Genomic DNA, 57,671 nt, shown 5'->3' on the forward strand with positions numbered 1-57,671 from the left:
TCATGACCGTGTTTCTCGTGCTGCGCGCGGGCGCCGGCTATCTCTCGGCCCGGCGCATCGGCGAGGCGCGGATCGTGCGGCTCTGGATCGACTACGCCGTCGCCGCCGCAGTTCTGGGCTTGGGCGCCGCTTGGCTGCCGGAGGTGCTGACGTGACCGACATCCTCCGCCTCTCGCTCCCGCTCACGGCTTGGCTCGCGGCCTTCAGCGCCGTCTATGGGCTCCAGGGCTTGGTTTGCTCGGACCGCTGGGCCGAGGCGGGTCTTGACCTCACCGCGGGCCGTATTGCCTTGACCACAGCCTGGGCCGCTGCCGTCGCGCTCCAGCTCGTCTTCCTCGTCGTCCTGCACTCACCCCGCTTCACATCGCGCTCGGCCTTCGTGCACGGAGTGAGCCGAACGCTGGCCGTCGCCGCCCTGGTCGCCACGCTGTGGACCCTGCTCCCGGTCGTCACGACCTCGGCCTGCCTGTGAGCGAGCCCGATCAGGCCTTGCGTTCATGACCGAGCGTGGCGCGAAAGACGCCTATATGGGGATGCCTGATTGCGGACCTTTGCAGCGTAGAACGAGGCATTCTGTTCTCCACGGACCGCCTCTCGTGAAAACGCGATCAGATGGTACGCGACCAGCCCCATACCGAAGGCGGCATCGATCTGTCCACGGGAGATTGCGTATCTCACAGCCCGCCAGAAGGGCCGGCGGTAGGTCGAGAGAAGGCCGGCACGGACCGCAAGGTTGAGCGCAAGCCTGAAGGCTTGGTGGAGATTGCTCGCCGTGAGTTGGCCCCGTGCAGGACGTCGGATGCGATTGGGATAGGTTGCGTCCACTTGGTGCATGAAGCGGGAGAACAACCTCTCGGGGTCGTAAACCTCCTGGATGCATCGACGCCACATCTCGACCACCTCTTCATAGGGGCGAATAAAGCGGACATTCGATTCCCGACAGGGGTCGTCGACGATGCGATTTGTGTCCCTCAAGCGGTCCCACAGGGGTGTTCGGGGGAGGGCCTGCAGGAGATTGATCGTCAGCATGGGAATTTGTGATTGCTCGACGAACGCGACGAGGCTTGCCCCCGTCTCCGCGGTGTCGGTGTCCAGGCCCAGGATAATGCCCGATACCACCTCCAGACCGTAGCCGTTCAAGGTCCGGATGGCGTCCAGCATCGGCACCGACGCGTTGTGCCCCTTGTCGATCGCCTTGAGGGCGACTGGATCCGGTGTCTCAATTCCAACAAAGACGGTATGGAAGTTCGCCTCTCGCATCAGTTCCAGGATGTCGGGCTGCTTGGCCAGATTGAGCGTTGCCTCGCATGCGAAGACAACCGGATAGCCATGCCGCTGCTGCCAGGCAACAAGGTGTGGCAGCAACGCGCGGACTGCTTTCCGATTGCCAATGAAGTTGTCGTCGACAAAGTAGATGGCCAGCGGGTGAGGCAGATCCACAATGGCGTCCAGCTCGGTAATGACCTGTTCGGGTGTTTTCAGGCGCGGCTGTCGACCGTAGAGCGCCGGAATATCGCAAAACTCGCAGCGATAAGGGCATCCGCTCGAGAACTGCAGGCTTCCGATGAAATACCGGTCCGCACCCGCCAGATGGTAGGCGGGAAGAGGAAAGTCATAGAGCGGCAGGCGTTCGGTGGTCTCAAAACGCATCTGCGCCGGGGGAGCGGTCGTGCTCTCGTCCAGGCATGCGATGAGGCGGTCGGTTGCGTCTCCGATTTCCCCAATATGGAGATAATCGAATTCGGGGTAACTCTCAGGAGTGCCCGAGACCGACGGGCCCCCAAGCACGGTGATCGTACCGGCTCTTTTCGCCCGAGCCTGAATGTCGCGGATTTGCGGCGCCTGGATATGCATGCCACTGACGAACACAATGTCGGACCAGGCAAAGTCGCTCGGGCCTGCGGACACTATGTTCTCGTCGATGAAGCGCACCTGCCAGCGCTCCGGCAAATAGGATGCGATCACGAGGAGACCCTGCGGGGGCATGAAGGCACGAACTCGCCCGAGCAGGCGATAGGCATGCGAGAACGTCCCGAATGATGGGCTGTAGGCAGGGAATACACAGAGTACGCGCCGCTCGTTTCGAGCCTGCACCGGACTTCGCATGGTTCGAGAATAACCTAAGTCAACCGTCGTCGCGAGCGTTCTGATGGTGTCGTCTCATCGCAGGCCGCTTTGCCAATGGCGCGGCAATGTCTCCTCTGACTCTAAGCTCGGCTAGAGCACCGGTCGTGAAAAGTAGAATACATTTTTGGGTCAATTCGATGCTCCCACAATAGAAGCGCATCATATGGAAAAGCGCAGACGAACGTCACGCCCCTCCAGATGGGCCCACCCATCTTCCAGATAACCCAGGCTGCCGGAATGCATGAAATTCGGCCATAATGTAGCATCAAACTACCTGTTGTTCGACCCGTATTTATGGTTCGTCCGAATTGCTGAGGTTTATTGCACAAACCTTATACGCTTCTCTGGCGCGGGCAGAGGCTAGCGCCGAGCCGGGCGACCGCGTGACGGTCGTTACGCGCGCCGCACTGGCGCAGTACCGCTGCTGGCCTTCCGCCTTCGCGAACGAACGCAAGGACCATCGCTTCTACGAGATCGTGGAGGATACGATTAATCCGGAGTTCGAGTACCGGTACTTCATCATTCATGGCGATCGGGGCGAGCCCTGTACGGTTCAGCCATTCTTCGTCCTCGATCAGGATCTCCTGGCCGGAACGGGTTCGCACGCGCAAGCTGTCGCCGCAACAATCCGCCGCCTGTGGCCCGGCTTCCTGAAGCTGCGAACGCTCATGGTCGGGTGTGTGGCAGGCGAAGGTCATTTTGACGGTGCCGATGAATCGTCGCGCCAGGAGGGCGCGCGCCGACTGGCGTCCGCTATTATCCATTATGCGCGCGCGATGAAGATCCGTCTCGTGGTGATGAAGGAGTTTCCCGCGAAATACCGGCCGACCCTCGCATGCTTCATGCGGGCCGGTTTCGTTCGTGTGCCGAGCCTTCCGATGACTCGCCTTGAGATCAAGTATGGTAGTTTCGAGGACTATATGCGTTGTGCTCTTCACTCGTCGCGACGCGCAAAGCTGCATCGGGCATTCCAGGCTCTTAACCATGCACCGCCGGTCGAGGTGAGCCTTGAGACCGACATTGCGCCAATCATCGGCGAGATCTATCCATTGTATCTACAGGTCTATGCGCGATCCAAGCAGCACTTCGAAAAATTGACGCCGGAGTTTTTCTGCGCGCTCGGACATGTCATGCCGGACAAGTCCCGCTTCTTCGTTTGGCGTCAGTTAGGGAGAATTATTGCCTTCAACCTCTGCATGGTCCAGGGGGACGCCATCTATAGCGAGTATATCGGTCTCGATTATGCGGTCGCACTCGATTTGCATCTTTATTTTGTTGCCGTTCGCGACGTGATTACGTGGGCCATCGCCAACGGCTACCGGTCATATTGCAGCAGTGGATTGAGCTACGAGCCAAAGTTTCATCTGCGCCACAGGCTCGATCCGATCGATCTCTACGTGCGGCACACGTCGGCCGTCATCAATCCTATCCTGCGACATCTATTGCCCTGGCTCGAACCGACGCGCCAGGATCCGCTCTTGCGAAAATTTGAGAACTACGCGGAGTTGTGGGATCACGCGTGATCCGCTGTCGTGGTCCGGTCATCGCAGAGTTTTCTCCAATCCTGCGCTATTGAAGACATGCGGGAGTTCGCGAAAGCAGAGTGCGCGTTGACGGTATTCAATGGCACTCCATTTGTTCCTAGAGCATCGGACGTGAAAAGTGGAATCCACTTATGGGATTGCATCCGGTGCTCGCTTCTTGGAAAGAGCGCATCGTTCTTGCGAGAAACCGGGGCCACTCTTCGCTAGCGCGGCGCGTCGGCACGATGCGCAAACGTGGGCCCGGACAGCAATTCGGTGGAGCTCGAGTATGACGCCTATGACCCCTGAGGAACGTGCCAAAAGCCTGCGAGAGGCACTTCAGATGTATATCGCTTTTGCTGAGAGCGAGGGAACTGGACACTCTTGGATGCTGACCGATAAGGGCTTCGCCAGGATCGCCGCAGTCATTCGGGACGCCGAGAACGATGCCTTGGAGAGAGCTGCAAAGCTGTGCGAAACGTCGCGTCTGGCGAGCAGAAACCGATACAGCAGGCTCCTGGGTCCAGATTACCAAGTAACGCGAAATCTTGTTTCGCGGGAACTTGCTGAGGCCATCCGGGAGCTGAAGTACAAGGACGAGAGATGACGCGATGTTGTCAATTCTTCCGCTCAAGCCCATAGGGATCAGGGAGACCACGTACGAACGGCAGGACCCCGCTGCGATGGGGTTGAGGAGGAACTCAAAACGCCCAGAGCGAGGCGCTCTGGGCGAGGCTACAGCAGGGCTGGGGACTTAACGGCGGTCGTCCGTGGTGCCAGTGCGGGAAGAGCGATTGTTGCGCTCGTCCTCAATCTCAACCTCAGTCTTACGCACCGTGTCGGAAATGGTTTCCGTGCGGGTATCGACATCCTTGCGGACGGCGACCTCCTCGGTCACGCGGGCCTCTTTCGACACGACCGCTTCTTCAGCTCGCTCTTCCATCTCGATACTGCGCTCACGGAAGAGGTCGTCATTGCTCATGGCGCCGCTGCGCGTCGTCCCCTCGACCGGGCGGCGCTCTACATTCACCTGCTCTTCTCGTAAGGTGACTTGCTCCTGAGCGGGGCGCTCGACAATATGGGACACGATGCGGACGCGGCCACGGCCGACCTCGCGCTTGCCCACGTTCAGATCCTCTTCCGCTACCGGGATGACTTCCTCACGTTCCCCTGTCGCGGGCGTGCTCCGATCGCGGATGTCGCCGTCGTCCATCATGCTGGCCCGCGCGGTCGTGGCGGAATCTGCGGTGCCGGCTAGGCCCGCGCCATACCCGGTCCAACCCTCGGTGCGCCAAGCCGTCTGCCGCTCGTCGATGTCAAGTGCATCGTCTCGATCAAGAATGCTGACGACCCTATCGACCTCATTGTCATCACAGCGCACGGCCACGAGCGCGTTCCCGCGCCGCACGCCTTCAGCGTAAGCGTGAGCGTCGCCGGAAAGAACGCCGTTATCCTGGAGATAGCGGGAAATCGTTTCGTCCGAGATGTTTTTCGACTGCTCGTCAAAGCCGGGCGTATTATCCCAGAGTTGGCTTGTGCCGGTGTTGCTGAGCAGGCAAATATTGCCACGATCGATGCCGCCGTCCTCCAAACGATGCACGACAGGGGAGGCTTGAGCTTCGCTGCTGAATAGACACGTGACGGTTTTGGTCATTGACGCGATCTCCAAAGCCACCTTAACGCGTGGCGTAATTGTTGGGCGTTCCATTTTCAAAAAATTGCTGCCGCAGATCGGAGTGAACACGCGGCAACAGCGCATTGACCTACAATGACGCCTCTGCGACTTCGTTCCAGGGGCGCAGGGATGTGCGTCAAATCACGCGCTGCTATTGCCTTCTTCGTCATCAGTGGGATCGCGCTCGACGATAGCGTGCTGCTTACGAAGCTCGACAGGAATCTCGACATTCTCTGTTTCGATCCGCTTGCGAATATGCAGTTCTTCTTTTAGTACCAGCCGCTTCTCCACGACGAGGATTTCTTCGAGAACAGGCACGATGGTCGCGCCATTTTCCGTCCGGATGTCCGGGGCCCGATCTACCACGCGATTGACAGGGACGCGCGTCACCTCGACTTTCTCCGCGTCGAGTGAAGCCTGAGCGAGTTCGCTGACGACATCGGTGACGGTCCGCACTCGGACCTTTCCGGTTGTGACGATTGTCTTATCAATATGGAGCACCTCCTCGGCCAGAGGAACGGCTTCGTCTGCAGACGAAGTGTCCTGTTCCGTTGCAGAATTTGGATTGTGTATCGTCATCGAGGAGAGTCCCACTGGCAGCAGTGAACGTGTCCCTCGCGAGGCAGGTTCCAACTCGGGCCTATTCTGCCGGCCGGTTTATTTGATGAGACGCCGATACTCGCTCCTGATGAGGGTATGGCAGTCACAGGCCAAGCTCTCCAGGCGCTCTCGATTGCCCACGCAGATCAGCGCCCGGGTGTTGTCGAGAGCGCCCTCGTCGCCGAGCGCCCGCAGGCATTCCGTAATGCTCGCGCGCCTGACCCCGAGCAGGCGCGCGAGCATCTGGTGGGTGAGCGGGATGTCTTCGCCGTCGAGGGCATCGTGGGCCATGAGAAGCCACCGGCACAGCCGCTGCTTCAGGGTGTGGTGCGCCTCGCAAATGGCCGATTGCGAGGTCTGCAGCAGAACGAACTCGGTATATCGGAGCAGGATCGCCCGCCAGGATGCGATGTTCTCGACCGCGCTTTGGAAGTCGGCCCTGGAGATCCGGAAAGCGCTGCCTCTGACCTGGACGACGCGGCGGAACGGCGGGCACTCCGCATCGCCCAGCAGGACCGGCAGACCGGTCATGCCCTCGGAGCCGATCATCCAGACTTCGACCCATTTGCCGGGCGATGCCTTGGCCGAAACGGCCACGAGCCCACTCTCGATAAAGTAGATGGACTCCATCGGGGTGCCGGAGTGATGGAGGATCTGCCGCGGCTTGAGCTCGACATGCGCCAGACGCGGCCACAGCATCTGGAGATCGCCGGGCAAAAGGCCTTGCAGCAGGCGGTTCTTCACCAAGGCTTGGCAAGGCATTGCTGCAGCAAGGAACTCCGGCACGGCGGCACTCCAGCTTGGGTATGATAAGCTTATGTCGCCTTTGCCCGTCATAATACCTCGGTACGGCAGCGAACAAAGGTTTTCTCGTCCTGGAACTGTGGGTCTGCACCCCTCCTTTAGTCATCACTCAACTTGGTCCCAACAGAGGAGTTCCCCATGAGAGGCGTTATCGTCGCGCTTGCGCTCGGGCTTGCAAGCTCCCCCATGGCACTGGCTCAGTCGTCGACTCCTTCCGCTTCGCAACCTCCGGGAAATGTCCAGAGCAAGCCGGCCGCTCCTAACAGTCAAGCCGCGCCGCCGAGCGGGCAGAACGGGCTGATCACGAGGCAGAAGCTGACGCAGGATCTTCAGAGTGCAGGATTCTCCGACGTCAAGGTTGTCGAAGAGGCTTTCGTCGTTCAGGCCAAGACGCGGGATGGCAACCCGATCGTGCTGACAATCGGCCCCAATGGCATGTCCGCTTTCGAGGCGGTCACGAGCGGACCGGCAAGCACAGGATCTACCGGGAGTTCGGGAAGCTCGTCGACCAATCCGAATGCAAGCGGAGGAGCGACCCAGCAGAAATAGCCGGCAGGACGAGCCCTGGCCGGCGAGCAGGAGGGGTGACGTTCATTTCAGGGGCAGGCTCGCTGCCAGCGACCCGCCTCTGCCTCCGCGCGGGAAGCCCCGGAGACTTGCGACCTGCATTTGATCGTCGGCTCTAGAGCCTTTTCCGCAAAAGTGGATGCCGGTTTTGCGAAGAAAAGGCGTCTTTCTCAAACAACAAATGCCTTTTCCGTGAACCGAAGTTCATGGAAAAGGCTCTAGCTCCCCGTATATCGATCGACTACAACTCAAAGCCGTGTGAGCCCCCGATCTGCGAGCTGGCCTCGGTGCCCGTAGCCTCCAGCGCTGCCAGTCACTCTGCTTTATTCAGATGGCCGCTCTGCAGACCAAAGTCTGCAGAGCAATGAACATCCCAGCGCATCGAATGCAAAAGCGGGCACTGGTTTCGCGCAACAAGGCGCTCAAGACCAGAATGTCATATCATCGGCATGAGTTCGATGGCGCGTCCGATGCAATAGTAAGAAGAGCACTTGGCTCCGAGGCTCGATGTTAGCGGCCTGAGAGGCGTGTCAGGATATCGCTGAGCGTCAGCGAGAAAAGAACGATCAGCCAGAAAATACCGGCGGCCGCCGCAAGGCGAATGAGGGCACTCGAGCGAGCAAGGCCCATGAACAGAAACGAGACCAGACCGACCTTGATCGCCGCAATGCCCAAGGCGGCCACGATATTGAATGGGCCCAGCGGGATGTAGGCAAGCGCGAATGTCAGTCCGAGCAGGATGAGAAGAGCCAGCCATATGAGAAGGTTGCGCCGCCAGAGGGACCAGACGCTCATGTTTCTGGTCCGGTCGCTCATGAGGCTCTGCCCGGAAGGTAGATCAGCGGATAGAGGATGATCCAGATCACGTCGATGAGGTGCCAGTAGAGAGCCGTGACTTCGAATTGGGGATTTCCGCGCAGGACGATGCGCCCGAGGGCGCCGAGAAGGCACAGGCGGCTGACCAGGCCGATCCCGATGGTCAGGTGAATCGCGTGCAGCCCCGTCATGGTCCAGTAGAGAGCGAAGAACAACTGGGCGGCCGGTTCCTGCAAGGGGAAGTCTGGCCCGGGAATGAGGCTCTTTCGGATGTCTTCTGCATATTCAAAGCCCTTCAGAATACCGAACGTGAGCCCGAGCAGGGCCGTTGCGGCAAGGCACCAGACGACGAGCCGCCGCCAGTCCTGCTCGGCGCCCTGTGCGGCGACCGCCATGGTGAGACTGCTCGTCAGGAGAACCGCGGTATTGACTGTGCCGTACCAGATGTCCGTCTCGCGGGCTGCGGCAGCGAAAGCCTCCGGATTTTCGACCCGGTAGACCGTGTAGAGGAGAATCATGCCGCCGAAGAAGAGCAATTCGCTTGCAAGAAAGACCCATATGCCGAAGGCAGCCCCCTCACGCTGCCGGCCAAGATCCTGCCACGGCTCCTTCAGAACAGCAGGCGACTGGGTCACGCTTGGTCTCCTTGCCCACGATGCCGAGGTTGATACGGCGCGGGTGACATACCTTCCGGGTGATAATCGTAAGGGCCGACATCGACATGTGGTGTCCGCGGGAAATTCTCGCGCGGCGGCGGAGAGGCCGTCTGCCATTCAAGGCCCGTCGCATCCCAAGGATTGCGGCCGGCCCTGCGGCCCCATACCAGGGACCAGGCCAGATATCCAAGCGGCATGAGATAGGCGGCAGCAAGAATGACCGCGCCTGCCGACGACAGGACGTTGTAGACCTGGAATTCCGGAGGATAGACGTGATAGCGCCGCGGCATCCCGAGATAACCTACGATGAACTGCGGGAAGAACGTGAAGTTGAACCCGAAGAACATCAGGATCGCCGCAAAGCGTGCCCAAGTCTCCGGGTAAAGCCGGCCCGTGATTTTGGGCCACCAGAAATGCAAAGCGGCAAAGAACGCCGATACCGTGCCACCAACCATGATGTAGTGGAAATGGGCCACGACGAAATAGGTATCGGTCACATGCACGTCGACCGGGATCGAGGCAAGAAACAGCCCTGTCAGTCCTCCGATCGTGAAGAGGCCAAGAAAGCCCAGAGCATAGAGCATGGGCGCGTCGAAGCTGATCTGTCCGCGATAGAGGGTGGCCGTCCAGTTGAAGACCTTTATGGCCGATGGTACTGCGACCACGAAGGACAGGAACGAGAAGATGAGGCCCGCATAGGGTGACATGCCGGCGACGAACATGTGGTGTCCCCACACGAAGAAGCCGATGCCGGCGATCCCGATCATGGCGTAGACCATGAAGGTATAGCCGAACACGCGGCGCCGCGCGAAGCAGGTGATGACCTCCGAGACTACACCCATGGCAGGTAGCACCATGATATAGACCGCCGGATGGCTGTAGAACCAGAAGAGATGCTGGAACAGAACCGGATCCCCGCCGCGCGAAGGATCAAAGATCGGAAGGCCGAGCCAGCGCTCCGCCACGATGAGAATAAGCGTTATGGCCAGAACGGGCGTTGCGAGCACCATGACGATACTGGTGGCATAGATTGCCCAGACGAACAGCGGCAGCCGGAACCAGGTCATGCCCGGCGCGCGCAGCATATGCGTCGTAGCGATGAAATTCACTCCCGTGGCGATCGACGAAAACCCGGCCAGGAACACGCCGGCAGCGGTTGCAAGGACGTGAGTGTTGGAGAACATGGTCGAGAAGGGCGTATAGAACGTCCACCCGGTATCGACCCCTCCGGCGATCAGGGCGTAGATGGTCAAGGATGCGCCGCCGATATTCAGGTACCAGCTCATCAGGTTGAGCCGGGGAAATGCGACGTCGGGCGCGCCGATCATCAGCGGCAGGAGAAAGTTTCCGAAAATGTTCGGAATGGATGGGATCATGAAGAACCAGACCATGATCACGCCATGAAGCGTGAACAGCCTGTTGTAGGTATCGGCCGTGACAACGTCGGCTTCAGGCGTGAAGAGTTCGACGCGTACAATCGTGACGGCGATCCCTCCGAGAAAGAAGAACAAGGTGACCGAGATCGCGTAAAGGATTGCGATCCGCTTATGGTCGCTCGTCCCGAGCCAGGAGCCGAGCGTATATCCAGCGCTGAGATAGCTGGGCTCGGAGGAAACGGGCAGGTCGCCGGACGGAGCGGCGATGGTTGTCATGGCTTGCCTCCATCGAACTCGCCAGGGGGCTGCCTCCTGACGGCGTTCCCCGGTGTCATGGCAGGACTGCGCTCCGAGGGCGTCCCGGGGACAAGCGAGCCGCTCGATGCGGTGCCCGGTTGCACGCTTCGTTCGGGGGAACTTGCCAGGGAGCGGATATAGGCGATGAGGCTCTGGATCTCCCCGTCCGAGAGGATGCCGGCGAAGCTCGGCATGATGGGGTCGTATCCGGCGACGATATCACGGTGCGGCAGCAGGATCGAGTCCCGGATATAGGCTTCGTCTGCCATGACGGTGCGCCCGTCGGAAAGCGGCACGGCACGGCCATAAAGCCCCACGAGTTTCGGAGCGTGGACTGGGGAAGACGGGCCATGGCATCCGGAGCATCCGCGCGCAGTGAAGAGTGCCGCGCCCTCGCGGGCGAGGTCATCGCCTTCAAGCTGGGATGTGAGCCATTGCGCATAGTCTTCCGGGGTCATGATGACGATCCGGCCGAGCATGCGCGAGTGATCCGTACCGCAGAACTCCGCACAGAAGAGGTGATAGACTCCGACCTTGTCGGCCTCGAACCATGTGTCGGTATAGCGTCCTGGGAGAACATCCTTCTTGATCCGGAATGCAGGAATGAAGAAGGAGTGAATGACGTCCTGAGAAGTCATGACGAGGCGCACCGGAACGCCGACCGGTGCGTGCAGCTCGTTGATTTCGCGAGCGCCGTTCGCATGCTGCGTCTTCCACATCCATTGCTTGGCGACCACATGGACTTCGAGTGCGTCCTTGGGAGGGATGAGGGCGGAGAGCTGCGATGAGCCGGCCCACCAAAACAGGAAGAGAAAGGCGAACAGGGTCGTGGCGGTCCAGCCGAGCTCGAATTGCCGGCTGATAATTGCAGGCAGGGCGCCACGATCGGCTTTCGAGCCCCTGCGATAGCGGATCGCGAAGGTGACGACGAGCGTGAGGACCAGAAGAAGGATCACGGCCGAAAGGCCCAGCAGGGCAAAGAAGATCGCATCGGTCGTGGCACCTTGAGTCGAAGCGCTGCTAGGCATAAGGGCTGCAAGCATCAGGATTTCCCCTGCGAAGAGGATCCGACATGGCGCGAGCGAACATGGAAGGCGGCAAGGGCAAGCATGAGCACGGCGAGGGTTCCGGCACATGCCGCCTGGAGGACACGGCTGATTACGGGCGTATAGATGCCGTGCACGGCATCGAAGCCGTAACACAGCAGCATGAGGCGGTCCGTCATTCCGCCGATACGTCCCTCTCCGCTTTCGACAAGGGCGAAGCGAAGGTCCTGTGGGTCGAGAGCAAGAGCCGAAAGAACACGTGAAACCCGACCGTCTGGCAAAAGCGCCACCACACCGCTCGGATGCGCGAACTGGTCCTTTCCGGCATCATAGAGGGCCCGGTAACCGAGAGATGCCGTGAGGGTCCGAACCGCAGAAGGATCCCCCGTCAGGACCGATATCGATGCGAGGAGCGCGTCGTCGCCGATCCTGGCGTGAACGAAGGCGCGCGCATCGTCCGAGCTGTCTTTCGGATCGATGCCGACCACGATCAGGCGATAGTCGCGTCCGGCTTGGAGGCCCGTCTGAATGAGAGCGCCTTCGAGGATCGAGAGGGCCGGGCCGCACGTGGACCGGCAGGTATAGTCGACCGGGATGAGGAGTGCCGGGCGGCCGGCAAGCGCCTCGCCGAGTGTCATGTTCCTGTTCGAGAGATCTCGGAAGTTCAGCGAAGCCGGCACCCTTGCTTCCGGCTGGGGAGCGAGGGTCACTTCGGAGAGATCGCGTTCGGTCAGGCCTGCTAAAGCTGGGCGGCAGAGTGCAAGAGCGAGGAGCAGACCTGAAAGCCGTTTCATGGCTGCTTCTCCGGCGGCCGAACAGGCGATGGCTCCGTCGGCGGGTCGAGCGGCGCATAGGCATCAGCTCCCCGCGCGGTGATCAGGTTCATCGCTCGGTCAATCGGGATGCGGATGAGGCCTTGGTCGCGGTCCACAAACGCATAGCCGTTGAGCTTGCGCTGCTGGTCTGCCTGGAAATGGGCCAGATCGGCCGACGGATCGGACTGGAGCCGCGGTGCGGCAAAGGACCGGGGTGGGGTGAAGGCCGCCTCGCGCGTGCTCCACGCATAATAGGCACGCAGAGCGGCAAGTGACAGGCCGACGAAGACAAAGAATCCGATCACTGTGAACAAGACTGGTCTCGTCGCAACATTGGGTGCGGCATCACGGGATCGCTCGGAAGGAGCCGAGGTCCGAGTGGTCGCTGATCCGCGCCCCGTGCGGCCCTGCCGGGCAGGGGAGCTCCGGAGCATGAGGAGCAACGCCAAAGCCGCATGCCCGACCACAGACCAGAGCGCGGACCTTTGTTGCCCATCGGGTCTCCGGGGCGCATCCTTGGCTGGTGGTAATCTACCCGGCATGATCGGCAATCCTGCCGGGTCGTATCGTGATCCTCGTCATCACGCCAAGCGAGATCCCGCTCATGGCGACGAGGCCCAGTGCTGTCGCCAACAGCCAGCCGGGATCAAAGGACGGCGCGACGAGCCATGCCAGATGGAGCCAAATTCCGATGAGGACGAGCCCGCCGACAAGGCGCAATGCCTGATGATTCTGCCGGATGCTGCGCCTCAGCAGCATCCCGAGCGGAACGACGGCTCCGATCAGGACTGCCATCGCAATCATCCAGATCCACCCGCTGCTGTTGCGCATCAGGTACCAGGCAGCCTTGTCCGGCAGGTTGCCGTACCAAATGACGATATAGGACATAAGGCCCAGGTAGACGACACCCAGCAGAGCCGCGATCAGCAGGCCGCCAATATCGGCGGCAGCCTTGTCCGGAACCGCGGGAGAGGCCAGCGCCGCCCATGCGAGTGCCGCTAGGATCTGCTGGATGGCGATACAGGCTGCGAATGCGGTCGACGTGAAGGTCGGATCGACGGAAAGGATCCAGTCGACGGCGAGGAGGCTAATGGCAAATCCATGGAAGGCAAGCCCGAGGCCTGCTGCGAGCGTCGTGCAGCGGCCCCGGATCACCAGAATGGACAGAAACGCCCAGCCTCCGAGCCCGAAGAGGGCCCGCACGAGGAAGCTTGAGGCATTGAGATAGATGTGGCCGACGTCCGGCCGCACTGAGGCCGGCTGCGCAGCCCATGGGAAGATAAGCGTCAGGCCAAGGACGATCGGGAGAAACGCAAGCGCGGCGAGCGGCATCAAGCCCGCTCCGGCAAGAAGCGCTGGCGCAAAAGCGTCTCCCCATCGGCCGCCGACAAGCCGATGGATCAGCAAAAGGACAAGGCTCCCGATCGGGATGCTGCTCCAGAACAGGAACGCCAGGAGCCAGCCCTGCGCCATGGCCGTGGGGGCGAAGGCCCATCCGATCGCGACGATCGCGAGGCCGGAAAGGCCGATCGCCAGGGCTGTCACCGCAGAGCGGCCGCGGGGAGAGGGCAGGGCCATGTCCGTCATGGCAGCTTCTCCCGCGCTTCGGGGATGCTCGCGAGCTGAGCGCGCTGCGAGAGCTGCAGGGCGCGGATATAGGCGATGATCGCCCAGCGGTCCCGAGGCGGCACGCGGGCCGCGTAGGAGTACATGACGCCATAACCATTCGTGATGACATCAAAGAAGTGCTGGGCCGGCGCGGACCTGAGGCGGCCCGTATGATAGGAGGGCGGTGCCGGAAAACCACGGGCCACGATCATCCCGTCGCCGAAGCCTGCGGCGCCATGGCAAGGGCTGCAGAAAATCCGGTAGCGCTCCTGCCCCCGGTGCAGGAGTTCCGCGTCGGCAACGGGAGGGTGGCTCGCCTCTTGCGCGCGGGCGAGATCGCCGCGGGCGACGACGCTTTCCGGAAGTGGGCGAGCCGCGGTGCCGTCGGGCCAGAGGGCTGCGGGCGCGTAGACATCATAGCGGTTCTGCTGGCGCATGGATTGGTCCTTGCAGCCTGCAACGGCCAGTGCTGCGAGGACGAAGGCGGCCCCTCTCATGGCCCGACCTCCGAGACCATAACCGCGCCGGAATCGAAAAGGACGTCGCGCAGGTTCTTCTCCTGCCCGTCGGGCGCCTCCTGGATCAGCAGGAAGAACCGGTCCTGGCTCGTACGCTCGAAGCCGGCAACGTCGAATATCGGATGATGAAGACGGGGCAGGCCGCATTGCCGAAGGAAGGCTATGAGGCCTGCAAACGCCGCAGCGAGCATGCCGACTTCGAACGGCACCAGCAGGAAGACAGGCCAGCTGTTCAAGGGGCGTCCGCCGACATTGAGCGGGTAATCTTGAACGGCGCTCCACCACTGAAGCCCGTAAGCAACGGCCGCGAAGGCCATGCCGGCGATCAGCATCGTCCAACGGATGCGCGAGGGTTTCGCATCGAAGATCTCGGCGAGCCCCTCGACCGGGAGGGGAGTGAAGGCATCGATCAACCGATGACCGGAATCCCTGATCCGCAGTGCAGCCCGGGAAAGCGCATCGGCATCTCTGAACTCGGCGACAAGCGGCGCGGTCATGCCAACCCCTCTTTCCGGCAGAGCCCGCGGACTTCGTACATCGAGACGGCAGGGAAGAGCCTCAGGAACCAGAGGAACATGAAGGTAAAAACCCCGAGCGGACCGATCAGCAGCACCCAATCCGAAAGGGTCGGATGAAACAATCTCCAGAGACTCGGCATGTAGCCATGGGAGAGGGTGTTCCAGATGATTAGGAGGCGCTCGAGCCACATGCCGACAAGGATCAGAATGGCAACGATCGCCAACGTCGGAAGGCTGCGGCGGGCCGGCCTGAGCCACAGGACCTGCGGCAGGAGACAATTGCAGAAGAGGAGGCTCCAGTAAATCGGAGCATAGTCGCCGCTGAACATGTAGGCGACCAGGCTACGGTCGGCTTGGCTTCCGCCATACCAGGCCAAGAACCATTCGGTCGCGTAGGCGTAGGTCATGATGATCGATCCGGTCAGAATGATCTTCGCCATGGCGTCGAAGTGATTGACCGTGATGATCGATTGAAGCTGCTGGCCCCAGCGGACAAGCATCGTCAGCAGCAGGACCATGGCGAAGCCGGAATAGAGAGCACCGACGACGAAGTAGGGGGGAAAGATGGTCTCCTGCCAGCCGGGCATGAGGCTCGCCGCGAAATCCAGGCCCACGATGGAGTGCACCGAAGTAACGAGCGGCAGGGCGAGAGCCGCGAGCGTCGTATGGAGGATTTTCAGAGAACTCCAGTGCCGGACGGAGCCTCGCCAGCCGAGCGCGAGGCTACCATAGAAGACTCGTCCGGTCCGTGTCTTGGCTCGGTCCCGCATGGTGGCCAGGTCGGGTAGGAGACCGACATAGAGAAAGACGATCGAGAACAGCAGATAGCTGAGGATCGCCCAGAAATCCCAGACCAGAGCGCTGCGCCATTGCGGCCAGAGCGACATGGTGTTGGGATACGGCGCAAGCCAGTAGAAATACGTGGGGCGGCCAAGATGAAGGATCGGGAAGACCCCAGCGATCGAGATGGCGAACAATGTCATCGACTCGGCAAATCGGTTGACGGAGTGGCGCCAATCCTGCCGTGTCAGGACCAGGATCGAGGAGATGAGGGTGCCGCCGCTGCCAATGGCGATCCACCAGACATAGCTTGCGATGGCATAACCCCAGACCACGGTGGAATTCACACCCCAGGAACCGATGCCATTGATGAACAGCCAGCTGATGGCGGCAATCGTTGCCAGAAGGAAGAGGAAGCTGCCGCCGAGGGCGAACCACCACACCCGTCCGAACCTGTGCTTGAGAATGGGATCGGCCACCTCGGCGGTGAGGGTCTCGTAGGTCGCGTGTCGCATCGCGAGCCAAGGATGCTTCGTCGACGCGCTTTGCCCGCTCTCTCTCACGTCGCGTCTCCATCAATGGCCGGATTTGGATTTTTGACGTCGGCGAGATAGGTCGTGCGCGGGCGGGTTCCGAGTGTCCCGAGAAGCGCATAATGGCGCGGATCGCTCTTCGCGGTGCGGGCTCCCGATTTCCCATCGTTGAGATTGCCGAAGGTGATGGCCCGAGTCGGACAGGCGGCCTGGCAAGCCGTCACAACTTCGCCTTCCGCGATGGAGCGGTTTTGTGTCTCGGCAGCCTGCCGGGCGCGGCTGATGCGCTGGACGCAATAGGTACATTTCTCCATCACGCCGCGCGTTCGCACCGTCACGTTGGGATTGCGTTGCGCCTTGATGGATTCCGCACCGAGATTACCATACTCCTGACCGTCGGCATAGGCGAAGAAGTTGAAGCGACGCACCTTGTAGGGGCAGTTTGCCTCGCAGAAGCGAGTACCGACGCAGCGGTTATAGATCTGGGCGTTGAGGCCCTCGCTGTCATGGACCGAAGCCGCTACGGGACAGACCGGTTCGCAGGGCGCCAGCTCGCAATGCATGCACGGTACCGGCTGAAATCCTGGCTTGGGCCTCTCGGGCGTCCCATGATCGTATACATCGATGCGCAGCCAGTGCATGTCGCGTCCCTGAGCAATCTCCTCCGGGCCGACCACGGGGACATTGTTCTCGGCCTGGCAGGCGACCACGCAGGCATTGCAGCCGATGCAGGCGGCAGCATCGATCACCATGCCCCAGGCATAGCCTGCATATGGCTGTGGCGGGTAGAGGCTCGGCTGCGCACCGGCGTCCTGTCCGACGGTCCCGCCTTGCGCGAGATTGGCTTGCAGAAGGACCGGGTAGAGATCCTGTGCCTCACCCTGAAGCCTCACGTAATTCTGCGTATTCAGGATTTCCTGCCGGTCGCCACTCTTCGTCAGATGCACGCCTTCGACGAGCCAGGGGGTGCGGGAGGTACGCAGCTCGTAAGCGTTGGTACCGACTGCCGTGCCGATTTGGCCCGCCTGCCTGCGGCCATAGCCGAGTGTCAGGCTTGCTACTCCGGGCGCGTGACCCGGCTCGACGAGCACCGGACCGGTGACGCTTCGGGCGCCCGCATCGATCCGGACGACATCGCCCGTCACGAGCCCGAGCTTCTCCGCATCGGCCGGGCCTAGCGCCAGAGCGTTGCCCCAGACCTGCTTGGTCAGCGGCTTCGGGCATTCCTGCAGCCAAGCGTTGCTGGCAAAGCGCCCGTCCCAAAGGCAATCGTCGGGACGCAGCACGATTGTCGGGAGGTCGGGAGCCGTCACAGGTACAATGGCAGGAAGAGGAGGTTTCGTGACCGCGACGGGATTTGCGGCGCTGCCTGCCAGTACCCCGTCATGAAGCGCCTGTCGCCACCAGGCCTCGAAATCGGCAACGCCCGTGGCGGACCAGGTTTCTCGCACGAGTTCATAGGATCGCGCCTCGCTCCGCCCGAGAAGACTTGCCAGCAGCTCATGTGCGGTGTGCGTGGCATAAAGCGGACGGATCAGCGGTTGAACGAGGCTCGCGGTCCCATCGATCGCGCGCAGATCCGACCAGCTTTCGAGAGGGTGGGATTCCGGAATATGCCAGCGGCAGACGCTCGCGGTTTCATCCGCATAGGGCCCGCAATGAACGCTGAACGGGACCTTTGTCAGCATCTCCTGCAAGCCGAACTCGGCAGGCGTATCGTAGGCCGGATTGGCGCCAATCACGACGAGCGTTCGGACACGTCCCTGATCGAGATCCTGTGTCAGCACCTGAAGCAGCTCAGGCGTGCCGGAGAGCGTATCCACGGGCTCGACGAACTCTACCTTTGCTCCGAGTTCCGCGTTGATCCAATGGACCAGCGCATGCGTTTCCGGCGGAAGGGTCCGCCCGGCAAGGACCAGCGCGCGCTCGCGATGAGCCAGGAGGTCCTGCGCGGCGGCACCGATGAAGCGGCTCGCCGATGCGGACAGGTCAGGCCCGGGCAATCCGGCGCCAAGGGCATTCGCGACAGCAATCGCAGCATTGTGGATCAATCCTGGATGCAGCATGAGACGCTGATCGGCTTTCGCGCCCGTCGGTGTCGGCACGGCCTCGACGACATAAAGGCGGGAGGGATTTGGGCCATGGAACGGCCTTCGGCCGCCGATCCATGACCGTGCATGCTGGATCTGCCCCGGTCCGGGCCCCAGCGGGTCGGCATCAAGGCAGAGGATCGCGCGCGCTTCCTCGATCCGGGGCAGAGGCTGCAGAGGGCGACCGAAGGCAAGAGCCGTTCCGGCGCGCTCGCTTTCATCGCCAATCGGCTCGTAGCTGTGCCAGCGCGCGCCCGGATATCGCTTGAGAACAAGATCGATCTGGCGCAGGAGGGTCGGAGAGGTGACGCGGCCTGTCAGAAGCCGCAACCCATTGCCCCCGTGGACCCGGTGATGATCGATTTGCGGAAGAAGTGCCTGAAGGAACATCTCCCAGGATGCAATGGAGCCGTGCTGCAGCACGGTTCGCGAGCGGGCTGGGTCATAAAGTCCAAAGATAGCGGCCTCCGCGAAGACATCCGTTGACCCGAGACTCGCGGGATGGAGTGGATTTCCTTCTACCTTGATCGGCCGTCCATCGATCGAGATGCAGACGACGCCGCGCCCGTATCCGCCTAGCGGCAGCGTCGTCGCGAACCGAAGCGGTTCCCCAGGGATCAGTCTCTCGGGCATGCGCACGTATGGGAGGATTTCCTCGTCGGGCTTGCTGCAAGCTCCAAGCGCGAGCGTGATCTGAGCAGCGAGAATCTTCAATGCATCACGGCGGGAGAAGGCGCGCGTTTCAGTGTCGCCGGGTGGCGCAATATTAGGGTGGGCATCAGGAACGGCGTTCAGCGGTGGCATGTCGAGCAATCAGTGAGATGCTGCGTGTCGATATGATAGACCGTCACAAGATTCTGACCCTGCTCGGCTTGGTTCCGTGGCGGCATCCAGGACATGTCGAACACGCTCTCGCGCGGACGCAAGTTGGGGGCGGGGTCACGATGGCAGTCGAGGCACCACCCCATCGTGAGCGGAGCTGCCTGACGCATCAGTGGCATCTGATCGACAGGGCCATGACATGTAGAACAGCCGACACCGTTGGCCACATGAGCTGCGTGATCGAAATAGACATAATCCGGAAGATTATGAACGCGGCGCCAGCGAAGGGGCTGATCGTCGGCAAGGCTTGTGCGGACTGGTGCAAGCATGCCGGCATTGGTCCATATCTGCGAGTGGCAGGTCATGCAGGTTTCCGTAGGTGGAATTCCTGCGAAGCGAGCCTGTTCCACTGAGTTGTGGCAGTAGCGGCAGTCGATACCCAGCCCGCCGACATGGTGCTGATGGCTAAACGGGACCGGTTGTTCCCGCACCACGTCCTGCCCTGTGACGTAGGGCGAACGCGCGATCATGAAGCCCACGACGATGAACAGGAACGGCGCCGTCACGAGCAAGATAAAGACGAAGCGCGCTATCGTGTCCGCTCGTGGATGAAAGACCTGCATCCTGTTCCCCTTCGTCTTCGAGTCGGCTCGCATTCGGACCGGCTACAACTTTCGACGTTTGGTGGCCGAGCTCTTGGCCTATTGTTCCGTGCCTAGAGGACTGGATCCGTCGTTCTGAAACAGTGGCGCAGGTCTCTCGAAGTCAAATGCTATAAGGTACAGAAATCGATGAGCCCGAAGGCCATGACGGCAGGCGCTCCGGCACGGCATCCTGGCAGGAACGGCTGTTCTCTCGAAAGCTTAGCCTCGTCATTCCCGATAACTGCCAAGCCTCCGTGAAGCTCGTCCGCTAGTCGACCAATATCCTCAGTCCGGCGTCGCCATCCTTTCCAGCTTCTACCCTCACTGCACTAACTAGGGCTTCATCATGGCAGCATTCTGGGCCCATCGCTCATTGCGGTCCGTAAACAGCTAATCTGCCTTGGCCTTAAGCTACGAGCGGAGATCCTTGGTCTCCGCGGCCGTATTGTCCAAGCGTTGACGGATGAATGTTGCCATGGCTGCGATCCGGGCAATCATCAAAGAGGAGTAGACCGATCATGCAGGGCCCTGGGTCGAACCTTGTAGCCGACGAATCCAGGTGCATTCTGCAAGCACTTCAACGTCGATTTTGGAGCCGGTCGCTGCAGGATCGGAAATTGCTGACAACCTATTGCGCAGGGCTGGATTACCTGGGGTGCACGTCAGACCCTCGATCCGCCGCTCGCCTGTGCCGACCATTACGGGAATGCCGGTTGATAAAGGCATGGGACGAGGTCAGGCGTTTCCCACGCCATGCAGGTCGGAGCCTGCGGATCGGACCATGTCCGCGGCACCTCGTGCCGCCGCCTTGATGTCCTGGAACAGGAGCGAGACCTCCTGGTAGACGCTCAGGGCGGCCTCGTCCGTGGATACGCTGTCCAACTCGCCGACACGTTCGAGCAGGCCCCGATACGTTCCGTTTGGTGGCGGACATCGAGGATCAGGCCACGAAGCTGGCGCCGATTCTCCAGCGCCTCGAAGCGTTCCAAGGCAGCGTCGAGCTTGCCGCGGCAGTGGCAGTCCAGGTCAAGCGTGTCCATGACGGTTCGAACGCGCGCCAGCAAAGGGGAGGGCTCGGCTCCCGCGGTCGGGCCAGGAGCCGTGATCTTGCGTAGTTCAGGTTTCATCCAAGTTCTCCGTCAGATTGGCCGTAGGCCCGCATCTGCCTTATCCTGCGAGGACAACAGATGATGGAGCAGGTATCCTCGCGCCGACGCAAAGATCTGCAACGCGAAGAGCCCGATAACGCTCTGTCTCTTCCATCCATTGCAGCAGGCAGCGGAGTGCCGCCGGAGCCAAGGTCTCAGTCGGCCCTTCATCCCCACGGCGACCGTTCGGGCTTGTTGATTGTCGTCGCGCAAAGAGCGATGGCAGAAGGCGTGTTAACATGGCGGCAACTCAGGATATTGCCCAGTAGGCCGTCATGCCGGTCGAGGCCAATCAGCTCGTCGGTGATGGTATATGGCGATGGCTTGCGACGATCCGCGTCTTCCTTGATCACAAGATGCGTCGTATCGGCTGCCCGATTGCCTGCTCCCATACAGTGGAGGATGTCTGCCGGGAACAGGGGACAGACTGCACTCAATTCCTGGCCGATCTACAAGCCGCTGCTGTAGGAGAGCCGGCTCCCATCGGCAAGGCGGAGCGCGGTCTCGGTCCTTGCGAGTATGGCTCCTGCTCCCTGTCTGGGTCTCCCCATACCGCTTCAATTCCGTCCGCCCGCCGGCGCGGCTCCAGGTTGGCTGCCGATGTGCGCAGGGGTCTCGGCTGTCACAATTTCTACCCGAGTTCGCTTCGAGCCGATCGTCACGGCGAATTTTCCTAGCTTCGTGCCGACCGGATGGAGCAAGCCCACACATCCGGGTGAGTCCGAGAACGGCAGGGGAAACGTCCCGGATACGCGCTGGGGCAGCGTCTCGAAGCATGGTTGCCGGCATGCTCCCTCCGATGGGTGGAAGTGACAATCGAGTTGATGGCGATAACCAGGTACGGCTGGTCGAGCTGGGTGTGGGCGCGAGAGTTTCACACCCTTGAATGGCTCCGCGGTGCTCTTCGTACCGAGACCGATGAATGGAAGGTGTGGCACCTGGTCCTGGGCGAGCGACGGACTGAGTGCGGCCGGGACGTAGACGCCATGGTTGGATAGGGGCCTGGCAGTGCCGGTCCGGCCGGGCATTTTCGCTTCGAGGCAGGTCTACGCAGTTTTTCGGAGTTGCCTTCCTGCCCCGCTGTCGTAACCTGGGCAATCTGCCGACTGGTCGGTGGGACCATAACGAAGAGGCCCCGGGACTCAAGGCCAAGGGGCGAAGCATCTAGAATACAGCTTCGGGGGCGTCAGGAGCTTCATCATGGCTCATACTGCGCATGCCGATCCTGCCGACCATAGCGATCGCCCGACGTTCTGGCGGCGCTGGTTCTATTCGACGAACCACAAGGACATCGGCACCCTCTACCTCATCTTCGGCTTCACGGCGGGCATCATCGGCGGCCTTCTGTCGATCGCCATGCGCCTGGAACTCCAGGAGCCCGGTCTGCAGTTCTTCTCCAATCCGCAGGCCTACAACGTCTTCGTGACCGGCCATGGCCTCATCATGGTGTTCTTCGTGATCATGCCCACCCTGATCGGCGGCTTCGGCAACTGGTTCATCCCGCTCATGATCGGGGCGCCCGACATGGCCTTCCCGCGGATGAACAACATCTCCTTCTGGCTCATCGTCGCAGCCTTGGGGCTGATGATCCTGTCTCTGTTTTCGGAAGGCGCTCCGGGCTCGCTCGGCTTCGGCGGCGGCTGGACCGCTTATCCGCCGCTTTCGACCATGGGCCATCCCGGCCCGGCATTCGACTTCGGCATCCTGGCCCTGCACCTCGCCGGAGCATCCTCGATCCTCGGTGCGATCAACTTCATCACCACGATCCTCAACATGCGCGCACCGGGCATGACGCTGCACAAGATGCCGCTCTTCGCCTGGGGCATGCTGGTAACAGCCTTTCTCCTTTTGCTGACCCTTCCCGTGCTTGCGGGCGCGATCACGATGCTGCTGACCGACCGCAACTTCGGCACGACCTTCTTCGACCCGGCCGGCGGCGGCGATCCGGTGCTCTACCAGCACCTGTTCTGGTTCTTCGGCCACCCCGAAGTGTACATCATGATCCTGCCGGCCTTCGGCATCGTGTCGCACATCATCTCCACCTTCTCGAAGAAGCCGATCTTCGGCTATCTCGGCATGGCCTACGCCATGGTGGCGATCGGCGTCGTCGGCTTCGTCGTGTGGGCGCACCACATGTTTACGGTCGGCCTCTCGCTGCAGACCCAGGCCTATTTCGTGTTCGCCACGATGGTGATCGCGGTTCCCACCGGCGTGAAGATCTTCTCGTGGATCGCCACGATGTGGGGCGGCTCGATCCGCTTCACGGCGGCCATGCAGTGGGCCGTGGGCTTCATCTTCCTGTTCACGGTCGGTGGCGTCACCGGCGTCGTGCTGGCGAACGCGGCCGTTGACCGCTACATGCACGACACCTACTACGTGGTGGCGCACTTCCACTACGTGCTCTCGCTCGGCTCCGTGTTTGGGATCTTCGCGGGCATCTACTACTGGTTCCCGAAGATCACCGGCTACGTGATGCCCGACTGGATCGGCAAGCTGCACTTCTGGATCGCGTTCATCGGCGCCAACGTGCTGTTCTTCCCGATGCACTTCCTCGGCCTGTCCGGCATGCCGCGCCGCTACGCGGATTATCCGGATGCGTTCGCGGGCTGGAATTTCGTCGCCTCGATGGGGGCCTACATTTTCTTCTTTGGGCTGTTCGTCTTCATGTACGGAGTGATCGAGGCCTTCCGGCGCAAGGAGCGGGCTGCGGACAACCCGTGGGGTGAAGGCGCGACGACGCTGGAATGGACCCTGTCCTCTCCGCCGCCCTACCACCAGTTCGAGACCCTGCCCCGCATCGTCGATACGGGCCGTTAAGCCCCGGCACCGTACGCGGTGCCGCTTCGTCGGAACATCTGACGGAACACTGAATCGGCTTCGCTGCCGCGGAGCTCAGCCTTGGAGCACGACGACATCGCCCGATGCGCTACGCGCCGGGGGCCTGTAGTCGTCCGCGCTCTTGTCCTCTGTGGGGATCTCGCTCCAGCGGCCCACCTTGCCGCTATCGCATTCCCGTACCGTGGGGAAGCAGAGCATCACGTCTGGCTCGAGGCTGTCCGTCGACCAGCATGCTCCCCGCTTCGCAGGTACGGGCTTCCAGAGGACATATTCCAAGCACATTGAAGGGCGACACTGTTCCCTCAGAGGATGAATGTATGCCCTTCGGAAATGTGCCAAAGCCAGGATGGCACACCTGGGTCGCGTTAACGGCAATGGTAGCCATCGGACTGTTCGGGATATTTCTTTACTGGGCGCTGAGATTCTAGCGCCTCGTGCGAAAAGTGGCCCCAGATTTCGCGAGAACGATGCTCGATGGTCGGTGCCCCGACCTTCACCTTCATCGGTAAACGACTTGCGGCTGCCGGCCGGCACAGGGTCTGGATGGACCAGAACGACGTGCTCGCTCAACGGTGATAATGCAGCCTCTCGGAACCTGTCTGACACATCGTCAGACAGGTAGGGCAGGGATCATGCAGGCCTCGTAAGAAAGGCATGTCGGCAGAGGTTGCGCTGGTGCCAGGATCAGTGCTAGAAACTCCCCATCGACAGGGGTGCTCCGTTATGCCGGGGCTGAGATGACGGTGCGAAATCGTCGAACCCTCAAGCTGATCTGGATAATACCAGCGGAGCGAGACGACGATGTTTTCCGGCGCACAGATTTCCCTTTATCCCATGACCGACGATTTCGTCGCTGTCATTCTCAAGGCCATCGCGGCGCTTGAGCCCTACCGGCCGAGCTTTCGGATCGAAACCGACGATCTCTCGACGCTGCTCGTCGGCCCGCCCGATCAGCTATTCTCGGCCATGCGCGACCTCTTCATCTCGGCGGCAGGCCATGGCGGGCACTGCGTTCTGGCAGCCACTGTCTCGCGCGGGTGCCCGGGTGAGCCGGACGATCCGATCTGCACGCCAATCAACGACTCGCGCTACGGACAACCGCTCGATGAGCGGATCGCATCCGCCCTCCGACAGGTCGAGGCGGCGCCCAAGACGGGCCAAGTCGTGGCAGCCCAGTTCTCGCTGTATCCGCTCGGCAGCGGCCACCACATGGACGAGATCTACGGCTGCATCGACTTTCTTAAGAGCTCCGGCGTCTTCGAACGGTCGAAGAACTTCTGCACCAAGCTGCGTGGCGATGCGGGCGCCGTCTTCGCAACGCTGGGCGAGGCCTTCCTGCGCTTCGGCGCACCGCAGGGCCATGTCGCCCTCGATCTCAAAGTTTCGGCGAACAGCCCCACCGCTGTTTAGGCAATCATCCATCAACTCCAGATCATGGAGACAATCATGTCCGGTACGCGAGGTTGGACGCTGAGGGAAATCCTTATCGTCTCGGTTCTCGGAGCGGTTTTTGCCGTCCTCTATCTAGGTTGGGTGCAGGTCTGGCTCATTGCCCAGGCGGTCTTCGGCCCAGTGACGATGGATGTGGTGATGGGCTTCTGGTTCATCGCCTCCATCGTGGCCGCCGCGGTCATCCGCAAACCAGGCGTAGCCTTCGCGGCGGAGGTGCTGACTGCAGCGGTGCAGATTCTCCTCGGCAGCCCTGCAGGCTTGTTACTTCTGGTGACGGGTGCGGTTCAGGGTGCAGGCGCGGAGGCTGTCTTTGCCGCGACCCGGTGGCGCAACTACTCATTGCCGGTGTTGATGGCGGCAGGCGTCGGTGCCGCGATTTTCTCCTTCATCTACACCTGGGTCCGCTTCGATTATGGAGCTCTCCAGCCCGGCATCCTGGTTACCATGTTCATCTTGCGTTGCCTGAGCGGCGCGCTTTTGGGCGGGTGGCTTGGACACGTCATTGTGGAAGCGCTCTACAGGACCGGTGCTCTTGCCGGTCTGGCCATCGATCATGAGAAGCGATCCGCAATCGTCTAGCGCGGCCCTGCGGGTCCGCTCCGAACGATGGGCTCCTCCAGGAGCGAGCAGCGGTTTCACAGCCGAATGGCGCGAGGTGACGGTTCAGTATCCTTTCGCCAACCGGCAGGCGGTCGGGCCAATCAGCTTGGGAATCCGGCAGGGCGAGCGCGTGCTCCTTCTCGGACCTTCGGGCTCGGGCAAGTCGACGCTCCTGCTGACACTGACCGGTCTCGTGCCCAATAGCATTCCCGCGACCGTCAGCGGGCATACCTGCCTTTACGGGACGAATGTCGCGACGAGACAGCCCTGGGCCTGGGCGACGCAGGTGGCGCAGTACTTTCAGGACGCGGACCAGACGCTCTGCGGGATGCGGGTCGAGGACGAGATCGCCTTTGCCCTGGAGAACCGCGCCCTGTCGCCCACATGCATCGCGGAATGCGTCACGGCGGCGATGCGTCGGGTCGGAGTCCCAGAGAACTGGCGCGAGCGCCCATCGTCAACTCTATCGGGGGGCGAGCGGCAACTCGTCGCCCTGGCCGCCACGCTTGTGCAGAATGCCCCCTTGTTCGTGCTTGACGAGCCGACGGCGCATCTTGCGTCGCAGGCAGCGGACCGCCTGCACGCCCTGCTGACCCGGCATGACTCGTCCCGAAGCGTTCTCATCGTCGATCACCGGCTGGAGGGTCTGATCCGGCAGATCGACCGGACAGTCGTCCTCGGCAGAGACGGCACAATCATGGCCGACGGCCATCCGCGGGCCATCTTCCGCGCCAAGCGCGACCTTCTGACGATGGAAGGCATCTGGTGCCCGGTGGCGAGTGCCCTCGACGCGCGCTTGGAAGAGGCGGGCATTGCGCCTCCAATTGCGCCACTGTCCGTCGACGAGGCCCTGGCACATGTCGATCCCGCAACGGCTCCTCGCGAGCATATCGAAAGAGCCCTTCCGGCTGTCGAGGCTTTCGTGGCCGAGTACACAGAGCGCCGCTTCCAGACGCCACCGGGTGCTCCTGTTCTGGCGCGGCTCGTGAATGCCTGTTGTGCACCGTTCCTTGGCCCAACGGTCCTGCGCAACATCGATCTGGCCATCCATGAAGGCGAGATTCTCGGCCTTCTGGGGGCGAATGGGGCGGGCAAGTCGACGCTCGGTCTTTGCCTGTCCGGCCTCCTTCCGTTGAAGGCAGGGAATAGAACCGGCGCACAGGGCGGCTATGCATTCCAGAGGCCTGAGAACCAGTTCACCGCGGGGACGGTCCGCGGCGAGATCCTGGATGCACTTCCCAAGCAGATGGCTGGGACTGCTAAGGCCGAACGTGTGGCGGAAGCCTTGGCTGCATGGGGGCTTTCCGGACTCGAGAACCGTCATCCCTTCGAATTGTCACAAGGTCAGAAGAGAAGATTGGCCCTTGCGGCCCTTACGGCTTCGGGCCGCTGGCCGCTGCTCGTCCTGGATGAGCCGACGGCAGGGCTCGATGCCCATGGCGTCTCCACGCTCATAAGCGAGATCCTGACATTGCACGGGAAGGGGCACGCCATCGCCGTCATCACCCACGACATGGATTTCGCCCTGCGTCTTTGCCCCCGTTCAATCCTCGTCGGTGAAGGAGGTATTCTAGCGGATGGCCCGACGCAGGCGCTGATGGGGGACACGGCTCTCCTCCAGCGCGCCGGACTGGCAGAGCCATCCTGCGCCGGAGCCCTGCACTGGCTGCGACGGGTTGCGTCATGCTGAAGGCTCTCAACCCGATCAGTAAGCTTATCGTCTGCATTCTTGGGCTGGTGGCGTCTGTCCTCGTCTTCGATGCGCGCTTTCAGATTGCCCTGATCGTCCTGACAGGCTTCTCACTCCTCGTTCTCAATCGTACGTCGCCACTGGTTCTTCTGGCCCTGATGGTGCCGTTCTGCCTGTTTGGCTTCGGATTTCTGACCACCAGCCTGCTGTTTCGGCAGGACAGCGATTTCGCCACGCGCATGGCTGGCGAAGCCCTCCTGCATTCTCCGGCATTCTCGGCAGGGCTCACCTTGTTCTTTCGTGCCATCGCCTGCGGGATGATCTCGATATTTTTCGCCCTGACCACCGATCCCGGCTCCTTGGTGCGCGCCTTGATGGTTCATGCCCGATTGCCGCCCCGGATCGGCTATTCCCTTTTTGCCGCGATGTTGCTTGTTCCGGATCTAGCATCGGAAGCGCAGCAGATGCGGATCGCCCGTGCCATGAAAACGGGACGCCGCATCCGGCGGGTGCCGGGACCGGGAGAAATCATGTCTCTCGTGATCCCACTGCTTGCCTTCGCGATCCGCCGGGCCGGACGAACCGCGGTCGCGCTGGAAGCGCGCGGTCTCTCACCCGATGGGCCACGGACGGTCCTGAATGCGCCAGGCTTCAAGAAAGCCGACGCCGTCTTCATGATCGCGGCCACCATCGCAATCACTTTATCCAGCTTCGCAGCTTTCTCTGGCACCAGTGCGCTCGGGTCACTGCCTCGGGCGGTGCACGAACAGGCAGCCAGATTTTGAGCGAGGTCAGTTTTCAACTGACCTTGCCGTAGCCGTTCCACGGCATCGGAGGTGGGTTCGATTTCACGTTCGATGCTGTAGGTCGTCCATAAGGTTGCGTTCCCCGTCCCGGGAATAAATCTGCCGTCACCATAGTCTTGCTGGCAGGGGCTGTGACAAGACCCGTTGTCCACACAGCTCCTCGATCCCTCGATTGACGGAGAACCGGGATGTTGAATCTGTCACGCCGAGGCGTTCTGGTAAGCGCGGCCATGGCGGCGGCTTTCGGGCTGCCCAACCCCATGGCGTTGATTGCCGACGCACATGCAGAGACGCCTGTCGAGCCGACAATAGGCTTTTACAAGTACAAGGTCGGCTCGATCGAAGCGACCGCCGTCTATGACGGCATCTGGCGCAAACCCCACGATCCAGCCTTCATCAAGAATGCGACTGTCGACCAGACGAAGGCAGCGCTCGCCACGGCCGGACTGACGACCGACTTCATGCCGATCCCGCTTACGGTGCTGGTCCTGAAGATCGGCGACAAATACATCATGATCGATGCTGGGTCCGGTGTCGGTCAATGGCAGGCGAATGCGACCCATTTGCCTGCCAACATGCAGGCTGCCGGCATCGATCGAAGAAAGATCAGCACGATCCTGATCTCTCACTTCCATCCCGACCACGTGTGGGGCTTGATGGAGAAAGGCACGAACGCCGCAGTATTCCCTGAAGCCGAATTGGTGGTGAATAGTGTCGAGTACAGATTCTGGACGGAACAGGGCGTTCTCGAACGACTTCCGGAAGGCCGCCGCCAAGCCGGAAAGCGCATCGCCGATATCTTCCCGACGTGGAAGAACTGGAGGCTCGTCGAGAGCGGTGTTGAGGTCGCGCCCGGCATTCAGATCCTTGAAGCCTTCGGACATACGCCCGGTCACTCCGTCTTCCTGGTGACGTCTGGCAGAGATCAGTTGATGGTGTCGAACGACACCATGTATGTTCCGGCTCTTCTTGCGCCTCATCCAGAATGGCAGGGCAGCTACGATCAGGACGGGCCAATGGCAGTCACGGCCCGCCACCAGATCATCGACCGCGTGATCGCGGACAGAATGATGATCTGCGGCGCCCACTTCCCGTTCCCCGGGATCGGCACGTTCGTGAAGGATGGCAATGCCTACGCGTTCGCCCCGGTAGAGATTTAACCCGCCAAGCGAGGATCGACCATGTTAAAGAAAACCTCTCTCTTGTCCGTGGCTCTCTTGGCCACGCTGGCGCTCACGCCTGTCCTGATAAGCAGCGCTGCCCTCGCAGTCGATGACGACACGTCGACCGGCTCGGTCGATCTGACTGCCGTGCGAGACAAAATCAAGGCAGAGAACTATACCGCAGCGCTGGAAGAACTCCGTGGGCTGGCTGAAGACACGCAGCAGGCAGACATCTACAACCTGATGGGATATACGCTTCGTAAGACAGGCGATTATCAAACCTCGCTGACCTACTACAACAAGGCACTTCAGCTCCAGCCCGATTACAAGGCGGCCCGAGAGTATCTGGGTGAGCTCTATGTCGAGACCGGTGATATCGACAAAGCCAAGGAGCAACTCGCCGCGTTGGTCAAACTCTGTCCAGGTGGTTGCGAGGAGCGCGAGGACCTTGAGAAAGCGCTAGACGGAAAATAGCTGCTTGATCCTACTCGGTGAGCGATGACGTCGCTCACCTCTTTCCGCTGTGGTCCGCAGCGGGAGATCGCAATGTCGCGGACGATAGGTCATTTCGTCAAAGATAGCCGGTCTTCTTCTTTTTCTTGAAGGACGGTTCCTGCTGGCCCCGATCCTCCTTCACGGGGCCGTGACACTTTCCTTCGACTTCAGAGCGACCACTTTCCGGTCTCGTCAAAATCCCTTTCCACTTTGTGGAAGATCCCGTGGTTGCAGGCTGCATGTTTGGCATGACCGTGATGGAGCACGATTCCCCGACAGGCTCATCCGGTGTCGGTGACGCGCCGGGCGGGCTGAGTGGGTCGATAGGAGCATCGCAACCGGCTCCGCACGATGCGCTAGTGGGCGATATGATCCTGGAAGCGGCGCATGAACTCTTGCAATTCAGCCGCATTGAGATCCGAAACCGCCCAGAATGTCATTCCGCTGCCGGACCAGTGAAGCATGTTGTACCCATTATTGACCGATGCCTGCGGCTGCGCAATGCCGCCCTCGCTCTTCTCCGCCGGCCAGATGAACAGGTTGATGATGTGCTCGCGGCGTTTGTAGACCAAGGCGGCAACGGCCCGTCCGGCAATATAGTCAAGGCGTCCTCCAGTCAGCGCAAAGCCCTCATTCGCAAGATCGACAACCGGAGGGGCGAAGTCGATCCGGCCGTCGAACCAGGGTTTCACCGTATGCTGATCGGACGTCGTCACATCCGTGATGTGGTTCGCCATGAGGGATCGGACATGCTCGGCGACAAGCTCCTGCGCCAGATCCGGCGAAGAGCGCGGCACGACCAGGGCTACGGCAAGGCCCGCCGCAAACGCAGCGACAGGGATGCCAAGACGCTGTTTCTGCCACAAGCGCTGCCACCAGCGGGCACTCGCCGGTGCGCTCGTGGAGATCGGGGCAGGCTCAAGAGCTTTCAGCACTCGCGCCCGGAGTGCATCGGGCGCCCGATATCGCATCGGTTCCTGCCCGAGGATGGCCCGAAGCTCCTGGAGGTGCTGATATTCGCTCGCACAGACAGGACAGGTTCTCAAGTGATCCTCGACCCGAAAGGCATTGGCGGCATCAAGTTCCCCGTCCAGGTGTCCATGTAGGAGAACTTTCATGTCAGAGCAGGGCACTGTCATGATCAAGTCTCCTCTCCGTCTGCAGTCCGTCGGCGCCAAGCCTCGGCGAGCAGGTGCCGGGCTCGGGCAAGGCGCGACATCACGGTGCCGATCGGTGTCCCCGTCGTTTCAGCAATCTCGTGATAAGAGAGTTCCTCGAGTTCACGCAAAATCAGCGTCTCCCGAAAGGGAAAGGGCAAGTCCTCGATCAACTCCCTCATGGTGGCAATCTCATCGTGCCGGACGACGGCGGTTTCGGGGCTGTCCGCGGGGTCGATCAGTCCGGTGGCGCGCTCCGATGCATCGACCGGATCATCCCCAGGAATCGCCCCGGTGCCTTCAAGCGGAACCATGAGGTCCGACGCCGAGGCTTTTGCCCAGGTGTGACAGCAGTTCCGCACGATCGCCAGGATCCAGGCTTTCGGATCACCGCCCCTGTACCCTTCGAAGGCGCGGAACGCCCGCAAGAAGGCATCCTGCGCGACGTCCTCCGCAGCGACAGGGTCTCGCAGGAGATAGCGCGCCAGGTTGTACGCGGCATCCAGGTGCGGGAGCATCAGTTCGCGGAAACGTCCAGCGAGATCGGCTTGCTTAGCTGTTAAAGGCGACAAGGAGACCGGCACAGGTTCCTCCGCGCGTCGCGGAATTGTACCCTCATCGTCCTTGGCTGTCACATCTCCGGATGCGATCGAGGGGCTCGAAGGCCGTTGGTCGACCATTGGACCTGCCAACCGTTGGCCCGACGCGGGGATCATTGTCATGAGTGCCCCCGGAAAGGCGATGCGCAAGATTTCCGCCTTGCCATTCATGATTGGACCTCTCGTGCCGCTGAAGAGAACCCATGGGCAAAGCGCTCCAAGTGGCTCGCTGGACCATGCCTCGATTGATCATGGGCGAGGGCCCCAGGGCGAGGAGTTAGTGACATTCGGCGCTCTCGATGCTGATGCTGCGCTCTCCATCCAGACTGGATGAACGTCAGGTTTATTCCCCCGAGATCCGATAATTTCGCGGCCGGGCTGTCGGCAGGTGCGATTGAGCACAGTGACTAAGCCCAATCTGCTGAGGCGAGCGCGTTGCGGGAATAAAGCTCAGATCAGCGAGGTCTCTGAAGCTAAGTGACTCCGAACGGCCCGTTGAACTGAATGGCACGAGACGATCCGAGACAGAACGTGCGTGGGAGGCCATCGTGGATACGAACCATTACGATCGCATTCTTATCGTCGATAACAATCCGGTCTTCCGGGAGGCGCTCATCCGGTGGCTCCGAGGCATAGGATACAAGGTGGTTACGGCGGTCACGGGCGAGGAGGCATTTCTCATCCTACGGGATTGGCAACAGCCCATCGACTGGCTCTATACCCGGGCCGACATGCCCATGCTGATCGACGGCTGGATTCTTGCCGATGAGTATCACGACAGCTATCCGACACGTCCCGCCGTCGTCGCGGCGCCCGAGGCCAGACCATCCGATCATGGCGACATCATCCTCGCTCAACCGAATCCAGCTGCCGTGCTGGAGATCCTCCATGGACTGATTACTGCGAGCCACAAGCTGCCGGCTGGAGGCGAGGGCAGATCCGATTATCAGCGGCATGCCGCGTGACGACAGAGTGCCTAGGGTTGGCCATAGCATCCGGTCGTAGGACATTTCGGCCGCCTGTCTTCATTGGGGAGTTGTGACGATGACGAATGAGAAAATGCGTTTGTTCGCTGATGCAGACGATGGCTTGCCACTCCATCACGCGTGGTACCTCGATTCTGCAGGTAATGTTGCTGGTGAGCGAGATCGGCTGGCGAGTGCGATTCCGTTCGAGATTGCCACCACTCCACAAGGCGGCAACTCTGGTGGTGCTTCTGTGCGGCACATCCTTCCCTTTTCTAAGAAACCAGCTGTCGATAGATTACGGGAGCTGCGCGATCCTCACGAGGAGGCGGCTCCGTTGCCGCAATGGATGAGCGCCACGCGTCCGAGCCGGGCAGGCATGTTCATTCCTGGCGTCTTGACCGCTCTTGCGGTCCTGGCGGTAGCGAATGGCATTCTGAGTACCGTCCTGGAACTGGTTTGGCTCTGATCGACTGCGCCCGTTTTGCCCATTGCAAGTGAAGCGTTGAAGCCCGTGCGACAGTCGCTGGGACGATCTGGACAGCTCGACTCATCATGATCGAGGACCAAAAGTAGCGGTGAGGTCCCGGCCGATAGTCGAGCACTGATACGTTGGCAAACGGCCCGACCGATACCGAGAGCTGCAATTCTATTCTGTCTGGTAGCTCATCGTGCGATAAAGTGGACCTGGTTTCCGTTAGCGCGGCCCGCCGGGTCCGCTCAAACGATGCGCTCCTCTAAGAAGAGAGCATCGGATTCGATCCCAAAAAGTGAATTCCACCTTTCACGTCCGATGCTCGAGCCAGGCGAGATCATAGGGTCTCCGCCGACACTACGGCGACATCTCAAGTCGCTTGGTCAGTCTTGCTGCGAGAGCTTATGGCCAGAGCGAGACCGCCCAGGACCAAAGTCACGCCGACGGCAAAAAGGCCCCCGATCCGGTCGCCGAATATCGCGGATGAAGCGGCAACACCGAACACCGGCTGAAGGTACTGGACGCTGGCGGCAGTCCCGGTCGGAACTGTGCGCAGGATGTTGAGCCACAGGAACAGACCCGCGACGCTCACTGCGAGCCCGAGATAGACCCCAGCCCAGAGCGCCTGGGCCGTGACGTGAAATGGAACGTGCCACATCTCCCAGCCTGCCCAGGGCAGCAGCGCAACGAAGCCAAACAGGGTGCTCCAGGCCGCTACGGTGACGGTTCCGTATTCGTGGGAAAGTTCGACGCTCCAGACATAATAGAACGCGACGGCAAGCGCGGAGAGCAACATGAGACCGGCACCGGCAATGCTGGTTTGGAGCACGACACTTGTCTCGTTCGTATTTCCCAACGCAACCAGCGCAATGCCGGCGAAGGCCGCCAGCAATCCCAGCTTTTGCCGACGCGACACGGGCTGCTTGAGTCTGAGGGCTGCAAACATCACGACGAAGATGGGAATGGCGGCTGAGATGATGGTCCCGACCGAAGCCGACGTGCCGGCGACGCCAAAGGCCTGAGCGACTTGGCCCACGCCGATGCCCAAGACTCCGAGTGCCGCAATGCTGGGCAGCGCTCGCCAGGGAGGTTGCTTTCTGCCAAGGGTGAAGAGCACCAGTAACGGCACGGCGATGGCAAACCGGAGCGCGGTCAGCGTCAGCGGCGGCAGTGTAAGCAGGCCGAGTTTCGTGACCGGAATGGACAGTCCCCACATGATTGCGAGCAGCAGCATCGCCGCGAGGCTGCGCATGGATGGGGTCGCATGGCGGGGGGCGATAGGCGAAAGGGAAGGGACAGGAGAGGTGCCCGCTGTGCTCTGGCTCGACATGAACTGCCCCGCGCGGAGGTGAAGTGACGCCATCGCGTCTGTCCCGATTGGTAGAATGGAGGAATATGGCTGACAAACCATTTGTTCTCACGTAACGTGTGAGCCACACTCACGCGTGTGGCCCCATGTTTGACCGGCTTCCCCCTCTGCAAACCCTGCGCGCCTTCGAGGCAACCGGACGCCTCTTGAGCATGACGCTGGCGGCAGAGGAGTTACATGTCACCCACGGGGCGGTAAGCCGGCACATCAAGAACCTCGAAGATCATCTTGGCGTAGCATTGTTTCTGCGCCTGACCCGCCGGATCGTCCTGACCAACGAGGGGGCCGAGTTCCTCCTGGCCGTCACTCGCCTCCTTACAGACCTGACCCGATCAGCCGAAAGTCTCCGTGGGCCGAAGAGTGCAGGGCGGCTGACCATCAGCACAGGGATCTCATTCGCGAGCAAGTGGCTAGGGCCACGCCTGCATCGGCTGATGGCTCGGCATCCCGAACTCGATATCCATCTCGACATAACGGATACCAATGTCGACCTGTCCAACGGGCAGATCGATGCAGCGGTGCGCTACGGCATTGGCCGCTATCCGCACGTCGTCGCGGAGCGGATCCTGGAAGAAACGATCACGCCGGTGTGCAGCCCGGCCTATCGAGCCAAGATGGGTGGACTGCCGTCGGTTGAGAGCCTAGCCGAGTGCAGGCTGTTGCATGAAGACCGCCTGGTGTATGACGACCGTATGCTGGCCAACTGGGAGCAATGGTTTGCAATGGCGGGGGTGGATGGCGTTCCCAGGGGACGTGGCCCGATCTACAGTCATGGCAGCATGGCGACCGAGGCAGCCATTCGCGGGGAGGGCGTGGCCCTGGGACGCAGCGCCCTGGTGGCGGAAGACCTTGCTGCCGGACGGCTGGTTGCCCCGTTTCCCCAGTTACGGCTCAATGCCGAGCGTGGCTACGACCTTGTCTATCGCCCGGGCGATCGGCATCAGCCCAAGGTTTGTGCGGTGCGCGATTGGCTGACAGACGAGATCCGACAGTTTCTCGCGGAAGTCGATTGACGGCCGATGCCGACGTTTCCCTATAGGGGCCATCACTCAACGGCATCGGACGTGACATCGAACCCATATCCGATGCAGTAAGCCTCTGTGTTCGAGCATGCTTTCATGCAAAACCGGTTTCCACTTCTTCGCACGATGCTCCAGCAGGATGACCGTGCGAGGCAGGAACAATCGGCACGGCTCAGATTCCTGAAAGCGGGCGGGCGCTTTGGGTCATCATCCGGGGCAATGTCCAGCGAGTGGGGCGCCCTAGATTGTATCCTGTGACGTTCGCCCTGGTCCTCCGGGTTGTCGACACGCGAATCCGCCTGGATCTCGAAGATCGACATTCGGCTCGGAGAACCGCACTCCAAGGGAGTCAGACATGAGGATTGGAATCATCGGTGCAGGGAACATCGGGGGCAACCTGACCCGGCGCCTGACTGCGCTGGGGCACGAGGTGGTCGTGGCCAACTCGCGGGACCCTGGGACGCTCGCCCCCTTGGCGCAGGAAACCGGGGCCAAGGCGGTTTGGGTCGCGGAGGCAGTGCGCGACAAGGATCTCATCGTCGTCACGATCCCGGAGAAGAACATTCCTGACCTGCCGGCCGGTTTGTTCGATGGTGTCGGTGCCGATGTCGTCGTCATCGACACAGGCAACTACTATCCGCAGCAGCGCGACGGTCGTATCGACGACATCGAAAATGGGATGCCTGAAAGCCGATGGGTCGAGCGGCAACTGGGCCGGCCGGTGATCAAGGCGTTCAACAACATCTATGCTCGGCACCTGCTCGAGCGCGGTCAACCGCGAGGCACCCCCGGTCGCATTGCCTTGCCGGTCGCGGGGGATGATCCTGAGGCCAAAGCCGTTGTGCTTCGGATTGTCGACGAACTCGGGTTCGATGGCGTCGACGCTGGAGGCCTGGACGAGTCCTGGCGGCAACAGCCAGGAACCCCGGTGTACGCGACAGATCATGATGCCGAGGGAGTTCGTCGCGCACTTGCGGAAGCGAGACCGGAGCGCGGACCGGAATGGCGTGCCGGGTAGGCCCTGCACCAATCGATACGGACGACCTCAGCCGCTGCACGCTGAGATCGTAGGGAAACAGACGCCCGCGATGCCGAACAATGCAATCTGGTCCGTGGTGGCGTTGCCGCGTTGGCTGCAGGGGATCAAACGCGATTCACGCCCCGGTAGCGAACGAAGGCCGTCTGGCCTGAGGGGCCGAATAGGATGACGTCGTAGGTGTCCGGCTCCGTTCCGGCCATCTCCATTCCGGGAGAACCCATCGGCATGCCGGGAACGGCTAATCCCTTCGCCCGGGGCCTCTCGGCCAGCAGTCGCTTGACTGCGTCTGCCGGCACGTGTCCTTCGATCACGTAGCCCTCTACCTCGGCCGTGTGGCAGGAGGCGAGAGCCTCGGGTACGCCGAGCCGAACCTTCACTTGGTCGACGTGGGGCGTGGTGACAACTTCCATCGGGAAGCCGGCGGCTTCCATGTGCACGACCCAGCCGCTGCAGCAGCCGCAGTTCGGATCCTTGGTCACGACCATCTTCGGCAGGGCTGCCTGCGCGGAGGCGCGTCCCGTCATGAGGACCACGCCAGAGACACCGAGAATGGTCAGAAAGCGGCGGCGGTCGAGCATGGGGATTTCCTTCGGGCTGCTATCGCACATGGGCGGGTCTCGGGTACTTGGTGATGCTGCTGGTATCCTTGCGCCTCCCCACGATGGTAAGGTCAAGCGGCAATCGGGCCCGAACCCACATCCGATGCCGTCAGTCTATGTTTGTGAGCATCTTTTCACGCGAAACCGGTTCCCACTTCCCGCGTTCGATGCTCCAGCCGACTGAAGACGTTCGCCGATGCCTCGTAAGGGCCACCATCGCATCATCACGGAGAGAGATATGATGCAGTCACCGATGACCGACGATTTCCACCTTGAGCGTCATGGCGACCGGATCGTGCTGACTTTCACGCCCGATGGACGAACCTATACCTTCTCAGTTGAAGGGGATCGGCTCTCGGAGCCCTCCGTGTCGCCGGCCCAGGTGAATGCTGGCGATTACGTGGACGATGAGCTCCGGAGCACCGCCATCGAACTGGCAAGGCTGGCTCTCAAAGGAGAACCTTTGCGGAGATAGCTTCCGCCGGCCGAGTCGTCTTACCATAAAGTCGTCTTGAAAGTCGTCTTGCCGGTTCCGCTTCGAAAGCGACGGTCTCATCGGATGGTGTTCCTCAGCTGGGCCGGGAAACTGTTCTGAGCGGTGCCTGTAGAGTTCATGAAGCGACCGCCCGACCGGCCCTGCGCGAGGTCAGAGTTTCACCATGCGCAGGCGGATCGCGTTGCCGATCACGCTGACCGAGGACAAAGCCATGGCGGCCGCCGCGATGATCGGAGAGAGCAGGATGCCGAAGATCGGGTACAGCACGCCTGCCGCCACGGGCACCCCGAGCGCATTGTAGAGAAAAGCGAAGAACAGGTTCTGGCGGATGTTGCCCATCGTGGCATGTGACAGCCGCCGCGCCCGCACGATTCCGGTCAGGTCGCCCTTCAGCAGGGTCACGCCCGCGCTCTCCATCGCCACATCGGTGCCGGTGCCCATCGCGATCCCGACATCGGCTGTCGCCAGCGCCGGTGCATCGTTGACGCCATCGCCTGCCATGGCCACCACGCGGCCCTCGCGCTTGAACTTCTCGACTACGGCGCTTTTCTGGTCAGGCAGTACCTCGGCCTCGACTTCGTCGATTCCGAGCCGGCGCGCGACCGCATTGGCGGTCACCCAGTTGTCGCCGGTCAGCATCACGACGCAGATGCCCTCCTCCTTCAGGCCGGCCAGCGCCTCGGGCGTTGAGGCCTTCACCGGGTCGGCGATGGCGATGGCACCCGCCACCCTCCCGTCGATCCCGGCGAAGATCGCGGTCGCGCCGTCCTCGCGCAGCCGGTCGGCCTTTTGTGCCAGGGGAGCGACATCGATGCCGTGCTCGGCCAGGAACTTGGCGCTGCCGAGCACGATGCGCCGGCCCTCGACCATGCCGAGCGCTCCCTGCCCGGTGGGCGAGTCGAAGTCAGTGACCGGCGCCATTGCGACGCCCCGCCTTTCGGCCGCCTCGACGATGGCGAGGGCGAGCGGGTGTTCGCTCGGCCGCTCGGCGCTCGCGGACAGGCGCAGCACCTCGACCTCCGTGAAGCCTTGCGCCGGGACGATGGCGGTGACTGACGGCCTGCCCTCGGTCAGCGTACCGGTCTTGTCGACGACCAGAGTGTCGACCTTCTCCATGTGCTCCAGCGCCTCGGCGTTCTTGATCAGCACGCCGGCCTGGGCCCCGCGACCGACGCCCACCATGATCGACATCGGGGTAGCGAGCCCAAGAGCGCAGGGACAAGCGATAATGAGAACGGACACCGCCGCCACAAGGCCGAAGGCGAGCCGGGGCTCCGGTCCCCAGATTCCCCACGCCGCGAAGGCCAGGAGCGCCACGGCGATGACCGCCGGCACGAAATACCCCGAGACCCGATCGGCCAGACGCTGGATCGGGGCGCGGCTGCGCTGGGCATCAGCAACGAGCTGGACGATCTGGGACAGCATCGTATCACGGCCGACCTTCTGCGCCTCGATGACGAGGCTACCGGACTGGTTCATGGTGCCGCCGATGGCCTTGGCGCCGACGTCCTTGGTCACGGGCATTGACTCGCCCGTCACCATCGATTCGTCGATGGAGCTGCGCCCCTCGACGACGATGCCATCGACCGGGACCTTCTCGCCGGGGCGCACCCGCAGGCGGTCGCCCACTTGGACGGTATCGAGCTGGACCTCTTCTTCGGTTCCGTCCTCGCGGATCAGCCGGGCTGTCTTGGGGGCGAGATCGAGGAGCGCGCGGATGGCGCCGCTCGTGCTCTCGCGTGCGCGCAATTCCAGGATTTGGCCGAGCAGGACGAGGACCGTGATGACGGCGGCCGCCTCGAAGTACACCGCGACCGAGCCATCGTGCCCACGGAAGGCAGCTGGGAAGATATCGGGCGCCAGCGTCGCGGCCACGCTGTACGCCCACGCCACGCCGGTGCCCATGGCGATGAGCGTGAACATGTTGAGGCTGCGGTTCTTCAGCGATTGCCAGCCGCGCTCGAAGAACGGCCATCCGGCCCAGAGCACGACCGGGCTTGCCAGCGCGAACTGGACCCAGTTGGAGAGGGTGCGGGGAATCACGTGATCGAACGCGAAAAGATGCCCGCCCATCTCCAGGATGAAGACGGGCAGAGCCAGGATCAGGCCGATCCGGAACCGGCGTGTCATATCGACGAGTTCGTGGCTTGGGCCGATTTCAGCCGTCGCAACGACCGGTTCGAGCGCCATGCCGCAGATCGGGCACGAGCCAGGGCCGACCTGGCGGATCTCGGGGTGCATGGGACAGGTGTAGATCGTGCCTTCAGGTACAGGTTCCACCTTCCTGGCCACTGCAGGATTGGCGTATTTCGTGGGTTCGGCCATGAACTTCGACTGGCAGCCGGACGAGCAGAAGGAGTACGGCTTGCCCTCGTACTGAGCCCGATGTGGGGTGGTGTGCGGGTCCATCATCATTCCGCAAACCGGATCCTTCATCTTGCCGGCGTCTCCCTTCGGCTCGCCGCCAGGATGGCGGTGCCCGGCATGACCGCCATGGTCGTGATGATGGGCGTGGCCCTCATGTGCATTGACGATCCGGGCATCGGTCATGGTGTTTCTCCGCATCTGCATCGATGAGCAATGGAAAGCCTGGGGCTTCCCACGATGGTAAGGTCAAGACCCGCGCGGGACCGTGTAGAATGGATTGCTGTGAAAGGACCGAAGGTCCGACAGGAGTCGGCTGCGAGCCCTCAAGGGATCCTGTTGTCGTCCATCCCAGCGGAAGCATTGTCTGGAGGGGCTGCGGGAAGCCTTTCAAGGCACCACACCGCTATGATGATGCACTTCTATGTCACGCGATGAAGATGATACATTTCGGCGTCGTCCGATGGATCGGACGTGGAGCATGGTTATGAATAACAGAACATTCAGCCCGCGTATGTCGCTGCGCCTTTCGGCCAGCCTGCTGCTCGCGGGACAACTCCTGTTCATCGTGATCACGCAATTTCACGCCGGCGGGGACGCCAACAATCATCCTGCCATCTTCGCCGCGTATGCCGGCGATGGGATCTGGACGGCCGTGCACCTCGGCCAGTTTGCGAGCATGACGATCATGCTGGCGGGACTGCTCTCCCTGGTTTTCTCCCTGAACATCCAGGTTGAGGCGGTGAGATGGGCGGGTGGCTTCGGTGCCGCGTCGATCGCGGCGACGCTGGCCCTGTACGGCGTCCTCCAAGCCGTGGACGGCGTCGCTCTCAAGCAGGCGGTGAACGCGTGGGCGAACGCCCCGGAAGCCGAGAAGGCGGCGCGCTTTGCAAGCGCTGAAACCATCCGCTGGCTCGAGTGGGGGGTGAGGAGCTACCAGGACTTCGCGCTGGGACTCGGGTTGCTCCTGTTCGCGGCCGCGATGGTGCGGACATCCGGGATCCCGCGGTCGATAGGATACCTGATGGGACTTTCCGGCCTCGCGTACCTGGTGCAGGGCTGGGTGGTCGGCTCCGGCGGCTTCTCGCTGATGCATTCTGTCGCGATCGTGCTGGCCTGGGTCTTAAGCCTGGCATGGATGTCTTGGCTCGCCGTCGTCGCCTGGCGCATGCAGGGTTCGGGGCTGGCGAAAGAAGCGGGAGATTTTCCGCAGCCGTCTGGCGGTTCTGCAAATGCTCAAGCGTTCTTGGTTTCAGAATAGGCATATCCGGTGTGCCTGAACCAGACCGGAGCATTGTTTATGGCAATGGTGCCGAGGGTTGGTTTGAGTTCCGCCCCGAGAGACTAGAAAGCGCCAGACAAGCCTGGATCGTTATGCAGAAGGAACCTGATCGATCGCGGCATTGGGGCGAAGGTCTCTCGCGGCAGCACGGGTAGACGAAAAAGCAAGAACATATACCGGGCAGAACTCATGTCGTTTACGATTTCCAAGCGCCTCGGCGTGCTGGTTGCCGTCGCCGTTCTCATCAGCCTGATCGCTATCGCGGTTCAAGTCCTCGCCCTGCGCAGCGCCATCTATCGTGAGCGTGAACAGGCAATCACGTCCCAAGTCCAGGCTGTCGTGTCCATTATCAAGAGTCTCGCCGCCGACGCGGATGCGGGCCTCCTTACGAAGGAAGCTGCTCAGGAGCGCGCCAAGGCCGAGATGCGGGCCATTCGTTTCGGGAACAACGATTACTTCTTTGTCTATACCTATGAGGGCCTGAACCTCGTTCACGGCGGAAATGCCAAGAACGAAGGCAAGAACTTGCTGAACAGCAAGGACGCACACGGTGTCCGCTTCAATGCGGAAATCATTGACGCTGCAAAGCGAGGCGGCGGATACGTGAACTTCCAGTTCCCGCGCGCCGGGGAGACGCTACCGTCCCCAAAGATCGCATATGCCTTCGATTTCTCGCCTTGGCAGTGGGTTATTGGCACGGGTGTTTATACCGATGATCTTGATGCAATCTTCATGGATCGTGTGTTCGAAGCCGGGTATTTGGCCGCGGGCCTGCTTGTCGTCCTGATCGGCTGCGCCTGGTATCTCTCCCTTGGACTGGTGAAACCCGTGCAGGCGTTGACCTCGACCATGGGTGTTCTCGCCTCCGGCGACACGAGCGCGGAAATCCCAGCTCGCAGCCGCACGGATGAGATCGGCCGGATGGCCGCTGCCGTGCAGGTGTTCAAGGAGGCGATGATTGCCAAGACGGCGGCGGATCAGGCCGCGGCGCTAGAGGCAGGCGCCAAGATGCGCCGGGCCGCCGTGCTTGACGCGCTCACGCAACGCTTCGAGAGCAAGGTCTCGGCCCTGACGCAAGGGCTGTCGGCAGCCGCCACCGAGATGGAGGCCACGGCCCAGTCGATGACGTCCGTGGCCGATCAGACCACGAGCCAGTTGGTGAGCGTCGCCTCCGCGGCGGAGCAGACCTCGGCCAATGTGCAGACGGTGGCGGCCGCCACCGAGGAGCTGTCGATCTCGATCCGCGAGATCGCCTCTCAGGTCGGCCAGTCCTCGCGCATCGCCGAGCAGGCGGTGTCCGATGCCCGGCGCACCAACGAGACCGTGCAGGCGCTGGCGGCCTCGGCCGAGCGCATCGGCGACGTGGTGCAGCTGATCAGCACGATTGCGGGCCAGACCAACCTGCTGGCGCTCAACGCCACCATCGAGGCGGCGCGCGCAGGCGAAGCCGGCAAGGGCTTCGCAGTCGTGGCCTCCGAGGTGAAAAACCTCGCGACCCAGACTTCGAAGGCAACCGAAGAGATCTCGACCCAGATCGGCGCGGTGCAGCAGGCGACCGCCGAAGCGGTGCAGGCGATCCACGACATCGCCCGCACGATCGGCGAGATGTCGCAGATCTCCGTGTCGATCTCGGCCGCCATGGAGGAGCAGGGTGTGGCGACGGCGGAAATCTCGCGCAACGTGCAGGAAGCCGCGCGCGGCACCGAGGCGGTGACCGGCAGCATCGCGGATGTGCAGAACGGGGCCGGCGAGACCGGGGCCGCGGCGCATCAGGTGCTGGGCGCCGCCCAGGAGCTGGCGCGCCACTCCAGCGATCTCGACCACGAGGTCGCGAGCTTCCTCTCCGGCGTCAAGGCCGCTTGAGGCTAGGGCATCGTGCGGCCCTTCGGGTCCGCTCGGGCGATGCGTTCGTCAAGGCTTTGGTCTTGAGCATCTTTCACCCACAACCGGTTCCCACTTTTGCGTTCGGTGCTCTCTGAGGGAGCATCGGATGCAATCCAAAAAGTGGATTCCACTTTTCACGTCCGATACTCTAGGGGGTAGAACAGTGCTCGGTGCCAGTAGCGAAAGGAACGAGGAAGTGAGTAAAGAAGAAGTCAAGTCCCGCATTGGCGTCATCGGTGTCGGCCTGATGGGACACGGCATCGCCCGGAATATTCAGCGGGCCGGATGGCCTATCGCTTTCCTGGATCATCCCGGCAATCAGCCCGTCGATGATCTGCTCGGTGACGGCGCCGTTTCCTTCGGCACCTGCTCCGATATCGCGGCGAATTCCGACATCATCATCATCTGCGTTACCGGAACGCCACAGGTGGAGGACGTTCTCTTCCGGGAGGATGGCGTCCTCAAAGGGCTTCGTCCTGGATCCGTGATCATTGATTGCTCAACGGCAATTCCTGAATCCACGAAAAAAATCGCGGCTGCCGTCGCTGCGGCCGGAGGCCGGTTTCTTGACGCGCCGATGACGAGAACGCCGAAGGAGGCTGCAGAAGGGCGCTTGAACCTGATTGTCGGAGGCGACAGGGATCTGTTCGAGGCGCTTCTCCCCCTGATGCGCAGTTATGCCGAGAATATCAACTACGCCGGAGATGTTGGCGCAGGCCACACGCTCAAACTCCTGCATAATTTCGTGTCGCTGGGCTTTTCCGCCGTCCTGGCGGAGGCGGCCGCCTGTTCCGCGAAAGCGGGCATCAGTCCCGATGTGCTGATCGAGGTTCTCGGGAAGGGAGGAGGGGCCGGCGTCGTGCTCGAGCGTCTCAAGCCGTTCATTCTCGCGCATGATGCTTCCAGCTTCCGCTTCAGTATCGCCAATGCTCGCAAGGATATCGGCTACTATGTCGAGATGACCCGTGACGTCGCAGCGCAGAACGGTGCCGCCACGGCCATCCTCCACATCTATGACGACGCATACGGCGCCGGATACGAGCAAGCTGCCGTTCCCGAGCTGATCAACGTTCTTTCAGAGAAAACATGATCGTCGTGCGCATATCTGCCTTTGGGACTCTCTTCAGCTCGATGGGTCGCTCATCGAATGGCGGGTCTGGCCGAGCCTTTCGGAGGCGTTGCCGGCGGACCACCTGCTCGAGGAGCAGGGTCCCGGGCCGGTTATGATGCCTCCTCTCTTCTGCACTGAAAGTATATAACGGTTTGGTTGTGGTGAACCGAGGCGTGACGGGCTGAACTGAACAGAAAGCCCGTTTGCCGCCCGGACATCTGTCAGGCCTGGGATGGAGACGGACAGCCTCCGATACGGCGTAGGCGCCTCAAACGGGCTCCGGGCACGGGTGCAGAGGGCGGCGGAGGGGTTGACCGTGCCGCCCGCGCATTCGAAGTGCATGCTCTCTCTCAGGCATCAGAAATTTAATCGCAGCACTTAAGCGAAGGCTTGGGCAGGCTCGGCCTTTCACTCACCAATTCGTGAAACGCGGCCGCAAGTAAATCGGGACTCCGTTCGGACCATTCTTGCTATGGTTTGACAGTGGAAATGTTCAAAACTACTCTAGTCGTGCAAAGAGAAGTTGCTGCAGTGCAAAACCGTAGGGAGGGTTACCATGAACATGGAACTCTCACGACGCGGCTTCCTCAAAGCCGCCGGCGTGGGTGTTGCCGGTACCACGTTAGGGGCCTTCGGGTTCTCAGAGCTTGAGGCGGCACAGGTTGCGGCCGTCAGACCGTTCAAGCTGCTGAACACGATGGAGACGCGCAATACCTGTCCGTATTGCTCGGTGGCTTGCGGCATCATCATGTATTCCAAGGGCGACCTTCGGAAGGGCGAGGCGGCCGATATCACCCATATCGAGGGCGATGCGGATCATCCGACGAACCGGGGGACGCTCTGCCCGAAGGGCGCGGCCCTGAAGGACTTCGTGAAGGCTGACACTCGGCTGAAGTACCCGATGATCCGCAAGCCCGGTGGAGACAAGTTCGAACGGGTTTCGTGGGATCAGGCGCTCGACCGTATCGCAAGGCTGATGAAGGATGATCGCGATGCGAACTTCATCGCCGCTAACACGGCTGGTGTTCCCGTCAATCGCTGGACGACGGTGGGTTTTCTTGCCGCTTCGGCGACCACGAATGAGACCGCTTATCTGACCTACAAGGTCGTTCGCAGCACAGGAATCGTCGCATTCGATAATCAGGCGCGCGTTTGACACGGCCCCACGGTGTCCAGTCTGGGCCCAACTTTCGGTCGTGGCGCGATGACCAATTCATGGACGGATATCCGGAATACGGATCTCGTCATCATCATGGGCGGCAACGCTGCCGAAGCTCATCCGTGCGGCTTCAAATGGGTCACGGAAGCTAAGGCCAATCGCGGCGCGAAGCTCATCGTCGTCGATCCGCGCTTCACGCGCTCGGCATCGGTCTCCGATTTCTATGCACCCATTCGGCAGGGCACCGATATCGCGTTCCTGCTCGGCGTGATCAACTACTGCATCCAGAACGACAAGATTCAGTGGGAATACGTGAAGGCCTTCACGAATGCGTCCTATGTCGTGAAGGACGGCTTCGCCTATAAGGATGGCCTGTTCACGGGCTACGACGAGAACAAGCGCGACTACGATCGCTCGACCTGGGAATACGACATCGGCCCGGACGGCTTCGCGGTGGTCGACGACACGCTGCAGAACCCGCGTTGCGTCTGGAACCTGCTCAAGACCCATGTCGCCACTTACACGCCCGACATGGTCGAGCGGATCTGCGGCACGCCCAAGGACAAGTTCCTGAAGGTGGCGCAGATGATCTCGGAGTGCTCGTCTCCGACGAAGACCATGACGTCGATGTATGCGCTCGGCTGGACGCAGCATTCCAAGGGATCGCAGAACATCCGCACGATGGCGATGCTGCAGCTCATTCTCGGCAATATCGGCGTGCGCGGCGGCGGCATGAATGCCTTGCGCGGGCATTCGAATATCCAGGGGCTCACCGATATCGGCCTGATGTCGAACCTTCTGCCGGGCTACCTCAACATCCCTGTCGAGAAAGAGGTCGATTTTACGACTTATATGTCGAGCCGGGCATTTAAGCCGCTGCGGCCGAACCAGACCAGCTACTGGCAGAATTACAAGAAGTTCTTCGTCAGTATCCAGAAGGCGCTGTGGGGTGATGCTGCGACGCCACAGAACGACTTCGCCTATCAGTACCTGCCCAAGCTCGACGTGCCGGCCTACGACGTGCTGCGCTATTTCGAGATGATGCACCAGGGCCAGGTGAACGGCTATTTCTGCCAGGGCTTCAATCCGCTTCTGGCCTTCCCGAACCGTCAGAAGATCACGGAGTCTCTGTCGAAGCTGAAATGGCTCGTGACCATGGATCCGCTGGAGACGGAAACGTCCCGGTTCTGGGAGAACCACGGCGAGTACAACAACGTGAGCTCCGCTTCCATCCAGACGGAGGTGATCCAGTTGCCGTCCACCTGCTTTGCGGAGGATGACGGCTCGCTCGTCAATTCCAGCCGCTGGCTGCAATGGCACTGGGCGGGCGGCACCCCTCCCGGAGAGGCGAAGCACGATACGTGGATCATAGGGCAGATCTATCGCCGGCTGCGGGACCTCTACCAGAAGGAGGGAGGACCCTTTCCGGACCCGATCCTCAATCTCACCTGGAACTATCGGGATCCGAACGAGCCCTCTCCGGAAGAACTCGCCATGGAGCTCAACGGCTACGCTGTCGAGACCCTCTATGACCCGGCCGACCCCACGAAGGTGGTGCTGGAGAAGGGCAAGCAGGTCGTCAATTTCTCGGTCCTGCGTGACGACGGTACCACCGCCTGCGGCTGCTGGATCTATTCCGGCTGCTTCAACGAGGCCGGGAACAACATGGCGCGTCGGGATAATTCGGATCCGGACGACACCGGCGCCTATCCGAACTGGTCCTTCTCATGGCCTCTCAACCGGCGCATCCTCTACAATCGCGCCTCCGCGGACCTGCAGGGCAATCCGTGGGATCCGACCCGCAAGCTGATCGCCTGGGACGGAACGAAATGGTCAGGCTACGACGTTCCGGACATCGCGCCCAACGCGAAGCCCGATGAGGTTGGCCCCTTCATCATGAACCAGGAGGGCGTGTCGCGTCTCTTCGCCCGCGGCCTCATGCGGGATGGACCCTTCCCTGTGCATTACGAGCCGTTCGAGGCGCCGATCGCCAACGTCGTGGCGCCCAGGATCCGGGGCAACCCGGTGGCGCGGGTCTTCCAGAGCGATGTGGCGCAGTTCGCCACTTCGGAGGAGTTTCCCTATGCGGCGACCTCGTACAGGCTGACGGAGCATTTCCACTACTGGACGAAGCACAACCGGGTGAACGCGGCGCTCCAGCCGGAGTTCTTCGTCGAGATCTCGGAGCAGCTCGCAGCCGAGAAGGGCATTGCGCCCGGCTCCTGGGTGCGGGTGTGGTCCAAGCGCGGTGAGGTGAAGGCGAAAGCCGTCGTGACGAAGCGCATCAAGCCTCTCATCTGCGACGGCAAGCCGGTCCACGTGGTCGGCATCCCGCTGCATTGGGGCTTCAGCGGGGTGGCCCGGAAGGGATGGGGGCCGAATTCCCTCACGCCGTTCGTGGGCGACGCCAACATCGAGACGCCTGAGTACAAGGCGTTCCTCGTCAATATCGAACCCACGACAGCTCCGGCGTCGGTCTGAGGAGGAGTGGAATGGAACCAAGTCCCCATACCGCAACCAGCAATCCTCCCGTCGCTGCCACAGCCTCGAACCTGTCGGAGCGGGATCTCGTTCGCCGTTCCGCATCGACGGTTCCGCCGCCGGCCCGTCAGTTGGAGCCGGTCGCGAAGCTCATCGACGTGTCGAAATGCATCGGCTGCAAGGCCTGCCAATCGGCCTGCATCGAATGGAACGATACGCATCCGGACATCGAAACCAATGTGGGCGTCTATGAGAACCCGCATGATCTGACGCCGGACATGTTCACCCTGATGCGGTTCACCGAATGGGACAATCCGCAGACGGGGAACCTCGAATGGCTGATCCGCAAGGATGGCTGCATGCATTGTGCGGATCCAGGCTGCCTGAAGGCCTGCCCCGCGCCCGGAGCCATCGTGCAGTACTCCAACGGAATCGTGGATTTCATCCACGAGAACTGCATCGGCTGCGGCTATTGCATCAAGGGATGCCCCTTCAACATCCCGCGCATTTCGAAGGTCGATCATACGGCCTACAAATGTACTCTCTGCTCCGACCGCGTCGCCGTTGGGCAGGGGCCGGCCTGCGCGAAGGCCTGTCCGACCCACGCGATTACCTTCGGCACCAAAGAGGATATGAAGAACCTCGCCGACAGTCGGATCAAGGATCTCAAATCCCGCGGCTACGAGAATGCCGGCCTCTATGATCCGCCAGGGGTGGGCGGAACGCATGTGATGTACGTTCTGCATCACAATGATCAGCCCGAAATCTATTCGGGTCTGCCGAAGGATCCGAAGATCAGCCCTGTCGTCAATGCCTGGAAGGGTATGACGAAGTATCTGGGCTTCGCAGCGATGGGTCTTGCAGCCGCGGCGGGCGTCCTCCATGCGGCTCTGGTCAGCCCCAACCGTGTCACACGGGAGGATGAGGAGAAAGCCGAGGATCTCGTGAAGGAGAAGACCTGATGGCTGTCACGGACATCGCGAAGGAAGATGCGATTTATCCCGGCAAGCCGGTTGTCGTGGGCCGGTACAACCTGCCGGCTCGGATCAATCACTGGATCACGGCGGCTTCGCTCATTCTTCTCGCGCTGTCGGGCCTTGCCTTCTTCCATCCGTCACTGTTCTTCCTGACGGGCCTGTTCGGTGGCGGACAAAACGCTCGTGCCTTTCATCCCTGGATCGGCGTCGTCCTGTTCTTCAGCTTCGCTGGCCTCTTCATCCGCTTCTGGCGCGCCAATCTGCCGGAGAAATCCGACACGGAATGGCTTGCGCATACCAGTGATGTGATTGCCGGAAACGAGGACAGGCTGCCCGAGGTCGGCCGCTATAATGCGATTCAGAAGTTCAATTTCTGGGTCATGGCGCTCCTGATCATTGGCCTGATCCTGACGGGCCTCGCGATCTGGGATCAGTATTTCTCCGACTGGACGACCATTCCACAGAAGCGCGCCGCGGTTCTCATTCATTCTCTCGCAGCGGTCGCGCTCATCTGCATCTGGATCGTCCATGTCTATGCGGCGATCTGGACGCGCGGCACGCTTCGGGCGATGACGCGTGGTTCGGTCACCGGCGGCTGGGCCTGGAAACACCACCGCCGCTGGTTGAAGGAGCTGGCGGAGCGCCATAGAACGAAGAAGCCGGCGACGCCTGCCGAGTAGGTGGCGCCATGACACGTGACCCGTGCGGTTCGTGAGGTTGCATGACACATTCCAGTTCCGTCGAGCCGAACCCAGCATCCATCGGTCGCGTTCCGGCCCCACCCTTCGTCCGATTGCCGGATCCGAGAGCCCTTTTCGAGGCTCGGCATCTGCGCCTCGAAACTCTGGCGCAATCAAGCGAGCTTGCGCCCTACCTGCGGTTCGTTGCAGGGATCTCGGCTGCTCAAAACCGTATCCAGGACGATCTGCCCGAACCTGATCTTCCGTCGTCGGAAATTCTCGAGCGGGCGCATGAATTCGGCATGCCGCCCCTCGATAGAAGCCGTGTCGAACGCGATGAGGTCTTGGGTGAGACCCTGGAACGCCTGTTTGACGCGGTCACGCCGCTGGCCAAGCCGCCGGAGGCGCAAAGCGCGCTTGAGACGATCAAAGCGGCTCCGCGGGAACGACTGGGTGAGATCATCCACGGCGTTCTGACGGATTCGATCTCGGCCGATGCGCTCGCCGAGCACGTCTATGTGGCGGCTGGGCTGCAAGTCCATTTCGCCCGGCTGGCGGCGAAGCTCGACAAAAACCGGCTGGTCCGGGTCGGGGATGGCGCATGTCCCTGCTGCGGCAGTCCTCCGACCACGTCCCTGGTGGTCGGATGGATCGGAGCTGAGGGCACACGCTACTGCTCCTGCTCCCTGTGCGGCACCCTCTGGAATGTCGTGCGAGTGACATGTGTGCTGTGCAGTTCCACGAAAGGAATCGGCTATCAGGAAGTCGACGGGGGACCAGGAACCATCAAGGCGGAGTGCTGCGACAATTGCCGCGGCTATGTGAAGATTCTCCACCAGCAGAAGGACGCTGCCCTGGACCCGGTCGCAGACGACATCGCAAGCATGGGGCTCGACCTCCTTCTCCGGGACGGCGAATTCCAGCGCGGCGGCTTCAACCCCTTCCTGCTGGGGGTCTGAGCCATGGACGACGCGTCTCCCTCAAGCCTGCGCCGCCTTCCGTCGGTGGATCGTCTGCTGCGCCGCCCAGACCTCGTGGCTGCGGTTGCACAACACGGTCGTTCCGAGACTACGCTCGCGATCCGGGAAACTCTGGGAGAACTCCGTGAGATCCTGAAGCCCGGAACATCGATCGACGAGAGGGATATCGTCGCGTCTGTCCTGTCCCGGATCGATGTTCGTGCCGACACGCGCATGAAGCGGCTTTTCAACCTCACCGGCACGGTGCTGCACACCAATCTCGGCCGCGCGATCCTCGCCGAGGAAGCCATCGAGGCCGCAACGGCCGCCATGCGCCATGCGGTGTCCCTCGAATTCGATCTCGACAGCGGCAAGCGCGGAGAGCGGGACGATCACGTCCGCGCCCTCGTCTGCGAGCTGACAGGGGCGGAGGACGCGACCCTCGTCAACAATAATGCGGCCGCGGTGCTCCTTGTCCTCAATACGCTCTCAACGGGCAGGGAAGCGGTCGTCTCCCGCGGAGAACTCATCGAGATCGGTGGTGCATTCCGAATGCCCGAGATCATGGCAGGGGCAGGGGCACTGCTGCGCGAGGTGGGGACGACGAACCGCACCCATCCGCGCGATTATGTGAATGCACTCGGACCTGAAACCGGGCTCATCCTCAAGGTCCACACCTCGAACTATCGCATCGAAGGATTCACGGCGGAGGTTGACGCTCGCGATCTCGCCAAAATCGCACGGCAGCACAACGTGCCTCTCGTCAATGATCTCGGTTCGGGAACGCTCGTCGATCTCTCCCGGTTCGGACTGAGAAAGGAGCCCACGGTTCGTGAGGCCGTGGATGAGGGTGCGGATCTCGTCACCTTCTCGGGCGACAAGCTCCTCGGCGGGCCGCAGGCGGGCTTCATCGTCGGGCGCAAGGACCTCATCGCCGCCATCAACCGCAACCCCATGAAGCGCGCGTTGCGGGTCGACAAGATGCGGCTTGCGGCCTGTGAGGCGACCCTGAAACTCTATCGCGATCCCGACCGGCTCACCGAGAGGCTTCCCACCATGCGCTTCCTGGCGCGGTCCGTGAAAGACGTTCGGAAGCAGGCGTCTCGTCTCGCACCGGTCCTGGCCGAAGTCCTGGGAGCCGCTGTCGTTGTCGAGGCCGTGCCATGTCGAAGCCAGATCGGTTCGGGGGCGCTTCCGCTCGATACGATTGCGAGTTTCGGACTGTCGCTGAAACCGAAGGGGGGCGGGCGAGCCCTTGAACAGCTGAGCACCGCGTTCAGACGCTTGCCACGTCCCGTGATCGGCCGCATCGCCGAGGGTGCCCTCATCTTCGATCTCCGGTGCCTTGACCACGAGAACCTGTTTCGGGAGAACCTCTCGTCGCTTAAGCCTGGGGGCGCCTCGTGATCGTCGGCACGTCCGGGCATATCGATCATGGAAAGACCGCGCTCGTCAAAACGCTGACAGGCGTCGATACGGATCGCCTGAAGGAGGAGAAGGCACGCGGCATCACGGTCGATCTCGGCTTCGCCTACTGGCCTCAGGGTAACGGGGATGTCATCGGCTTCGTGGACGTTCCGGGGCATGAACGCTTCGTTCATTCCATGGTGGCGGGCGCGAGCGGCATCGACTTCGTGATGCTGGTGGTAGCGGCGGACGATGCGGTGAAGCCGCAGACCCTCGAGCATCTTGCCATTATCGACCTTCTCGGCATCGATCATGGCGTCGTAGTCCTCAGCAAGGCCGATCTGGCAGATGACGAGCGGCGCATGGAGGCCTGCGAACAGATCCGTGGCGTTCTCGCCGGTACGTCTCTGGCGAACCATCCGATCATTCCCGTCTCCGTCGTCACGGGAGAGGGTGTCGATGCCCTGAAGCAACACCTGCAGGCTGCGAGCGTCCTGCGTCAGCGCCCTGCGGACGGTCTGTTCCGCCTCTCCGTCGACCGCAGCTTCACTCTGGCGGGAGCCGGGACGGTGGTGACGGGGACGATCCTGTCCGGTTCGGTATCGGTGGGCGACCAGGTGGTCATAAGCCCGGCCGGACATGCCGCGCGGGTTCGCTCCATCCGTGCCCAGAACCGTCCGGCGCAGCGGGGCGTGGCGGGCGAGCGTTGTGCCTTGAATCTGGCCGGAGACGGCATCTCGAAGGATACGGTCGGCCGCGGCGATGTGGTCCTCGCACCGGCGCTTCATGCTCCGACCGACAGGATCGACGCTCGCCTCCGTCTTCTCAAAACCGAAAGGAAGCCGGTCGGCCAGTGGCATCCTGTCCGCCTGCACCATGCGGCGGCGGAGGTCGGCGCGCGGATTGTCCTGCTCGAGGACGAGCCGTTGTTGCCGGGCGGGGAAGCTTTCGTCCAGCTTGTCCTCGACCGCCCGATCGCCGCCGCAGCCCATGATCGCTTCGTCCTGCGTGACACGTCGGCACAACGGACGATCGGAGGCGGCATCCTCATCGATCTGCGAGCCCCAGCCCGGCACAGGCGTGGAGCCGAGCGCCGAGCGCAGCTTCATGCCCAGGCGCAGAGCGAGCCGGCGGCCGCCATGGCAGCACTTGCGGCGGTGCATCCGCATGTCTTCGATCTGGCGACCTTTGCCCGAGACCGATCGATGACTCCCGCTGTTGCGACGACCATTGCCGACCGGCTCGGTCTGGTTCGTCTCGCGGCGGGCGCGTCGACGCTGGCCCTCGAGCGGGAGCGCTGGCGGGTTTTCGAAACCCATATCGTCGACGCTCTCGCGGCGTATCACGCCGAGAACCCGGACCTGCAGGGCATGGGCCTCGAGCGACTGCGCCTCCAAAGCGAACCGCGTCTTCCGATCGCGGGATTTCGGTCCGCGCTCCAGGTTCTTGTCGCTGCGGACAGGATCAGGGTCGACGGTGCGTGGATCCACCTTCCTGGCCATGAGGTGCGCCTCGATGCGGGCGAGGAGCGTTTATGGGAGATCGTACAACCGCTTCTGTCGGGCGGGGAGCGCTTTCGCCCGCCCCGCGTCCGTGACATCGCCAATCTTCTGGAACTGCCCGAGGACGAGATCCGTGCTCTGTGCAAGGTCCTCAGCCGCCTCGGCCGGCTTGACGAAGTTGCGCATGATCACTTCTTTCTGCGCGATACCGTTGCCGAAATGGTCGGCATCCTCGAAAAGCTTGCCGCGGGTGCGGCAGGCGGGCAGTTCACGGCAGCGCAATTCCGCGACTGCGTTCTGAGCGGCCGTAAGGTCGCCATCCAGATCCTCGAATTCTTCGACCGGCACGGCGTAACCTTGCGTCGCGGCGATCTTCGTCGCATCAATTCGCATCGACTCGAACTTTTTCGGCAAACGCGGGAGAAAGGACAGGGAGGAGAATCGTCCCCGGTGGGGCGTCCGGACTTCAAATCCGGGTGGGGCTGCGAGCCGGTCCTCGGTGGGTTCGACTCCCACTCTCTTCCGCCATCCTCGCCAAGCGGCCTGTCGCAGGGTCGGAGGTGACTGCCCGTCAGCTAGAGCATCGGACGCAAAAGTGGGAACCGGTTTTGCGTGAAAAGGTGCTCAAGCAAGGAGAGCATCGGACGCAAAAGTGGGAACCGGTTTTGCGTGAAAAGGTGCTCAAAAGCAAAATGTTACAGCATCGGACGTGAGTTCGATTTCACGTCCGATGCTGTAGAGAATCGTGCGGACCCGGCGGGCCGCGCGAGCGAAAAGTCGACCCGGTTTTCCGTCACAACGATGCTCTAGAGGGCGCGGTCAGCGCGATGGCATGCAACCGCGGGACGAATCGGCCTGGTTGGGCGCGGCGGCGCTGTTCATCGGATCGAGACCGCTCGCCGTAGCGGGATGCTCCGAGGGCGATTGCGGGGTGGGCCCTTTCGGAGTCGTGCCGATAAAGGAGCCACCGACCCCCCCCGTCCACCCGGATGAGCCCGCCGTTCCCGGTGAAGTGCCGGAGGCCTGATTATGCGGATCGGGCGGAGTGGCGGCCGTCGTCGAGGGCGCCTCCGGGCAAGGCGACTGTGCCGCATTTTGCGCCCAACAGGGGGTCGACAGGCCGAAGGTTGCGACGACAAGGATCAAGGGGGCTCGCATGGCATCCAGCTCCTCTCGGCTCGAGCATCGGAGCAACGTGACGAAGCGCGGCAGGTTCCGGAAAGTTCCTAAATCACTCGGATCTGCGGAGGGCCGGACTCCGCTCGACCGACGATCCGGGCGGATGGATAGCCGGCCTTGACGGTAAGTCCGACAATTTCTTCCGCCCTCTCCGGCGCGCAGGCGACGAGGAGACCGCCGGACGTTTGAGGATCCGTGAGAAGCTGCCTCTGCCAGAGCTCGAGGCCGTCGGGAAGCACGATAGAACCCCCGTAGCTGTCCCAGTTGCGGGTTGAAGCACCCGTGACGTAGCCTCCCTGGGCAAGCGACACGGCTTCGCGGAACAGAGGGAGGCGGGAGGAGTCGACGGTCAGGGTCAGTCCGGATCCGCGGGCCATTTCAAGGCCATGACCGAGAATGCCGAACCCCGTGACGTCCGTGACGGCGTGGACATCGGGATCCTGGGCAAGCTCGGCGCCGATCCGATTCAGGAGAGTGACCGAATTCATCATTTCCGCATAGGCGTCGGTGGGAAGCGCGTCTTTCTTGAACGCAGCCGAATAGATGCCGACTCCTAGGGCTTTCGTTAGGATAAGCGCATCTCCGGCTTTCGCGCCGCTGTTCCGGCGGATCTCGCCGAGCTTTGCCGTCCCGACGACGGCGAGCCCGTAGACCGGTTCGGGACAGTCGATGGAATGGCCGCCGGCCACGGGAATTCCGGCTTCGGCGCAGATCGTCGCGCCGCCCCTAAGGATTTCGCGAACAGTCGCAGGTGCTATTTTGCCGAGGGGCATGCCGAGGATCGCAAGCGCCATGATCGGTCGGCCACCCATCGCATAAACGTCGGAAATGGCATTGGTCGCTGCGATGCGCCCGAAATCGAAGGGATCATCCACCATTGGCATGAAGAAGTCCGTGGTCGCGATGATGCAGGTCTCCTCGTTCAACTGCCAGACGGCCGCATCGTCCGCCGTCTCGGTGCCGACCAGGAGTTCCCGAAATGGCCCTGCGGCGGGCTGCTCGGAGAGAAGCTGCTGGAGGACCGCCGGCGCCAGTTTACAGCCGCAGCCGCCGCCATGGGACAAATGACTGAGCCGAACATGCTGCATGTCCATCCAAATCCTCCGTTCCTCTGTCCATGGTCCCAGACCTTCGCGGATTATGCAAATCCCGGATCATGTCCACGATGACGAAGCCCTGGACGGTCACGGGACCGGTCGCGAATGAGACCGCCGCACTTGCGTCCGTCGCCTTCATGCCCGGCCCTGAGCCGGGTATCCACGTCTTTGACCTGGTGCGATGCATGAAGACGTGGATGGCCGTGAACCAAGTGCGGCCATGACAAGGAATGGTGACAGCATCGGATTGAATCCCAAAAAGGGCAAATCCACTTCCCAAGTCCGAGACACTCGAGATCCGGTGAGCTGGTTGCATGAGCCTCATGGAACTCGGCGCTGCCTTTTTGGGTTGGCTCGCTGGAGTTGTGACTCTACCACTTTGGAGGTACCCTTTCCGTTGACGGCCGACCCGGTTGATTCGATCCGAACGCGCAGAAGGCGCAGGATCTGAGAGTGGGCGACGTTTGAACAATCTCCATGCCATAGGTTCGGAACGGCGCCCGTATCATGAAGATCTTTCGAGTTATTTTGGGCGCGGTTCTGGTTCTTGGCGGACTTTATATCGTCGTCGGTGAATACCTGTTGGGCACGAGCGCCGACGCCACAATCAACGCCCGCACGGCCGTCCTCCGAGCGCCCATTCAGGGAGTGGCCGAGTTCTCCGTACGGACTATCGGAGCACAAGTCTCTCCCGAAGAGGCCGTGGTACGCATCACGGATGAGCGGTTCGACACGGCCCGCCTGATCGACCTGGAACGGACTCGTTCCACGCTTGAGGCGGATCTGGCGCGGCTTCAGGCTCAATCCGCGGCGGTCAATGAAGCCCGCAAGGTTCTTCAGGAGCAGGCAACGAGCTACCAGGAAGGGCGCTTGCGTCAGATCCGGTCCCGCATCGCCGAAGCGCAGGCTGCCGTGAACTCGGCGGAGGCGCGGTTCCGCGAGGCGGAAAGTGCCTTGGACCGGACCCGGGAACTCAGTTCACGGGGAGTCCAGACTGCGATCACCCTTGACAAGGCCAAGGCGCAGTACGACGTGGCCCAACAGGATATCGCAAGCGCCCGCGAGCGCGTCAGCTATCTCTCAACGGAGCTCTCGTCGGCGCAGAACGGCGTCTTTATCGGCGATTCATACAATGACGCGCCGTTCTCGATTCAGCGCATCCGCGAGTTCGACCTTCGGCTGGCCGAGTTGAGCGCGGAGGCCGAGAACGTCAGGCGGCGGCTCGATCTCACCTCCGAACAGATTGCGGCAGAGCGGGTTCGCGTCAATCGCCTGACGGCCGCCGAACTCTCGATGCAGAGCCCGGGCATCGTCTGGAATTTTCTGGCCAGCAGCGGAGAGCACGTCAATCAGGGGCAGGATCTCGTCCGGTTCGTCGACTGCTCCGCCGTCATGGTCACGACCAGCGTGAGCGAGCGGGTCTATTCCGGTCTCCGAGTCGGAATGCCGGCCCAGTTCAGGCTCAACGGTGACAGCCGGATCTTCGAGGGAACGATCACCCGCCTCGGCGGATCCGGAGCGGCTAGCCTCTATACCACACTTGCCATCGGCCCAAGCCCGGAGCACCTGACCCGCTTCGATGTCGCCCTGAGCGTTCCGGAGTTGACCAGCAATCCGGATCTTTCCTGCGCTGTCGGCCGTACCGGACGGATAGTCTTTTCCGGCGGCCCCCTCACGAGCCTCCGGCGGTCACTGACGAATTTCGGCTTCTAGATGCTCGTCCTGGACCAAGACCTGTCGAGCTTTGCCGGCCTCGCCATCGTGGCCGGGCTCGCCCTGCTGCTTCTGCCGAATGCGACTCCGAAGGTCGGCTGGATCCGAATCCTTCTGCTGAGCCTCACGATCTTCCTTGGTTGGCGCT

General features: G+C 61.8%; 53 protein-coding genes, 1 tRNA gene, 1 pseudogene and 1 riboswitch (2 of these 56 cut by a window edge). Of the genes and pseudogenes, 30 read left to right on the plus strand and 25 right to left on the minus strand.

The features are described 5' to 3' along the window. Positions 1-155, plus strand: partial view of a cytochrome c oxidase subunit I gene (ctaD, locus tag AB8841_RS01755; protein WP_370434160.1) — the 3' end only. It extends 2,326 nt beyond the left edge of the window; 155 of the gene's 2,481 nt are visible here — the last part of the coding sequence; the start codon falls outside the window, past its left edge; the stop codon is at positions 153-155. Then, entirely contained in the window at positions 152-472 is a 321-nt protein-coding gene (locus AB8841_RS01760) for a hypothetical protein (protein WP_370434161.1), read from the plus strand. Before ctaD (AB8841_RS01755) ends, AB8841_RS01760 begins: the two co-directional genes overlap by 4 nt. A gap of 23 nt (positions 473-495) precedes the next feature. Here AB8841_RS01760 and AB8841_RS01765 read toward each other — a convergent pair whose 3' ends face one another. Further along, positions 496-2,106, minus strand: coding sequence for a B12-binding domain-containing radical SAM protein (locus AB8841_RS01765; protein ID WP_370434162.1), 1,611 nt, complete (start codon positions 2,104-2,106; stop codon positions 496-498). 404 nt (positions 2,107-2,510) lie between these two features. Between AB8841_RS01765 and AB8841_RS01770 the strand changes: the two genes are divergently transcribed. Further along, complete coding sequence (locus tag AB8841_RS01770; protein WP_370434163.1) at positions 2,511-3,650, plus strand: GNAT family N-acetyltransferase; 1,140 nt, start codon at positions 2,511-2,513, stop codon at positions 3,648-3,650. A gap of 289 nt (positions 3,651-3,939) precedes the next feature. After that, positions 3,940-4,257: a hypothetical protein gene (locus tag AB8841_RS01775; protein WP_370434164.1), complete on the plus strand. Its 318-nt coding sequence runs from the start codon at positions 3,940-3,942 to the stop codon at positions 4,255-4,257. Between the two features lie 147 nt (positions 4,258-4,404). Here the strand turns inward: AB8841_RS01775 and AB8841_RS01780 are convergent, their stop codons facing one another. From AB8841_RS01780 to AB8841_RS01790, 3 genes are all read right to left on the minus strand, one after another. Then, positions 4,405-5,304: a YsnF/AvaK domain-containing protein gene (locus AB8841_RS01780; protein ID WP_370434165.1), complete on the minus strand. Its 900-nt coding sequence runs from the start codon at positions 5,302-5,304 to the stop codon at positions 4,405-4,407. 162 nt (positions 5,305-5,466) lie between these two features. After that, positions 5,467-5,904: a YsnF/AvaK domain-containing protein gene (locus tag AB8841_RS01785; protein WP_370434166.1), complete on the minus strand. Its 438-nt coding sequence runs from the start codon at positions 5,902-5,904 to the stop codon at positions 5,467-5,469. A gap of 78 nt (positions 5,905-5,982) precedes the next feature. Continuing rightward, positions 5,983-6,711, minus strand: a complete 729-nt coding sequence (locus tag AB8841_RS01790; RefSeq protein ID WP_370434167.1) for a Crp/Fnr family transcriptional regulator — start codon at positions 6,709-6,711, stop codon at positions 5,983-5,985. Between the two features lie 156 nt (positions 6,712-6,867). On the opposite strand from AB8841_RS01790, the gene AB8841_RS01795 reads away from it, so the two are divergent. Continuing rightward, on the plus strand, positions 6,868-7,278 hold the full coding sequence (locus AB8841_RS01795; RefSeq protein WP_370434168.1) for a hypothetical protein: 411 nt from the start codon (positions 6,868-6,870) through the stop codon (positions 7,276-7,278). Between the two features lie 528 nt (positions 7,279-7,806). Here AB8841_RS01795 and AB8841_RS01800 read toward each other — a convergent pair. From AB8841_RS01800 to AB8841_RS01860, 13 genes are all read right to left on the minus strand, one after another. Then, positions 7,807-8,091, minus strand: coding sequence for a cytochrome C oxidase subunit IV family protein (locus AB8841_RS01800; RefSeq protein WP_370434169.1), 285 nt, complete (start codon positions 8,089-8,091; stop codon positions 7,807-7,809). 17 nt (positions 8,092-8,108) lie between these two features. Beyond that, positions 8,109-8,747, minus strand: a complete 639-nt coding sequence (locus AB8841_RS01805) for a cytochrome c oxidase subunit 3 family protein (RefSeq protein WP_370434170.1) — start codon at positions 8,745-8,747, stop codon at positions 8,109-8,111. Further along, the gene (gene ctaD, locus AB8841_RS01810) at positions 8,744-10,420 is read right to left on the minus strand and encodes a cytochrome c oxidase subunit I (RefSeq protein ID WP_370434171.1); all 1,677 of its coding nucleotides are present in this window, start codon (positions 10,418-10,420) and stop codon (positions 8,744-8,746) included. The genes AB8841_RS01805 and ctaD (AB8841_RS01810) overlap by 4 nt, the downstream gene beginning before the upstream one ends. Next, on the minus strand, positions 10,417-11,484 hold the full coding sequence (gene coxB, locus AB8841_RS01815) for a cytochrome c oxidase subunit II (RefSeq protein WP_370434172.1): 1,068 nt from the start codon (positions 11,482-11,484) through the stop codon (positions 10,417-10,419). Before coxB ends, ctaD (AB8841_RS01810) begins: the two co-directional genes overlap by 4 nt. Then, complete coding sequence (locus tag AB8841_RS01820; protein WP_370434173.1) at positions 11,484-12,281, minus strand: SCO family protein; 798 nt, start codon at positions 12,279-12,281, stop codon at positions 11,484-11,486. The genes coxB and AB8841_RS01820 overlap by 1 nt, the downstream gene beginning before the upstream one ends. Beyond that, entirely contained in the window at positions 12,278-12,607 is a 330-nt protein-coding gene (locus AB8841_RS01825) for a hypothetical protein (protein WP_370435502.1), read from the minus strand. The genes AB8841_RS01820 and AB8841_RS01825 overlap by 4 nt, the downstream gene beginning before the upstream one ends. Before the next feature lie 226 nt (positions 12,608-12,833). Next, positions 12,834-13,889: a hypothetical protein gene (locus tag AB8841_RS01830; RefSeq protein WP_370434174.1), complete on the minus strand. Its 1,056-nt coding sequence runs from the start codon at positions 13,887-13,889 to the stop codon at positions 12,834-12,836. Beyond that, on the minus strand, positions 13,886-14,407 hold the full coding sequence (locus tag AB8841_RS01835; RefSeq protein ID WP_370434175.1) for a cytochrome c: 522 nt from the start codon (positions 14,405-14,407) through the stop codon (positions 13,886-13,888). The genes AB8841_RS01830 and AB8841_RS01835 overlap by 4 nt, the downstream gene beginning before the upstream one ends. Then, complete coding sequence (locus tag AB8841_RS01840) at positions 14,404-14,925, minus strand: DUF3341 domain-containing protein (protein ID WP_370434176.1); 522 nt, start codon at positions 14,923-14,925, stop codon at positions 14,404-14,406. The genes AB8841_RS01835 and AB8841_RS01840 overlap by 4 nt, the downstream gene beginning before the upstream one ends. Further along, on the minus strand, positions 14,922-16,241 hold the full coding sequence (gene nrfD, locus AB8841_RS01845; RefSeq protein WP_370435503.1) for an NrfD/PsrC family molybdoenzyme membrane anchor subunit: 1,320 nt from the start codon (positions 16,239-16,241) through the stop codon (positions 14,922-14,924). Before nrfD ends, AB8841_RS01840 begins: the two co-directional genes overlap by 4 nt. A gap of 44 nt (positions 16,242-16,285) precedes the next feature. Beyond that, a complete protein-coding gene (locus AB8841_RS01850; RefSeq protein ID WP_370434177.1) occupies positions 16,286-19,153 on the minus strand; it encodes a 4Fe-4S dicluster domain-containing protein in 2,868 nt (955 codons plus the stop codon). After that, positions 19,141-19,794: a cytochrome c3 family protein gene (locus AB8841_RS01855; protein ID WP_370434178.1), complete on the minus strand. Its 654-nt coding sequence runs from the start codon at positions 19,792-19,794 to the stop codon at positions 19,141-19,143. Before AB8841_RS01855 ends, AB8841_RS01850 begins: the two co-directional genes overlap by 13 nt. Positions 19,795-20,550: 756 nt before the next feature. After that, a complete protein-coding gene (locus tag AB8841_RS01860; RefSeq protein WP_370434179.1) occupies positions 20,551-20,697 on the minus strand; it encodes a hypothetical protein in 147 nt (48 codons plus the stop codon). Between the two features lie 41 nt (positions 20,698-20,738). Between AB8841_RS01860 and AB8841_RS01865 the strand changes: the two genes are divergently transcribed. Beyond that, the gene (locus AB8841_RS01865) at positions 20,739-20,930 is read left to right on the plus strand and encodes a hypothetical protein (protein WP_370434180.1); all 192 of its coding nucleotides are present in this window, start codon (positions 20,739-20,741) and stop codon (positions 20,928-20,930) included. A gap of 200 nt (positions 20,931-21,130) precedes the next feature. Here AB8841_RS01865 and AB8841_RS01870 read toward each other — a convergent pair whose 3' ends face one another. Further along, on the minus strand, positions 21,131-21,316 hold the full coding sequence (locus AB8841_RS01870) for a hypothetical protein (protein WP_370434181.1): 186 nt from the start codon (positions 21,314-21,316) through the stop codon (positions 21,131-21,133). A gap of 847 nt (positions 21,317-22,163) precedes the next feature. Here AB8841_RS01870 and ctaD (AB8841_RS01875) point away from each other — a divergent pair. After that, on the plus strand, positions 22,164-23,780 hold the full coding sequence (ctaD, locus tag AB8841_RS01875; protein WP_370434182.1) for a cytochrome c oxidase subunit I: 1,617 nt from the start codon (positions 22,164-22,166) through the stop codon (positions 23,778-23,780). A gap of 75 nt (positions 23,781-23,855) precedes the next feature. Here ctaD (AB8841_RS01875) and AB8841_RS01880 read toward each other — a convergent pair whose 3' ends face one another. Continuing rightward, positions 23,856-23,999, minus strand: a complete 144-nt coding sequence (locus AB8841_RS01880; protein WP_370434183.1) for a hypothetical protein — start codon at positions 23,997-23,999, stop codon at positions 23,856-23,858. A gap of 501 nt (positions 24,000-24,500) precedes the next feature. After that, a riboswitch (TPP riboswitch) is annotated at positions 24,501-24,612 on the plus strand. On the opposite strand from AB8841_RS01880, the gene AB8841_RS01885 reads away from it, so the two are divergent. The 6 genes from AB8841_RS01885 to AB8841_RS01910 all read left to right on the plus strand — a co-directional run bounded on the left by AB8841_RS01885 (position 24,603) and on the right by AB8841_RS01910 (position 29,986). Then, on the plus strand, positions 24,603-25,211 hold the full coding sequence (locus AB8841_RS01885) for a YkoF family thiamine/hydroxymethylpyrimidine-binding protein (protein WP_370434184.1): 609 nt from the start codon (positions 24,603-24,605) through the stop codon (positions 25,209-25,211). It overlaps the preceding riboswitch by 10 nt. A gap of 36 nt (positions 25,212-25,247) precedes the next feature. Beyond that, positions 25,248-25,832 (plus strand): ECF transporter S component, encoded by a 585-nt coding sequence (locus AB8841_RS01890; RefSeq protein ID WP_370434185.1) that lies wholly within the window; start codon positions 25,248-25,250, stop codon positions 25,830-25,832. Continuing rightward, positions 25,807-27,543 (plus strand): ABC transporter ATP-binding protein, encoded by a 1,737-nt coding sequence (locus AB8841_RS01895; protein WP_370434186.1) that lies wholly within the window; start codon positions 25,807-25,809, stop codon positions 27,541-27,543. The genes AB8841_RS01890 and AB8841_RS01895 overlap by 26 nt, the downstream gene beginning before the upstream one ends. After that, positions 27,537-28,328: an energy-coupling factor transporter transmembrane protein EcfT gene (locus tag AB8841_RS01900; RefSeq protein ID WP_370434187.1), complete on the plus strand. Its 792-nt coding sequence runs from the start codon at positions 27,537-27,539 to the stop codon at positions 28,326-28,328. Before AB8841_RS01895 ends, AB8841_RS01900 begins: the two co-directional genes overlap by 7 nt. Positions 28,329-28,537: 209 nt before the next feature. Beyond that, complete coding sequence (locus AB8841_RS01905; RefSeq protein WP_370434188.1) at positions 28,538-29,509, plus strand: MBL fold metallo-hydrolase; 972 nt, start codon at positions 28,538-28,540, stop codon at positions 29,507-29,509. Between the two features lie 21 nt (positions 29,510-29,530). Further along, positions 29,531-29,986, plus strand: a complete 456-nt coding sequence (locus AB8841_RS01910) for a tetratricopeptide repeat protein (RefSeq protein ID WP_370434189.1) — start codon at positions 29,531-29,533, stop codon at positions 29,984-29,986. 377 nt (positions 29,987-30,363) lie between these two features. On the opposite strand, the gene AB8841_RS01915 is transcribed toward AB8841_RS01910, so the two are convergent. Together AB8841_RS01915 and AB8841_RS01920 are read right to left on the minus strand one after the other, a co-directional pair. Beyond that, positions 30,364-31,146: an anti-sigma factor gene (locus tag AB8841_RS01915; RefSeq protein WP_370434190.1), complete on the minus strand. Its 783-nt coding sequence runs from the start codon at positions 31,144-31,146 to the stop codon at positions 30,364-30,366. A 2-nt stretch (positions 31,147-31,148) separates the two neighbouring features. After that, the gene (locus tag AB8841_RS01920) at positions 31,149-31,913 is read right to left on the minus strand and encodes a sigma-70 family RNA polymerase sigma factor (protein WP_370434191.1); all 765 of its coding nucleotides are present in this window, start codon (positions 31,911-31,913) and stop codon (positions 31,149-31,151) included. A 398-nt stretch (positions 31,914-32,311) separates the two neighbouring features. Here AB8841_RS01920 and AB8841_RS01925 point away from each other — a divergent pair, with 398 nt between their 5' ends. Both AB8841_RS01925 and AB8841_RS01930 read left to right on the plus strand, forming a co-directional pair. Next, positions 32,312-32,728, plus strand: coding sequence for a hypothetical protein (locus tag AB8841_RS01925; RefSeq protein WP_370434192.1), 417 nt, complete (start codon positions 32,312-32,314; stop codon positions 32,726-32,728). 79 nt (positions 32,729-32,807) lie between these two features. Further along, positions 32,808-33,197 (plus strand): hypothetical protein, encoded by a 390-nt coding sequence (locus tag AB8841_RS01930; protein ID WP_370434193.1) that lies wholly within the window; start codon positions 32,808-32,810, stop codon positions 33,195-33,197. Between the two features lie 376 nt (positions 33,198-33,573). Here AB8841_RS01930 and AB8841_RS01935 read toward each other — a convergent pair whose 3' ends face one another. Continuing rightward, positions 33,574-34,437, minus strand: coding sequence for a DMT family transporter (locus tag AB8841_RS01935; RefSeq protein WP_370435504.1), 864 nt, complete (start codon positions 34,435-34,437; stop codon positions 33,574-33,576). Between the two features lie 221 nt (positions 34,438-34,658). On the opposite strand from AB8841_RS01935, the gene gcvA reads away from it, so the two are divergent. Then, complete coding sequence (gene gcvA / locus AB8841_RS01940; protein ID WP_370434194.1) at positions 34,659-35,585, plus strand: transcriptional regulator GcvA; 927 nt, start codon at positions 34,659-34,661, stop codon at positions 35,583-35,585. 364 nt (positions 35,586-35,949) lie between these two features. Then, on the plus strand, positions 35,950-36,612 hold the full coding sequence (locus AB8841_RS01945; protein WP_370434195.1) for an NADPH-dependent F420 reductase: 663 nt from the start codon (positions 35,950-35,952) through the stop codon (positions 36,610-36,612). A gap of 125 nt (positions 36,613-36,737) precedes the next feature. On the opposite strand, the gene AB8841_RS01950 is transcribed toward AB8841_RS01945, so the two are convergent. After that, the gene (locus AB8841_RS01950) at positions 36,738-37,211 is read right to left on the minus strand and encodes a DUF411 domain-containing protein (protein WP_370434196.1); all 474 of its coding nucleotides are present in this window, start codon (positions 37,209-37,211) and stop codon (positions 36,738-36,740) included. A gap of 259 nt (positions 37,212-37,470) precedes the next feature. Between AB8841_RS01950 and AB8841_RS01955 the strand changes: the two genes are divergently transcribed. After that, positions 37,471-37,707, plus strand: coding sequence for a hypothetical protein (locus AB8841_RS01955; protein ID WP_370434197.1), 237 nt, complete (start codon positions 37,471-37,473; stop codon positions 37,705-37,707). A gap of 171 nt (positions 37,708-37,878) precedes the next feature. Here the strand turns inward: AB8841_RS01955 and AB8841_RS01960 are convergent, their stop codons facing one another. Then, positions 37,879-40,278: a heavy metal translocating P-type ATPase gene (locus tag AB8841_RS01960; RefSeq protein WP_370434198.1), complete on the minus strand. Its 2,400-nt coding sequence runs from the start codon at positions 40,276-40,278 to the stop codon at positions 37,879-37,881. A gap of 301 nt (positions 40,279-40,579) precedes the next feature. Between AB8841_RS01960 and AB8841_RS01965 the strand changes: the two genes are divergently transcribed. From AB8841_RS01965 to AB8841_RS02010, 10 genes and pseudogenes are all read left to right on the plus strand, one after another. Next, positions 40,580-41,353: a hypothetical protein gene (locus AB8841_RS01965; protein WP_370434199.1), complete on the plus strand. Its 774-nt coding sequence runs from the start codon at positions 40,580-40,582 to the stop codon at positions 41,351-41,353. A 210-nt stretch (positions 41,354-41,563) separates the two neighbouring features. Further along, entirely contained in the window at positions 41,564-43,237 is a 1,674-nt protein-coding gene (locus AB8841_RS01970; RefSeq protein ID WP_370434200.1) for a methyl-accepting chemotaxis protein, read from the plus strand. A 127-nt stretch (positions 43,238-43,364) separates the two neighbouring features. Continuing rightward, complete coding sequence (locus AB8841_RS01975; RefSeq protein WP_370434201.1) at positions 43,365-44,348, plus strand: NAD(P)-dependent oxidoreductase; 984 nt, start codon at positions 43,365-43,367, stop codon at positions 44,346-44,348. 577 nt (positions 44,349-44,925) lie between these two features. Beyond that, positions 44,926-48,009 (plus strand): formate dehydrogenase-N subunit alpha, encoded by a 3,084-nt coding sequence (fdnG, locus tag AB8841_RS01980; protein ID WP_370434202.1) that lies wholly within the window; start codon positions 44,926-44,928, stop codon positions 48,007-48,009. Between the two features lie 11 nt (positions 48,010-48,020). Beyond that, positions 48,021-48,971: a formate dehydrogenase subunit beta gene (gene fdxH / locus AB8841_RS01985; protein WP_370434203.1), complete on the plus strand. Its 951-nt coding sequence runs from the start codon at positions 48,021-48,023 to the stop codon at positions 48,969-48,971. Then, the gene (locus AB8841_RS01990; protein WP_370434204.1) at positions 48,971-49,666 is read left to right on the plus strand and encodes a formate dehydrogenase subunit gamma; all 696 of its coding nucleotides are present in this window, start codon (positions 48,971-48,973) and stop codon (positions 49,664-49,666) included. The genes fdxH and AB8841_RS01990 overlap by 1 nt, the downstream gene beginning before the upstream one ends. 41 nt (positions 49,667-49,707) lie before the next feature. Beyond that, positions 49,708-50,625 (plus strand): formate dehydrogenase accessory protein FdhE, encoded by a 918-nt coding sequence (fdhE, locus tag AB8841_RS01995; protein WP_370434205.1) that lies wholly within the window; start codon positions 49,708-49,710, stop codon positions 50,623-50,625. A gap of 3 nt (positions 50,626-50,628) precedes the next feature. Next, entirely contained in the window at positions 50,629-52,032 is a 1,404-nt protein-coding gene (gene selA / locus AB8841_RS02000) for an L-seryl-tRNA(Sec) selenium transferase (protein WP_370434206.1), read from the plus strand. Beyond that, positions 52,029-53,858, plus strand: a pseudogene (gene selB / locus AB8841_RS02005) (selenocysteine-specific translation elongation factor); the annotation flags it as partial. The gene selA and the pseudogene selB, both read left to right, overlap by 4 nt. Positions 53,859-53,966: 108 nt before the next feature. After that, positions 53,967-54,062: transfer RNA gene (locus tag AB8841_RS02010), tRNA-Sec, on the plus strand. A gap of 698 nt (positions 54,063-54,760) precedes the next feature. Here the strand turns inward: AB8841_RS02010 and selD are convergent. Beyond that, a complete protein-coding gene (gene selD / locus AB8841_RS02015; RefSeq protein WP_370434207.1) occupies positions 54,761-55,807 on the minus strand; it encodes a selenide, water dikinase SelD in 1,047 nt (348 codons plus the stop codon). A gap of 510 nt (positions 55,808-56,317) precedes the next feature. Between selD and AB8841_RS02020 the strand changes: the two genes are divergently transcribed. Together AB8841_RS02020 and AB8841_RS02025 are read left to right on the plus strand one after the other, a co-directional pair. Beyond that, a complete protein-coding gene (locus tag AB8841_RS02020) occupies positions 56,318-57,523 on the plus strand; it encodes an HlyD family secretion protein (protein WP_370434208.1) in 1,206 nt (401 codons plus the stop codon). Beyond that, positions 57,524-57,671: the 5' end (the start) of a glycosyltransferase gene (locus tag AB8841_RS02025; protein WP_370434209.1), read on the plus strand. It continues 1,823 nt past the right edge of the window; 148 of the gene's 1,971 nt are visible here — the first part of the coding sequence; the start codon lies at positions 57,524-57,526; the stop codon falls past the right edge of the window.

Source organism: Microvirga sp. TS319 (assembly GCF_041276405.1).
Classification (GTDB): Bacteria; Pseudomonadota; Alphaproteobacteria; order Rhizobiales; family Beijerinckiaceae; genus Microvirga.

Bases quoted from the DNA above. Each gene is read 5' to 3' on its own strand.
- AB8841_RS01765 (WP_370434162.1), bottom strand. From the start codon at position 2,106: ATGCGAAGTCCGGTGCAGGCTCGAAACGAGCGGCGCGTACTCTGTGTA.
- AB8841_RS01775 (WP_370434164.1), top strand. From the start codon at position 3,940: ATGACGCCTATGACCCCTGAGGAACGTGCCAAAAGCCTGCGAGAGGCA.
- AB8841_RS01780 (WP_370434165.1), bottom strand. From the start codon at position 5,304: ATGACCAAAACCGTCACGTGTCTATTCAGCAGCGAAGCTCAAGCCTCC.
- AB8841_RS01785 (WP_370434166.1), bottom strand. From the start codon at position 5,904: ATGACGATACACAATCCAAATTCTGCAACGGAACAGGACACTTCGTCT.
- AB8841_RS01795 (WP_370434168.1), top strand. From the start codon at position 6,868: ATGAGAGGCGTTATCGTCGCGCTTGCGCTCGGGCTTGCAAGCTCCCCC.
- AB8841_RS01800 (WP_370434169.1), bottom strand. From the start codon at position 8,091: ATGAGCGTCTGGTCCCTCTGGCGGCGCAACCTTCTCATATGGCTGGCT.
- ctaD (WP_370434171.1), bottom strand. From the start codon at position 10,420: ATGACAACCATCGCCGCTCCGTCCGGCGACCTGCCCGTTTCCTCCGAG.
- coxB (WP_370434172.1), bottom strand. From the start codon at position 11,484: ATGCTTGCAGCCCTTATGCCTAGCAGCGCTTCGACTCAAGGTGCCACG.
- AB8841_RS01820 (WP_370434173.1), bottom strand. From the start codon at position 12,281: ATGAAACGGCTTTCAGGTCTGCTCCTCGCTCTTGCACTCTGCCGCCCA.
- AB8841_RS01830 (WP_370434174.1), bottom strand. From the start codon at position 13,889: ATGACGGACATGGCCCTGCCCTCTCCCCGCGGCCGCTCTGCGGTGACA.
- AB8841_RS01835 (WP_370434175.1), bottom strand. From the start codon at position 14,407: ATGAGAGGGGCCGCCTTCGTCCTCGCAGCACTGGCCGTTGCAGGCTGC.
- AB8841_RS01840 (WP_370434176.1), bottom strand. From the start codon at position 14,925: ATGACCGCGCCGCTTGTCGCCGAGTTCAGAGATGCCGATGCGCTTTCC.
- nrfD (WP_370435503.1), bottom strand. From the start codon at position 16,241: ATGCGACACGCGACCTACGAGACCCTCACCGCCGAGGTGGCCGATCCC.
- AB8841_RS01850 (WP_370434177.1), bottom strand. From the start codon at position 19,153: ATGCCACCGCTGAACGCCGTTCCTGATGCCCACCCTAATATTGCGCCA.
- AB8841_RS01855 (WP_370434178.1), bottom strand. From the start codon at position 19,794: ATGCAGGTCTTTCATCCACGAGCGGACACGATAGCGCGCTTCGTCTTT.
- ctaD (WP_370434182.1), top strand. From the start codon at position 22,164: ATGGCTCATACTGCGCATGCCGATCCTGCCGACCATAGCGATCGCCCG.
- AB8841_RS01880 (WP_370434183.1), bottom strand. From the start codon at position 23,999: ATGCTCTGCTTCCCCACGGTACGGGAATGCGATAGCGGCAAGGTGGGC.
- AB8841_RS01885 (WP_370434184.1), top strand. From the start codon at position 24,603: ATGTTTTCCGGCGCACAGATTTCCCTTTATCCCATGACCGACGATTTC.
- AB8841_RS01890 (WP_370434185.1), top strand. From the start codon at position 25,248: ATGTCCGGTACGCGAGGTTGGACGCTGAGGGAAATCCTTATCGTCTCG.
- AB8841_RS01895 (WP_370434186.1), top strand. From the start codon at position 25,807: ATGAGAAGCGATCCGCAATCGTCTAGCGCGGCCCTGCGGGTCCGCTCC.
- AB8841_RS01900 (WP_370434187.1), top strand. From the start codon at position 27,537: ATGCTGAAGGCTCTCAACCCGATCAGTAAGCTTATCGTCTGCATTCTT.
- AB8841_RS01905 (WP_370434188.1), top strand. From the start codon at position 28,538: ATGTTGAATCTGTCACGCCGAGGCGTTCTGGTAAGCGCGGCCATGGCG.
- AB8841_RS01910 (WP_370434189.1), top strand. From the start codon at position 29,531: ATGTTAAAGAAAACCTCTCTCTTGTCCGTGGCTCTCTTGGCCACGCTG.
- AB8841_RS01915 (WP_370434190.1), bottom strand. From the start codon at position 31,146: ATGACAGTGCCCTGCTCTGACATGAAAGTTCTCCTACATGGACACCTG.
- AB8841_RS01930 (WP_370434193.1), top strand. From the start codon at position 32,808: ATGACGAATGAGAAAATGCGTTTGTTCGCTGATGCAGACGATGGCTTG.
- AB8841_RS01935 (WP_370435504.1), bottom strand. From the start codon at position 34,437: ATGCTGCTGCTCGCAATCATGTGGGGACTGTCCATTCCGGTCACGAAA.
- gcvA (WP_370434194.1), top strand. From the start codon at position 34,659: ATGTTTGACCGGCTTCCCCCTCTGCAAACCCTGCGCGCCTTCGAGGCA.
- AB8841_RS01945 (WP_370434195.1), top strand. From the start codon at position 35,950: ATGAGGATTGGAATCATCGGTGCAGGGAACATCGGGGGCAACCTGACC.
- AB8841_RS01950 (WP_370434196.1), bottom strand. From the start codon at position 37,211: ATGCTCGACCGCCGCCGCTTTCTGACCATTCTCGGTGTCTCTGGCGTG.
- AB8841_RS01955 (WP_370434197.1), top strand. From the start codon at position 37,471: ATGATGCAGTCACCGATGACCGACGATTTCCACCTTGAGCGTCATGGC.
- AB8841_RS01960 (WP_370434198.1), bottom strand. From the start codon at position 40,278: ATGACCGATGCCCGGATCGTCAATGCACATGAGGGCCACGCCCATCAT.
- AB8841_RS01965 (WP_370434199.1), top strand. From the start codon at position 40,580: ATGAATAACAGAACATTCAGCCCGCGTATGTCGCTGCGCCTTTCGGCC.
- AB8841_RS01970 (WP_370434200.1), top strand. From the start codon at position 41,564: ATGTCGTTTACGATTTCCAAGCGCCTCGGCGTGCTGGTTGCCGTCGCC.
- AB8841_RS01975 (WP_370434201.1), top strand. From the start codon at position 43,365: ATGCAATCCAAAAAGTGGATTCCACTTTTCACGTCCGATACTCTAGGG.
- fdxH (WP_370434203.1), top strand. From the start codon at position 48,021: ATGGAACCAAGTCCCCATACCGCAACCAGCAATCCTCCCGTCGCTGCC.
- AB8841_RS01990 (WP_370434204.1), top strand. From the start codon at position 48,971: ATGGCTGTCACGGACATCGCGAAGGAAGATGCGATTTATCCCGGCAAG.
- fdhE (WP_370434205.1), top strand. From the start codon at position 49,708: ATGACACATTCCAGTTCCGTCGAGCCGAACCCAGCATCCATCGGTCGC.
- selA (WP_370434206.1), top strand. From the start codon at position 50,629: ATGGACGACGCGTCTCCCTCAAGCCTGCGCCGCCTTCCGTCGGTGGAT.
- selD (WP_370434207.1), bottom strand. From the start codon at position 55,807: ATGGACATGCAGCATGTTCGGCTCAGTCATTTGTCCCATGGCGGCGGC.
- AB8841_RS02020 (WP_370434208.1), top strand. From the start codon at position 56,318: ATGAAGATCTTTCGAGTTATTTTGGGCGCGGTTCTGGTTCTTGGCGGA.